We start from the raw sequence: 57,671 nt of genomic DNA, 5'->3' as shown, positions 1-57,671 counted from the left end.
TCAAAATCACCCGCGCTTGATACCAGGTTTTCACCACCACCTTGTACATAATATTCTAGATTATGGTTATGATCATCGTCATGTGGGCCGATTTCTACTTCGGTAATCCATTTGGTATAATCAGCCAATTCGCTACCGGGTTTTTGTGCAAAAAGATAGAATGGCAGTCTTACGGTAAGTTCATTGTTTTTAGCCAGTTTATCAGTAATGCCATAATCATCTGGATAATTTTGAAAACCACCACCGGCATCCATAATCGAAGTAATTCCAAGACGATTCAATTCTGTCATGTATAATTTGGTGGAATTGATTTTCTCTTCATTACTAAGTTCCGGAAGTTTGGCAAGTGTTGAATACAAAAGGAAAGCATTTGGTTCGGCTACTAAAAGACCAGTCGGGTTACCATATTCATCTTTTTGTATAAGGCCGCCTTTAGGATTTGGTGTCTCTGCATTTATGTTTAATTTCTGCAGACCAGCCTTATTTAAATAAGCATGTCCATATAAGTGCAAAACAAAAGCAGGGACATTTCCTGTTGCTTTGTTAATTTCTTCAAGTGTAGGGAGTCTTTTTTCTTCAAATTGGTAAGCATTCCAACCTCCAACTACTCTTACCCATTGTCCTTCGGGAGTTCTTTCAGCTTGTTCTTTCAGCATTTGTAAAGCTCTTTTTAAGGAGCGAACGCCATCCCAACGAAGCTCTGAATTGTAAAAGCGACCTCCACGAATCACATGTAAATGACTGTCGAAAATACCAGGAATTATTGTTTTTCCTTTAGCATCAACTTTCTTTACGTTTTTTAATTTCAGTTTTAAGACTTCTTCACTGGATCCTACTTTTACAATTTTCCCATTGGAAACCGCTATTGCTTCAGTGATAGTGTTTTGTGAATCTAAAGTATGGATTTTTGCATTGTACACAATCAGAGAAGTTACCTCTCTTTTCTGAGCAACAACATCCGAACCTAAAATCAGAAACAGGATTGCATAAAAATTAATAAAATTTTTCATTATTATTTAATTTAAAACTAGGAGCCTAAGCCCCTGGTTACTATTAATGAATTAATGTTTTATTACTGCACGGGAGTATTGAACTCCAATACCATATGATCCACCGTATTTAACTACAAGATCAGTAACTGCTTTATAAGTTTCGCCTCTTGCCCAATCACGTTGTAATTCCAATAAATATTGTAATGAGGTGATAGGACGAGCACCAGCCTGAACCATTCGGGTTACTGCCATTTCGTGAGCTTCTTTTGAAACATCCCCACTGGCATCTGTAACCACATAAACAGTGTAACCATCATTAATTGCTGATAATACCGGTCCAACAATACAAACACTTGTCCATAAGCCACCAATTACCAGCGTTTTTTTGCCTTTAGCAACGATGGCTTTGTAGGCATTTGCATCTTCCCAAGTGTTCATCGTTGTACGATCAATATAATTTGAAGTTGCTTTGGGATAAAACTCTTGTATTTCAGGAAAAACAGGACCACTAAATGATTCTTCTGCTACTGTCGTTACAACAGTAGGTACTTTAAAGATTTTTGAGGCACCAGCTAAAAGAGCTGCATTGTTTCTAAGTTGATCAACACTGATGCTTGTTACAGGGAAAGCCATTTGGCTTTCATAATCAATCAATACTAAGGTGTGATTGGTTGGGTTCAATAAACTTGGACTTGGTTTTTGTGCAAATCCGGCTAAGGTTGTTAAGCCTAATACTAATGATAATGCTAATTTTTTCATGATTTTGATACTTAAAATTGTTATAACTTATTGTTTAATTAATTGAATTTCAGAAGTGAGTTTGATTTCTTCACCCACCAATACACCACCTGTTTCCAGGCTGGCATTCCAGGTTAAACCAAAATCTTTTCTGTTTATTTTTCCGTTTAAGGAAAGGCCTGCTTTAGTGTTTCCCCAAGGATCTTTCATTAATCCGCTGTATTCCGCTTCCAATGAAATGTTTTTAGTTACTCCGTGAATGGATAAATCCCCGTTAATCTGAAACAAACCGTCGTTTATTTTTTTGATTTCTGTAGAGTTAAAAGTTAATAATGGATAGTTTTCTGTGTCAAAAAAGTCTGCACTGATTAAATGGTTGTCTCTGTCTGTATTTCCGGTACTTATAGAGTTTACATCGGTATTAAAGCTAATTTTTGAAGTTTCAAACTGATCGTTTTCATTTTCAATGGTTGCTTCAAATACGTTGAATTTACCGGATACATTAGTGAACATCATGTGCTTTACTTTAAAGCCAATTTCTGAATGGGTTGGGTCTATTGCCCAGTTTGAATTTGTCATTTTCTTTTGAATTTTTATATTATTGTATTGATTTATAAAGACATCGGTACTTCCATAAGCAAAATTTCTGTATCCGATGTATTTGCTGTTATTGTGAACTTATCGGTATTCCAGATTCCGAATCCGTCACGGGTTTCTAATTTTTGTTCTTCAATGGTTGCTTCTCCTTTTAAAAGAAAAACATAGACTCCATTTCCGGGTTTATTGATTTTATATTCTGTGGCAATGTCTTTGTCGAAATTTCCCATATTGAACCAGGCATCCTGATGAATCCATACACCTTCATCATCTTGGTTAGGAGAAATAATTTGCTGAAATTTATTTTTTCTGTCTGCCACATTCATTGTAATTTGATCATAGCGAGGTGTAACATTTCGCTGGTTTGGATATACCCAAATTTGAAGGAACTTCACCTGTTGATCACTGTTTTTATTGTATTCGCTGTGGAAAACTCCGGTTCCGGCGCTCATTACCTGAAGGTCACCGCTTTTAATCACTGTTGTATTCCCCATACTGTCTTTGTGTTCTAAATCCCCTTCGAGTGGGATGCTGATAATTTCCATATTATCGTGCGGATGCGTTCCGAACCCCATTCCTGGGTTTACTCTATCATCATTTAGAACCCTTAAAACTCCAAAATGCATTCTCTCAGGGTTGTGATAGTTGGCGAAACTGAATGTATGTTTGCTTTCCAGCCAGCCATGATTAGCGAATCCTCTTGTGTCTGCTTTGTGTAAGATTGTATTTTCCATAACTTTTGATTCTGTGTTAGGCAGGTGATTGAATCCTAAAACCTCTAACTGTTCGATTTCATCAATTTTGTTGTCAATGATATTACCGAAGGCTGCGGTTGCTGCAAAAATTCCGGTTCCGAATAAACCTTTCTTTAAAAAATCTTTTCTGTTCATAATATGCTGTTTTTTTTGATTTACAAGACAAAGTTCTTTCGATTTAGATCCTTGTGCATTGAACTGGTTCAAGAAATAGCAGATAGTTTTTTTATAATGATTTCATATGCAAAGTTCTATTGTAATTAATTGGTATGCATTGAACTGGTTTAAGAAATGCGATTGCTGTCGCAGACAATAAGAGTAGATTTGGGGCGTGGAGTGAGGAGCGTCCTAATTAATATTTGCTCATCCAGTTTAAGATGTAATCTGCATTTTCTTTCCAGGTCGGTAAACCTAATACGTTATGATTACGTCCTTCGAATACTTTGTATTCCGTTACAGCACTCGGGTTTTTGTATTTTTTATAGTTTTTATGATTGATGGCTGGAGGGAAAAAGTGGTCTTTATCTCCAGCTACGATAAGTAACGGGTCGTGGTATTTTTTAAAGTCTACTTTGGCAGCATCTGTTAATCCGCCACGGATTAATTTTACCGATTCAGGAGTAGCATATTTCTCGTAAGTTGCTCTTTGTTCAGCCTCAGGCATCCCATTGGTGAAAGCATATTGCCAATCTTTAAAGGACATCATATAAGTCTTTTTAGATGTTCCGAACAGGGAAAGCGGGCTCCAAATTGATCTAAGAGAAGACCATTTTGTAAGCATAATTCCTTTAGGAGGTGCTGAATGTATGGCGATTCCGGCTGCTGCAATATCTTTTTGAAGCAGTATTTGTGTAATCATACCTCCTAATGAATGCCCGATCAGGATTGGCTTTTCAGGCTGTTGACGTACAATTTTTTCATAGTAAGCAGTTAATTCTTCTAAGGTCAAATTTGCTAACGCAGAATCTGGTTTTCTGTTTCTTAATGTTGTCGGATCTGCATCTTTGTGAGGATAATCAGGAACGATTACTCTGTACCCTTTGCTTTCATAATACGTTTTCCATTCGTCCCAAGAATTGGTGCCTACAAAGGCGCCGGTAATAAATACGATTGTTTTAGTTTTCATTTCAGAATTCGATTTTTGAGTTTGTGCAAACGCACTCAGGTTGAATAATAGTGTAACGAATAGTGCCACTGTTTTTAAAATAATTGAAGTTGTTTTCATTTTGAATTTTTGTTTGATTTAACAGTACAAAGTTCAAAACTTGAAACCGCAATAATTTTAACCTGAGTTAAAATCGAAAGTCTTTTGAAATTTATTTTTAATATTGATTTTAAGTCTTTTAAAAATAAAATCAGGTTCATAAAAATTGCTCTTGTTTCCATTTTGAATTTTGTTTCATTTTAACAGGACAAAGTTCAGAACATGGAACCACAATAATTTTAACCTGAGTTAAAATCGTCATTTGCTAATCATTCGTTTACGGATTCGGCTTAAAGATGGGCCCTGAATGCCCAAATAGGAAGCAATATGATATAAAGGAATGGCATTAAAAATATCAGGATGTTGTTTTATTAAGTCGAGATACCGTTCTTCCGGGCTTCTGAATATGAAACTTTCCATTCGTTCATTACCAATGCTGAAAGCTAATTCGGCTATTACACGTCCAAGATGTTCCCATTGATGGGATTGACTGTATAATTTATTTAATTGTTCAATATGGATATAATAAATGGTAGCATCTGTCATCGCTTGGGTGTAATAATTACAAGGTGTTTGCGAAACAAAACTTTTATAGGCTACAACGAATTGATTGTCAGAATAAAAAAAGATATTTTTTTCTTCCCCGGTCTTATCGTCTAAATAGTAAGTCCGGAAGACGCCATCCATGATAACTCCTAAATATTTGCACACATTTTTATATTCATTGTAAAACTCCCCTTTTCGATATTTTTTTTCTTGCCACATGGAAGTGGAGAGGTTAAAATTATTTTCATCGATATTACCAAATGCTGATAAAATGTTTTCCAGACGTTCCATGTTTTAGATTTTGAATTAAAGTTAAAAATTATTCTTGAACTAGTTTGCTAGATTAGAAGTCACACTTATCGAAGCATTAATTACTTTACTTATAGGACAATTTTCTTTTGCGTCTTTAACACTATCTTCAAAAACCTGATTTGGAATATTGGAAATGATAGCATTAACTTCCAGATGAGATGAGGTAATACTTCCATTTTCTAAGGAAACAATTGCCGTAGTTTCTAGTTTTTCTGCCGTATAACCTGCCTCATTTAATACAAATGCTAATTTCATGGTGAAACAGCCTGCGTGTGAGGCTGCTAATAATTCTTCTGGATTGGTGCCAATGCCATTTTCAAAACGACTTTTAAATGAAAGTTGCGTATTGTTCAGTACATTGCTTTGTGTAGTGATGAGTCCGCTACCCTCCATGCCGGAACCATGCCATACGGCTGTTGCTTTGCGTTTCATGATTTTAAAGTTTAATTGTTATCAATCCAATCTAAAATATAATCTGCCTCTTCCTTCCAGCTGCGTAAGCCTAAGACATAATGGCGATTGATTATTAAGTGTTTTTAATGAAGGTTTCAATGTAACTGGTAATCATTTCCGGATATTGATGATGTGGGCCATGTCCAGCCTGCGGTATAGTGATGAGCTGTGCTGTTGAGAGTTTTTGATTGAGTTCAAACCAATTTTCAGGAGGAAAACATACCTCGTGATGGGCTGAGATAATCAAAATAGGAATTCTGGTTGTCATCATTTTATTTCTTGCACCGTAAGGATCGTTAGCATAGTCTTCATGTGCTTTTCCGTAATATTCCCAAAGTTCTTGTTTTACTTTTGGATCTTTCTCTTTTCTTTGATTGATTCTCTCATGACTTTTTATTGCGGCATTTCGACTGATTTCTGAAGTGGGTTCAAAAAAGAGAATCATTTCATGCTCTAGTGTATAGTCTGGGATGTAAGCAGTTTTAATGAAGATTTCTTCTAAAGGATAATTTACTTTTCCCGGAGGCTTGGTTCCGATAAGGATGGTATGTGAAATTCTTTCCGGAAATTCAGTTGTGGCAACCTGTGCTGCCCAACCACCCAAAGACCATCCGCCTAAAATGAATTTATCGATCTTTAATGTATCAGCTAAATCTATCGCATCTTTCGCAAAGCCCAGAATGGTTTCATGTGGGGAACCTGTAGAGGAAGCAAGTCCTTTGTAATTAAAGGTATATACCGTATGTTTTTTAGCCAAAGCATCTAAAAATGCCGGATCCCAATCATCCAGATTTCCTCTGAACCGATTAAGAAGAATGAAAGGTGGTCCATTCCCAATGGAACGATAAGCAATTTTATAATCTCGAATTTCTGCATATAGTGTTGGAGATTCAACTGCTGTGATTTTTTTCTCTTGAGTATTCATTCTGGTTGATATTAAATTATTTACTGAGTTTAATAAAATCGGTAATGTACTTTGCTGAGAGTTCGGGGTATTGGTGTTGCGGTCCATGCCCGGACTGAAAGAAAGTAATCATTTGGGCGTTTTTGAGTTGTCTGGTAAACGGGTACCAATTTTCCACCGCAAAACTTATATCATGATCCCCACACATAATCAGTATTGGTGTTTTAACGGATTTTAATTGTTCCCGGAAGTTTTGTTTGTCTTCTCTAAACCCTTCACCTCCTTTAAAGTATAAATTGAAAACTTCCATGGTCGAAGGTATTTTCGATACATCAAGACGCTTGGCTATTCTGTCATGTGATGCTTTGGCAGCTGCTACACTGACTTCAGATTTTGGTTCAAAAAAGAGTACGATTTCATCATCAAAGTTATTGATTGGTTTGAGTGCGACATCCAGAAAAGCCTGTTCTAATGGAATTTCGTTTTTCCCCGGAGGGCCGGTACCAAGTAAAATAGAATGCGTAACCAAATCAGGGTATAACAGTGTTACCGCCTGAGCTACTAATCCGCCATAAGACCAGCCTAATACTGCAGCTTTTTTAATTTTTAAATAATCGGCTAAATCCTTTACATCTTTGGCAACAAGAGTGATGTCTGTTGGTAATGTCCCTGTGGAAGAACCGATACCGGTATATTCGAATGTAATAACGGTATGTTTCTCCGCTACTTTGTCTAAAAAGAGGGGATCCCAAGTGTCTAAAGTACCCCTGAAACGATTAATTAAAATAATAGGGGTTCCTTTTCCTATGGATCGATAAGCTAATTTTCTTCCTTCAACCTCAGCAAATTTGGTTTTGGCCTCAATTACTTTTTGAGCGTAACTGGTAAGCCCGAAGGTTAAGATTACTATCAGTATAAATACTTTTTGAAGTGTCTTTTTCATGATATTTAAATTTTAATTGATATAATTATTTCCAAATTCCGTTTAAGGCTTTCTTTTCAATATCTTTTGCAAATAGTGGTGTTTCTTCTTCATTATGTGCTTTTAGATTTTGATGCATATTGTTTCTGATAGGTTCTAAATCAGTGATGTTGGCTTTGGTTAATAAATCCAGAAAATCAGCCGTAAGCGAAACCACGACATGATTTGAAAATTCACAGCTTGATTCTGATAAACGATTGACTTTTAGTTCCCATGTAATGCCTAATTTTGTTCTTTCGACAACCGAAAATGAATCGGAAATTGAGTTAACCCGGCAATGATCTTTCAAGCCTATTTCTTCAATATAGTGCTGAATCAGAAGATTATCTGCCACTTCTTCCACATTTATAGACATTCGCTTACCATCTGAATCAAAGGAATTTCCGCATGCTATGTGCACCTTGGAGCAAGCTTGATATTCAGCATCTTTTAAAGTAAAGAGCCATTCGGTTAAATCAATAGTTTCCAAAGGAGCATTGATAAAAGCTGTTGCAGTACTTTCTGTAAAAGTTTCCATGTTATTCGTTTAACTTTTTAATAAATTCTTCGGTTGATAAAAGAACATGTCCGTAATTTGGAAAGTTGGTTTCCACGGTAGCTTTTATCTCTTCCCAATTAAAAGCACCGATTCCGTCTTTAATCAAGGTTACATGATAACCTAATTCAACACCAAAACGCGCTGTAGAATCAATACAAGTATTGGCTTTCATTCCGGCTAAAACAATATGATCGATGTTGTGTTGTCTTAAAAGGAAATCCAAATCTGTATTGGCAAATCCGCTTCCGGTCCAATGGTTTTGAGCAATCAGATCCCCTTCTTGAGCAATGAGTTCCGGATGAAATTCGGCACCCCATGTTCCTTTTTCAAACAACATTGTTTTTTGACTTCCTAAATGCGAAGGTGACATAAACTTCCAGTTTAAGTAATCGCCTTTTTTGGTATGGTGATGAGGTGCATAGATAATTTGTATTTGTTTCTCTCTGGCGGCAGTAAGTAAACTTTTAATGTTCGTTACCATGCCTGTTCCTTCAACGGTTTCTTTGGTGAAAGAATAGAGTTTTCCTCCTTCCGACAAAAAATCATTGAAAGGATCTACAAGTACAAGTGCCGTTTTTTGTGGATTATAAAAGCTCATGATTTTTAAAAATTTAAATAGTTAATAATTGTTTTTGTGTAGGCTTTAAAATCGGGGGCAGTCAGGTTTAATTAAAGTTTAAAATGGTGAAGGGATGTAAGGGGTTCGTAAATTAGTCTCGTAAAAGCAATTGTATGTCATTTGTTTATATAATTCATCAATCATCAGTTTATCCTTGAAAAATACTGTTTATAATTGTGACATCTAATTAGCAAGAGTTCTGTATCAATTTTCATTTAGCCAAGTTTTATAAAGTTTCATACCAATTTAAAATATAGTCTGCAACTTCTTCCCAACCGGGTTGTCCACAAATGAAATGACTTTTTCCGTTAAATATTTTAATATCAACTCGACTATTAGTGTCTTTATATTTTTTGGCTATTGTTTTTGTAAGATCAGGAGGGAAAATATTATCGCTGGCACCGCCAACAAATAGAATAGGAGCGTGAGGTTTCTTGAAATCTATATTTGAATAAGAATTCAAAACTAATTCACGACTGACTTTATAACTTTCAGGGACAGCAAATTTTTCGAATGCATTTCTTTTTTCTGGTTCAGATAATGTATTGAAAAAAGCATAATCGTACCACTTGCGGCCTCCCATGAAATATTTATCAAAAGAGAAAAAGCCAAATGCCGGCAATACCGTTTTAAGTGTTTGGAACGGCGGAAAAACATTTTTTGGTGGTGCGCCATCAATACTTACTCCAGCTGCAGCCTTTTCCAATTCTATCAGTTTTAACACTGCCATACCAGCCATTGAATGACCTATTATTAGTGGTTTTTCGGGTAAAGTACGTAGTAATTTATCGATATTGTTTACAACATCTATAAACCCGGTTTTAACCAAATCAGGATGAACATTTGTTCTGAGTTCGCTTGGATTTCCGCCATGCCCCGGGTTTGCGGGAGTATAAACCGTATAGCCTTTTTGTTCATAGTACTGTTTCCATTCTGCCCAACTGTTGTTGTTTACAAAATTTCCGTGAATGAGTACAATTGTTTTTGATTTTGTCATGATCATTTTTATTTGATTAAGTATAGAATTTCTTTGAAGGTTTCTCTTTTCGAATTTTTAACTAGTTCATAAAGACACATTTCAATATTGGTTAAACTTGCGCCCTTATTTTGTAATTTTTTCAAAGCCAAATGAATGCTGTCTTTAGATCGGGAAGAAACACCATCAGCTACAATCTCTACTTCAAAATTGTTTGATAATAATCCTAGAGCAGTTTGATAAACACAAATGTGAGCTTCAATTCCACAGATTAACCATTGCGTTCTATTAGATTTAATAATTGTTTGTTTAAAGTTTTCATTTTCAAAAGCATTGAAAGAATATTTTTCCAATGGCTTTTGATTTTCCAGTAACTTTTCTAATTCTGGTATTGTACGTCCAAGTCCTTGCGGATTTTGCTCCACCCAAATTATAGGTAATGACAGTATTTGGCATCCACGAATAAGTTTCTCGAGATTAGGTATTAATTTTTCACTTTCATTTACAATTCGAGACAGTTTGCCTTGAACATCAACTAGAATCAATCCTGTGTTTTCCTGTAACAGCATGATTTTTAATTATTTGGTAAATTAGATTTTATTTAAATATTTGATTTTTAATTACTTCAAATATTTTTTAAGTTCAGCCGCAGCCTGTAAAAACAAAGCTTTGGTCTGCGGAATTTCAGCAAGGCCATTTAATAATCCAAAATCATGAATCACATCATTGTAGCGAACTGTTGTTACAACTACGCCGGCATCACTTAATTTACGCCCGTAAGCTTCGCCTTCATCTCTTAAAATATCATTTTCAGCTACTTGAATTAAAGTTGGAGGCAGCCCTTTTAATTGTGACAAACTAGCTTGCAATGGTGATGCATAAATTTCTTTTCTTTTGGATGGGGCAACATATTGATCCCACATCCACTGCATTAAAGTATCGGTTAAGAAACGTTGTTTACCATATTTTTTATAAGATTCAGTTTCAAAATTAGCATCTGTAACCGGCCAGAAAAGAATTTGCACTTTATACAATGGGGTTCCTTTCTCTTTTGCCATCAAAGCACTTGCAGTAGCTAAATTTCCACCGGCACTGTTTCCTACAATTCCCAGTTTACTTCCGTCAACATTTATTTCATTTCCGTGTGCGGCAATCCATTTCGCGGCGGCGTAAACTTCATTTACAGGTTGCGGATATTTAGTTTCGGGAGCCAGAGAATAATTAATAAAAACGCCCACATAACCGGTAAGAACACTCAAGTCACGAACCATACGTTTGTGTGTGGGATAATCGCCCAAAACCCAGCCGCCACCATGAATGAACATAAAAACAGGAAGTTTTCCTTTGGCACCAGCCGGACGTACAATATTTAGTTTGATTTTGTAACCGTCAGCAGTAATTTCTTTTTCAGATTCATCAATTCCGGATAAATCAACTTTAAATGCATTTTGCGCACCAACTAATACATTTCGTGCGTCTGCCACCGGAAGCGATTCAAGCGGCGCTCCTCCAGAATTTAAGGGTTTTAAGAATTCTTTTACAGCAGGAGTTAAATGCGAATCTGTTGCGTAATCAATTTGTGCGTAAGTTTTCATAGTAATATTTGTTAAAATTAAAAACGAGACTAATATTATTTTTGATATATAAGAATTTTTCATGACGTGTTGATTTAAGTTTATAGTATTTGATATAATACGGTAACGAAAGATTTCTACTTGAGATAATATACACTTTGGCTTTAGCTAAAAAATTCAGGAAATCGGATGTAAGCGAAACCGCAACATTATTTGATAATTCACAGTATCCAGTAATTTTGGGATGTTTTTTACCATGCTGGTTTTTTCTACTGTTTCTTTGGTTAAAGAATAAAGTTTCCCTGCTTCAGACAGCATGTCATCGAAAGTATCTACAAGTGCAAGTGCCGTTTTTTGTGGATTATAAATGCTCATGATTTTAAGATTTTTAATTTGTAAATCAGTTTTATGTAGGTTTTTAAAGATCGGGGCAGTTTCTATTTGTTATAATTTGAAAATAGGGAACGGGTGTAAAGGGTTTGTAATTAAGTTTTTAAAAAATAATTTTATAAGAAACAGATGGAATCCTTTATTTGGGAATACATTTCTAATTGTCCTTATGTCTTCTTTTGTGTACTCTTTTGATAGTAAACCAAAAGTAAGATCTGTTAAATCGGCTTTTCTAAAAATTTCAGCCAAGTTCGATGATTTTACTCTGCTTAGTTTATGATGATTGTCTATTATGAACTCTATTTCTTCTGTTACTGAATTATTGAAGTGTTGTTTTCTACAATAAGCTTTAGCCAATTCTGCTGAAGGTTTTAAATAATCCAAGGTTTTATTTGTCCAAATTCCAATGTCATGAAAAGCAGCTGCAGTAGCTATTTTCTCGGTATCTTCTTCTGAATTGACAAACGGTAAAGAAAAATTATAAACCCGGTAAACATGATTTCTGTAAGACACATAATTTTTGCCCAGTTCTAACTGAAATGAGTGTAGTATTGTATCAATAGTATTATTTGTAACAATCAAATTCATAGAACTGTATCAATGTCTTTACTCTATTATGTAGGCTAATAATGTGCCAAATCATTTTTTTAGTGTTTATAAGGTTTTTGGACGTTTTAAGTATTTAAAAATTACGATATATCATAATTTTTTAAAAAAACTTACGAAATATGGGCAAAAAATGGTAAGTTTGATAAGTTGTAAATCAGTGTAATATTCTCTTTATATGATGAAAAGTGAAAACCTATATGATGATTCTGAAATTAATTTATTCCTTTCCATAAGTCAGGCGACAGTTTCAATTAGAAACAAAAAAGATTTGGTTGATTTTATTCAGGAAAAATTAAAAAAAGTGTTTGACTTTTCAGATTTGGCCATAACAAAGTTTAATCTGGAAAAAGGAATTTATAAGGTGTTTTTGGAACATTGTGATAAATCAAATCAACATCCTGATTTTAATGATATTGCTTTTTGTGAATATCCAATAAATGATGGACTTCATAATACAATTATGGATTCCGAAACAACAGTGGTTTTATCGGTTAGGGAATTAATTCAAAACGGGATGAGGCATTTTGTTTTTTTGCAGGATGCCGGAATTCGCGAAGTAGCCGGAATTCGGTTATTGCACAAAGGCGAAGTGTTTGGAACGATGGTTTTGCTTTCGGAAAAAGAAGGTAGTTTTTCCGAATCTCACAGAAGGTTAATTAAGAATATCTCAAGCCATGTTTCATCGGCTGTTTCCAATGTCATTGCAAACGAAGAAATTGAAAAAAAAGAACGTGAGCAATCTATTTTGCTTTCCTTGAGTAACCAAATGGCAATGGTTAAAAATAAAGACGAATTATTTGAAGTAATCGATAACCGACTCAAAGAACTGTTTTCTCTGAAAAGTTTTGGAATTATCCTTATGAACGAAGACAGAAAAACCCATAGGGCTTTTTTATTAGGAGTATCTGATGAAATACAAAACAGTACTGATTTTAAAAATATTGTTCATAAAGATTATGATATCAATGATGGAATTTTTAATAAAGTATTAGCTTCCGATTCTGCAGTAATTTTTGATATTGAAAATCTCCAAGAACCACTTCCTCTATATGCTCAGTTTTGGAAAAAAAAGAAATTTCAAAAAATTATTGGGATTGCACTTCGGGTAGCAGACAATGACCTTGGGTGTTTGTTTGTTCAACCCAAGGAGGATTTTGAAATTAATCCAGTATTAAATTTGTTTAAAGGGGTCAGTTCTCAGGTGGTTATAGCCTTATCTAATATTATTTCAAATGAAAAAAACGCAAGTCAGTTAAAAGAGATACTGAGCTATAAAGAGCACTTGGAAAACGAAAAATCCTATTTGTTGGAAGAAGTAGCTACCGGACATAAATATAGTGATATTATTGGCTCCGGGGTGGAAATGCAGAAAGTCTTCCATCTTTTAACTCAAGTGGCATTTACAAACAGTACCGTTTTGATTTTAGGAGAAACCGGAACTGGAAAAGAGTTAATAGCCAGAGCTATTCATACTTCTTCGCCAAGAAAAAATAATTTAATGGTGAAAGTTAATTGTGCTGCCTTGCCAGCTGATTTAATCGAAAGCGAGTTGTTTGGACACGAAAAAGGGAGCTTTACGGGGGCTGTAGAAAGAAGAATTGGAAAATTTGAACTTGCTCATAAAGGAACACTTTTTTTAGATGAAATTGGTGAGATGCCTCAGAAATTGCAGATGAAACTTTTGAGAGTCATACAGGAAAGGGAAATAGAAAGGGTAGGAGGCAAAGAAACCATAAAAGTGGATGTGAGAATTATAGCAGCAACCAACAGAAACCTTGTTAAAGAGGTCGAGGAAGGTAAATTCAGAAGTGATTTGTATTACCGGTTAAACGTTTTTCCAATACAGCTGCCACCGTTAAAGAATCGTAGAGAAGACATTCCTGTTTTAGTTTCGCATTTTATTTCTAAATTTTCAAAATCCATTGGAAAGGACGTTAAGAGCATTTCTAAACTGGCGATGGCTGAACTTAAATTTTACCAATGGCCAGGTAATGTCAGGGAACTTGAACACGTTATAGAGCGAAGTATTTTAATGGCTAATGAATGTGTAATAAAAAATGTTTTTCTGCCTAATAACGAAAACTTTGAAGGCCATGAACAAAGTGGTATTGGGATTAAAACAATAGATGAAAATGAAAAGCAACATATTATAAATATCCTTAAAAGCTGTAATGGTAAAGTTTTCGGATCTAATGGCGCTGCTAAAATTTTAGGAATTCCACATACAACACTTTACTCCAAAATTAAAAAGTTAGGAATTACAAAAAGTGAAATTTTTAAATAAATAGTGTTTTTTATTTATTCACTGCTTCTAGACTAAATGCATCATTTGATTTTTGATAATCATTTGATTTGGAAACTTCATACAGAATTTCAATCAGCCTGTTAGCTTTATCACGTGGAAACATAGATTGTAACAACTTTCTTTTACCATTGTAGTATACTATAATCGTGATTAAAGGCCTGTCACAGCAAGTAGAACCGTCAAATTCAAGGGACTCCAGACCAATAGTATTCAATTCAGCTGCTAACTGGTTAAACATAGTGTCGTTTACGGTTCCAATCCTATAGTTAGGAATTCTGTTTTCAGGTTCGTTTAACTTCAGTTTACTGTTTCGGAATGATTTTTCAGTAATTAACTTAACTTTTTTATCGTTTTTAACTTCCAAATGATAAATTGGGCAATCTCCAAAGCAGGCTGAAGTATGAAAGATTATTTTTTCAAATTCGGGATCGGTTGTTGCAGTAGGTTTTGTAGCACAACTCCAAAAGAAACTGGTTATAATAATTAGGGATATGGTTTTTTTAAACATCGGTTATGTTTTTAGTTAATGAATTTTTTAAATATGGTTGTAACCGTATGCCCTCCGAAGCCAAAAGTGTTGTTCATTACGTAATTTACTTCTTTTTTAAGAGATTTTTCTAAGACAATCTGTATGCTTTCCGATATGGCCTCATCTAGTGTTTTAGTATTAATAGTGGCTGGAATAGTATTATTGTTTATCGAAAGAATACTAATGATGCTTTCTACTGCTCCTGCTGCCCCCAAGAGATGTCCTGTGATTGATTTTGTTGCTGTTACATTAATCGGTTGGTTTTCAAATAGTCGTTTAATAGCGGTTATTTCACTTAAATCTCCAATATTTGTAGAAGTAGCATGAGCGTTTATATAGTCTATTTCGTCGGTTTTTATTTGGGCTTCTTCTAAGGCTTTTTTCATACCGAGATAGGCACCGTGACCATCAGGTGAAGTTCCAGTCAAATGATAAGCATCTGAAGCCATTCCGCTGCCAACAATTTCAGCATAGATTTTTGCCCCTCTTTTTTGAGCGCTTTCTAAGTCTTCTAAAATTAGGGCTCCGCCTCCTTCACCAACCACAAATCCGTCACGGTTTTTATCAAATGGACGGGAAGCAGTTTTGAAGTTTTCATTGTTTTTGGAAAGCGCATGAGCCGCATTAAACCCACCAACAGATGCCATTGTAATAGCAGCTTCCGAACCTCCCGCAATCATGATTTTTGCTTTTCCCAGTCGGATGGTGTCAAACGCATTTGCTATGGCAGTATTTGAAGAAGCACATGCCGATACCGTTGCATAGTTAGGCCCATACAATTTATGTCTGATGGAGATTACCCCTGCCGCTATATCTGCAATCATTTTTGGAATCAGGTACGGATTGAAATGCGGTGTACCATCTCCCAGATGAAATTCATTGAGTTGCTCTTCAAAAGTTGCAATCCCACCATTTCCAGATGCCCAGATAACACCAATATCTGCTTTTTCATCATCAGTCATGGTATCGAAGTGCAGTTTAGCATCTTTTATAGCCTGATCGCTGGCAGCAATGGCATATTGAGTAAAGAGATCATATTTTTTAATTTCCCTTCTGTCTATATACTCTTCAGGATTAAAATCTTTAACCTCACAGGCAAATTGTGTTTTGAATTTATTAGCGTCAAATTTGGTAATTTCATTTGCTCCACTTTTACCGGATACAATATTTTTCCAAAAATCGTTAATGTTATTGCCTATTGGAGAAATAACCCCCATTCCTGTAATAACTACTCTTTTCATAATTTTTTTTATTTAATGATTTGATCCACCAGTTTTTCAACTCTTGGTGCCATTATCAATATGGCCGGAACAGCCATTATATAAGCCAAAGCCCAAGATTTGAGCCATATTGCCATAAACTTGTCTCCAAACCCAACGTTGATGGAAATCAGGAGAAATGAAATGATAAAAGTGGTTATCATTGCCATTATCATCGAAAATGCAATTTTCTTTTTCATAAATTTATTTATAAATCCTGTTTTAATAGATTGGTATATCCCTTTGCTAAAAGTTTTGTTCTGTCATTGTTCCAAATTTCACAGGAAGCATTGGTTATTTGTTTTCCTTTTTTGGTAATGAATGTTTCAGCAATTATGATATCGCTTTCTTTTGCTGTTCCAAAAAAATCTATCGCTAAATTCACAGTAATGTAAAAATTGGGTTCCCCATAAGTAATTAAAGAAGCCCCAATCACATCATCCATTATAGCCGCTGTTACTCCGCCGTGTAACATACCAAAAGGGTTGGTCATTTCCTTACGGACTTTGTACTGAAAAATTAATTTGCCTTTTTCAGCTAAAAGAACTGTGGGCTGCAACCAATCCATAAAAGGAGAAGGCGAGTTTGTAATCACTTTGTCTTTGTGATTAATGAGAAAATTTAAAGGCTCCGGATTCATTTTAGTTAGTTTGGATTAATTGTTCATTACATTAAAAGCTTCTTTCGGGGAGGAAAGCGATAACTGATATATCGCTGCTGTATCACCCACATGAACTTCAAACTTGTTTTCTGTTAGCGCATGGAACAAATCTTGGGCTACCACACTTGGGTGGATTCCTTTTTCACCACCAATTTCTTTCGAAAATTCGGTATTAACCAATGGAGGCATTACTTCAAAAATTTTCACTGATGAATCTTTTAAAAAATGTCTTAAGGATTGTGTATAAGAATGTAAAGCTGCTTTACTCGCAGAATAAGTTGAAAGCATATGACTAGGAACTAAAGCAGCTACAGAAGACACATTTACTACAGCCGCTTCCCTTTTTGTTGAAAGAACCGGAAGTAATTTTTCAGTTATTCGTATTGTAGAAAGATAGTTTGTTGTGATTTCATCCAAGGCTTTATCGTGAGCGTTTCCTTCCTTTTCAGTAAGATCATGCACAATGGCGCGGCCGGCATTATTAATAAGTACGTTAAGATTTGGGAATTGTGTTTCGATGTTTTCAGCTAACGAATTAATATCCTTCTCTTTGGTAATATCACAAACGATGTAGTGTGTGTTTTCTAATTGGGAAGCAGCTTCTTTTAATCGGTTTTCATTACGTCCGGTTATAATTACCGTATTATTTTTTGAAAATAATTTTGCCATTTCAAAGCCTATTCCGGAACCTCCTCCGGTAATTAATATTGTATTATCTGTTGTTTTCATTTTATTGTGTTTTTATTATTATGTATTTAAATATTCAAAGCACCTTGGCCGGAAGCCAAAAGGTAAGCCTCTTTTAATGCTTCTGAGTAGGTAGGGTGCGCATAAGAAATTCGGAACATGTCTTCATCGGTAACTTCATATTCCATACCGATAACACCTTGAGCAATTAAATCAGCAGCTCTCGGGCCAATAATATGAATGCCGAGTATTTCACCATATTTTGGTTCGGAGATTACTTTTACAAAACCTTCGCTTTCCATTGCAGCTCTTGCTCTACCACTTGCCGAGAAAGGAAATTTTCCGGTACGATAGGGCTTGTTTTCACGTTTTAATTCGTCTTCAGTATAACCCACTGATGCGACTTCCGGCCAAGTGTAAACTACGGAAGGAATTAAGTTATAGTTCATATGTGGTTTTTGTCCATTAATGGTTTCAACGGCAAAAACACCTTCTTCTTCTGCTTTATGGGCAAGCATTGGTCCTGAAATTACATCACCAATAGCATAGATGTTTTCTTCGCTTGTTTGCAGTTTTTTGTTGGTGATTATTCTTCCTTTTTCATCCAGTTTAATAGCTGTGTTTTCTAAGCCTAGTCCTTCAGTATAAGGTTTTCTTCCCACCGCAACCAAACAGTAGTCTGTTGTGATTTCTAACGTAGTATTGTTTTTATCGGTAAATTTAACAGTCGTATTTTCTCCATTATTAAGAACCGATTGAACGTTATGACTTAATAAAATGTCAATACCTTTTTTGGTTAGAATTTTTTTTAACTCTTTACCCAACTCTTTATCCATAGTGGGAATTAAGCTATCGGCATATTCAATAATAGTTACCTTGGTGCCGATTCGTGCATAAATTGACGCCATTTCAACACCAATAACGCCTCCACCTATGATAGTCATATTTTTAGGTTGCTCCTGTAAGGAAAGCGCTTCTGTTGATGTAATGATTCGCTTTTTATCAATGCTTATATTTGGTAAAGAAGCAGGTTTTGAACCCGTAGCAACAATAAAATAGGTGGCTGTAATTTTTTGGTCTTCTGTCCCGTTTTTGCGAACTGTTATTTCTTTATTGTTTACAAAAGAGGCAGTACCTTCTATTACCTGAATTTTATTTTTATTCATCAGATAATTTATACCTGCTGTGTTTTGTTCTACTACCTTAGTTTTACGATTGATGAATTCAGCGAAATTGAGTTTAAGGTTATCGGATTCAATACCATGGCTTTTAAATTTTGTTTTGGCATCATAAAAATGCTCCGAACTGTCAAGAAGTGCCTTGGTTGGAATACATCCAACATTGGTACAAGTTCCGCCAAGAGCATTGTACTTTTCAACCAGAGCGGTTTTATAACCCAATTGAGCAGCTCTTATGGCGGCTACATAACCACCGGGTCCAGAACCAATAACTACAATATCAAAATTTGTTTCCATAATTTATAATTTTTCAATTACTACTGTGGAAGCTCCACCGCCTCCGTTACATATTGCAGCAACACCGTATTTTCCGTTTTCCTGATGCAATACGGAAAGTAGCGTTGCAATTATTCTTGAACCTGATGAACCAATAGGATGTCCCATGGCAACGCCGCCACCATATACATTAATTTTTTCGAAAGGAATTCCTAGAATTTTCTGATTGGCTAGAATGACGGACGAGTACGCTTCGTTAATCTCAAAAAAGTCAATTTCATCAAGTGTTAAATTCGCCTGCAGTAAAGCTTTTGGAATTGCTAATGATGGGGAAGTGGTAAACCATTCCGGTGCTTGTGCTGCATCAGCATAACCAATTATTTTGGCTAGTGGTTTCAGTTGGTATTTTTCAACAATTTCATCTGAAACCAATAGAACGGCACTGGCACCATCATTTAAATTGTTGGCATTGGCGGCTGTTATTGTTCCATTTTCTTCAAAAGTAGGAGCAAGCTTGCTTATTTTTTCAGGGATGATTTTATAAATGTCTTCATCTTCATTAAAAATAACTGTACCAGCTTTGGTTTTAATGGCAACGGGAATGATTTCATTTAAGAACTTACCGGATTTTGTTGCTTCTGTTGCTTTTCTGTAGGATTCCAATGCATAGTCGTCCTGTTCTTCTCGTGAAATATCATATTTTCTTACACAGATTTCAGCTGCGTTTCCCATATGGAAACCATTGTAAGCATCGGTTAAGCCGTCCTTTAAGAGTCCGTCTATTAAAGTGGTATGACCCATTTTATTTCCTTTTCTTTGTTCGGTATAATGAGGGACATTGCTCATACTTTCCATTCCTCCGGCAACAACAACATTGTCAATACCTAATTGGATTTGTTGAGCGCCAAGCATCACCGCTTTCATTCCCGAGGCACAAACTTTATTTACCGTAGTGCTGTCTGTTTTCTCTGGTATTCCTGCGAATAGTGCAGCTTGTCGAGCTGGGGACTGTCCAAGATTTGCAGACAGTACATTGCCCATATAAACAGAATCTATTTCTTCTTTGTTTATGGGTGAGTTTTCCATGATATTTTCAATGACAAGCTTTCCAAGCTCTGTTGCGCTTAGTCCTGAAAGGCTGCCTAAAAATCCTCCTATTGGAGTTCTTTTTGCTACTATTATATTTACGTTTCTCATAAAATTATTTTATACCGATTGGTATATTAATAATGAAAAAAAAATTAAAAATCTTCAATTATTGTTTTTAGACTATTCATTAATGATTTTAAGTAATTTGTTTTTCCGGTTACTTTTGTAATCATAATGGCGCCTTCAATCAGTGAAATAATGATTAGTGCCTTGTCTTCTGCATTTGTGGTACTTTTAAATTCACCTTTTTCTTTACCTCTATTTATTAAGTAAACAAAACTGTCAAACCATTTCACAAGCGCTTTTTTGGCAACATTTTTTAATTCGTTGTGTGTGTCATCTGCCTCAATTGCTGTATTCATAATAGGGCAACCTCCAACAGGAAATTTGTCACTTAAAAAATTTAAATACAGTTCTGGAAAGCATAACAGTTTTTCCCTATAGGTTTTTCTCTTACTAATCTCACCGTTTAGCATAATTAACAAACGGTCGAAGTTATATTCAAAAACTGCAATAGCCACTTCATCTTTGTTTTTAAAATTGCCATATATGCTTCCTTTTGTCAAACTGGTAGCCTGTGTTATATCACTTAATGAAGTTCCCGCATACCCCTTAGTATTGAATATAGGGGCAGTCTTTTCAATTATATACTGGCGTGTGCGTTCGGATTTATTCATATTTAATTATTACAATACAAAATTATACCATTTGGTATAATTTATTTCTAATAAAATGTTAATTTTTAAAATATCGCTAAAATCAAATTTATTCGAAGGATTGTTTTTAGAATAGTATTAATTAGGATTTGTTGTATTTTATTGTATTTTATTGTATTGTGGGTCTTCTATTAGCCAATCTTTTATTTCGAGTGGATTATTAAATCGTTTTGTTTTTTCAAGCTTCTCGGATTGTAGCAATCTTGTTAGGTAAACGACTTTTGCTGCTGCTGTAATTGCTTCTTCTATTGAAAATTTTGAAATGGTGAAATTGGTAAAATTCCGTATACCGAGTTGTAAATGATTGAATTCTTCGGATTTTGTATCACGTTCTGCTAATGTATAACGGGCCAGTTGCGTGTCTTCTAACACTTGTTCCGGGCTCATTTGCAATTTTCTGAAACCAATTTCTTCCGCTACTACCTTGTTGAAACTGGCTTTTACAATTTCTAGGTTTTGCATGTTATCAAATAGAAATGCAATATCATATAATTGTTTTATAATTTCTACTGGTCGATTTTTGCTGTATAGTATTCCTGTTGTTTTGGGTGCAAATGCCGTTAATTTGTTTCCCAAAATGGCATCGAATGTTGGCATTATTATAAACGTGTCTTTACCTGACGTTGCTAGCGATTGTGTTTTATTGGAAGTTCCATAACTTTTGGGTAGGGATTAGGTGTATAGAGTATATCGAGAAGAATTGATTCTATATTTCCGTCAACATTACTTTTATAATACATTTTGAAATGCCCTATTGGAGCATCTGGTGTATGCTTTCTATCATTGTCGTCTTTCCAATGTGTGAATATATGCAGTTGGCTTATTTTTTCGAGAATAACTATTATTTCCTCTTCTGAATGTTCGGTTATGATGTCAATTCGATTGAAACACTTAAAAATCTAGTTCGTGCTGAATTGGGTTTTGCCATTCTTCCAGAATTATCCATAATCAACGAAACAAATACAGGGTATTTAAACCATTTAAGGAACCTAAACCCGTAAGGGAAATCAGCATGGTGGTTGCGAATACCTTTTCAAAAAAGTTACTATTGGAAAAAATGAATGAAGCGATCTGGAATTGCCTGCTGGAATCTCTTCAGCAAAATTTTGCCTACCGTAAGATAAGGTGGAATGATTCACCATACTTTATTAAAGCCACGGGCAAATTATAAAGCCAGGCTTGCATACAAATAAAAAACCCCGGCATCTGCTGGGGTTTCACATGAATATACAAGAAATTAATTATAAGCTTCCTGATCGTTCGCGGCGGCAATAATAACATCAGCAACAGCTACTGGCTGTGACATGAATACACAATGACTGCCTTTCACTTCTGTAGCTTTGGTGTTTGAACGGGTATACATTGCTTCTTGAATTTCCGGAGCGATACTTTTATCTTCAGTAGCGATTACTGCATAAGCAGGTTTGTTTTTCCACGCTGCATCAGTGATTGGAGTTGTAAAGCCTTTAGCGTAGAATGCTCCTTGTGAAGCAAACATAAATTCGGCTTCTTCCTTGCTAATATCTGCACAGAATCCTGCATGATATTTGGCTTCATCATAATAAACAATGCCACTCTCGTCAGGAGGCAAAACTCCATTTTCAGGTGCTGGAGGGGCAGTCATCAGCCAATCTAAAGCTGACTGGCCATTATCAGGCTGAAATGCTGCTACATAAACTAAAGCTGCTACATTTGGATGATTACCAGCTTCGGTAATGACCGCTCCACCCCAGGAATGTCCTACAAGGATGGTTGGACCATCTTGTCTGTCTAATACGACTTTCGTTGCAGCCACATCGTCCTCTAATGACGTAAGCGGATTTTGCACGATAGTTACGCGGTACCCCTTTTTGCTAAGCACTTCATAAAGTGGTCTCCAGCCGGAACCATCTGCAAATGCACCATGTACCAATACTACATTTTTTACTGTTTTCATTTTTTTATTTTTTATTAGTTATTGATTGTATTATCTATTTCTTTTGGATAATCAGGCAGTAACTCCGGTTTTGGTCCGGAGTTTATAACTGCCAACTTATTATTTTTTAGCTATCTCTTTGGAAGCAGTTATGATTACGTTAGCAACTGCATCAGGTTGCGACATAAAAACTACATGACTTCCTTTTACTTCAGTAACTTTAGTGTTTGAACGTTTATACATTGCACGTTGAATTGAAGGATCGATACTTTTATCCTGTGTCGCAATGATAGCATAAGCAGGTTTATCTCTCCAGGCGGCTTTAGTGATCGGTGTTACAAATCCTTTGGCATAAAAGGCGCCTTGTGAGGCATACATGAAATCAGCTTCTTCTTTGCTGATGTCAGCACAGAATCCTGCATGATACTTAGCTTGGTCGTAATAAACGATACCTTTGTCGTTCGGAGGCAGTACGCCGTTTTCAGGCGCCGGTGGAGCAGTCTGCAACCATTGCAAAGCTGATTCGCCATTGTCAGGCTGGAACGCTGCAACATAAACTAATCCGGCAACATTAGGGTGATTACCTGCCTCAGTGATTACTGCACCTCCCCATGAGTGCCCTACTAAGATTGTTGGTCCGTTCTGGTTATCAAGTACAACTTTTGTAGCTGCTACGTCATCCTCAAGAGAAGTCAGCGGGTTTTGAACGATGGTCACTTTGTACCCCTTTTTAGTAAGCACCTCATAAAGGTTTCTCCATCCCGAGCCATCTGCGAATGCACCATGCACGAGTACTACATTTTTAATCTTAGTCGGCGCAGTCTGTGCGCTGGAAGTTGTTATTGCAAATAAGAAGCTGAAGATTAATGTTGCGAACAAGAATAAACGATTCAATTGCCCTTTCAAAGTTGTTGTTTTCATTTTTTCTGATTTTAAATATTAATAGTGATTAAACAAATGATTATTAGACGATTATATTTTTTTTTAGGACATTAAAGTTACGGATAAAGTAATTACTGTGTTCAGCAATTTTGATATCGGGCAGATTTCTTTTGCTTTCTGTGCCGTTTCGTTAAATTGGTCTTTAGAAATTCCGGGAACTTTTCCGGTCAATTCAAGTTGAATCAATGTGATTGTTCCGTCTTCGAAGGTCACTTTGGCTTCCGTGTTTAAATCTTCGGGTGTAAATCCGGCTTCTGATAATAAAAAACTGAGTTGCATTGTGAAACATCCTGAGTGTGCTGCTGCGATTAATTCTTCAGGATTTGTCCCGACGCCTTCAGCAAAACGGGTTTTGAAGGATAATTGTGCTTTGTCTAAAGTGGTGCTTTGTGTACTGATGGTTCCTTTGCCTTCCATTCCTGTACCTTTCCAGTTTGCATTTGCTTTTCTTGTAAATTTCATGATCTTAATTTTTAATGATTATTTATTTTAGATTTTCAAACCGTTGTTCTGATTTGATGGGACAAATTTATGGCGGGTGTTTTTATAAATCAAATTGATAATTTTTTACCTTTATAAAATAAATTTATAATCATGACTATACAACAGTTAAAATATATCGTCGCTTTGGACGAAGAACGCCACTTTGCAAGGGCTGCCGAAGTATGCATGGTAACACAGCCAGGATTAACGATCCAGTTGAAAAATCTCGAAGAAGAAATTGGAATTAAGATATTCGATCGCAATAAAGTGCCTTTGACACCCACTTTGCTTGGAATTGAAATTATAAACCGCGCAAAAAGGATACTCAGGGAAGCAGATGATATCCGGGATTTTGTAATTAACGAAAAGAATACACTCGAAGGTGAAGTTAAAGTAGGAGTTATCAGTACCTTATCGCCTTACTTGATTCCGTTGTTCATTAAAGCCATGAAAAAAGCTACCCCAAAAATGCAGTTTACTATTAAGGAAGCTTACACTGGACAACTCATACAAGGATTAGAGACCGGAGCAATAGACGTAGCAATTATGGCTACGCCAACGGGAAGTCCAAACCTAATTGAGCATCCTGTGTTCAAAGAACCATTTCTGGCTTATCTCAATGATAGCCATCCCATGGCTGATGCATTATTTTATGAAATGCAACCAGGCGATAAAGCAGAACTGTTGTTGTTGCAAAATGAATATTGCTACAACGCACAACTGCTTGATATTTGCGGTATAAAGAACCCAGGCAAAATAAAAGAACAGTTCTTTTATGATATCAATTCAATTGAAACGCTTAAGAATCTTGTACGTGCTGAATTAGGATTTGCTATTCTTCCAGAACTATCCATAATCAACGAAACGCACACAGGATTATTTAAACCATTTAAGGAACCGAAACCAATAAGGGAAATCAGCTTGGTAGTTTCGGATACCTTTTCAAAAAAATTACTATTGGAAAAAATGAATGAAGCGATCTGGAACTGTTTGCCTGAATCGCTGCAACAAAACTTTGCTTATCGAAAAATAAGATGGAATGATTCACCTTATTACATTAAGACTGTAAGTAAATTGTAAAATAAGACCAGTATTACTGAAAGGGGTATAAAAAAGACTGACGTTGATTAACTACGTCAGTCTGATTGCTGTCTGTTCTATTAAAAGACTTCCTTAATTTGTTCAGTCCACTGTTGTTTTTCTACCCACTTTTGGGTTTATATAATGTAAAATTCAATTTCCTCCTTTGGTACCCTCGCGTTCTAATAATCCTTCTTTTTTAAGAATATCTAAATTTTTATCTAGATTAGTATGTATTGCTTTGAGTATTGTGATGTGATTTTCGGATAAAAGATTCACCTACTTATTCACCCACTTTTGGGTTTATATAATGTAAAATCCAATTCCCTCCTTTGGTACCCTCGCGTTCTAATAATCCTTCTTTTTTAAGAATATCTAAATTTTTATCTAGTGCAGTAGGGCTTAGACCAGCTATTTGCTCTAATTCTGATTTCTTAATATCTAGATTACTATGTATTGCTTTGAGTATTGTGATGCGATTTTCGGATAAAAGATTCACCCACTTATTCACCCACTTGTCAAAATCGAAAGGTCTTCTGAATGTTACTGTGAACATTCCATCTATATTGAATTCGGGAGGTGTTAATCCCTCTTCTTTCATCAAGTCACGCATCCTGCTAATTCCAGAACCTATTTGTTCTACCATTCGCATTCTTTCAAATAAACCAAAAATTAGAGGATTACGGCTTAAGCTTCTTTTTCCAAATTCATTTCGTGGAATGGCACTAACTAATCCACCAGGATTACTGATTTCTACACGATCGTCAAATAATTCGATTGTAATTCGGCCACCTTTATCATAGTAATCTCGATGTGCTAAGGAGTTTATAATTGCTTCTTTGAAAGCGGTTTCCGGGATTTCCCATAATTCTTTTCTTGGTTTGGAACCTTCTCCTTCAATGTCATAGCGGACATCTAGTTTCGAATGCAGCCATTGCATACTTTTTAGAAATTGTAGGTATAGTGTACCGGTCATTATTTTATCATCAATAATGTATCTTTTGTCTGTTCCCTCAAATGCTATACAACGGACTACTGCTTTTTCAAAAAAGCGTTCCGGTTCTTTGGCAAAGAATAGCACCCCACCATTTTTAAAATATCCTTCTTTTGTGGTTAACCTCAAGTTTTGAAATACTTGTTCCTCTGAAATTGTATTGTTTAATCCGGCTTCGGTTCTAAAGACCGCGATATTTTCCTTGTCTAGGTCAGTTGTAATGTCTATTTCTTTACAAGGTGCTTCATCAAAATAAATCCTATCCGCTTGTTGGAAAAAGTCTCTCATTTCTTCAACAGTTGTTAGTTTTTGTGAATTAGGGCCTTGTCGAACATAAATTGCTCCCGAAAGAACATACGGTTTATTTAAACCAGATGGTACCTCAATTACCCCAATATCTTTACCGTTAACATCAACCATGTAAAAGTCACATTGCAGTGCTGGAGAGATTTCTCCAATAGAATTTTGTATAGCCGAGCGTTTGGAGTTGTCTAATGTAACTCCCTTTATTGTATTTTTATCATCAACTCCAATTAAAACAATACCACCAGAAGCATTTGCAAAAGCACATACTTCTTCTGTAATGCTTTTTAGATTACTAGGTAAATTGACTTTAAATTCGGCATTAAATCCTTCACCAGAATTTACTATTGCTATTATATCAGTTGGATTGAGCATATTTTTTGAATATATTATTTTCAAACATAAGCATTATTTTAAAAACTTATATTTTTTATTAGTCCTATTTATTTTTGATTTTTATTTAAAACACAACAAGGTGAAATGATAGCCATTTTATCCTTGGAGGTAAACTTTATCGTATTTAGATGTTAGCCTAAGTAATTTAAGATGTAGTACCATTTGACTCCGTTTTCTCTATTTTAAAATTACCCAACTTGGATTTTAATAATCCCATATCCTGACTCACTTTTCTATCTAAAACCTTAGCATAATGTTGTGTGGTGCGCAGATTTTTATGCCCAAGCATTTTGCTCACGCTTTCTATAGGAACGCCATTTGTAAGTGTTACGGTCGTCGCAAAAGTATGTCGGGCAATATGGAAGGTTAATTCTTTTTCGATTTCACAAACGCCCGCTATTTCTTTTAAATAGGCATTCATTTTTTGATTGCTTAAAATAGGAAGTAGTTTGTTTTGATTGCAACTTTCCGGATGTTCCTCATACTTATCAATAATCATTTGTATTATTGGAAGGATTGGAATTTTTGAAGCCGATTCGGTTTTCTGACGATGGGTGAATATCCATTTCTCTCCGTCGATTCCAAGGCTTATATGTAATTTTGTTAGGTTTTTGACATCAATGTATGCTAAACCTGTAAAGAAGCTAAAAAGGAAGATATCCCGCACCAGTGATAATCGTTCTGTTTTGAAATCTTTGTTGATTATATTTTGGATTTCTTCTTCGGATAAATAGACTCTTTCCACTTCTTTGACTTTTGCTTTATAGTTTGCAAATGGATTTCTTTCTATCCAATGGTTGGCTATGCAAATCTTGATTATTTTATTGAAGTTCTTTATGTATTTTACAGCTGTATTATTGGCACAATTACGAACGCTTCTTAAATAGAATTCATAATCTGTAATGAAAGCATGATCTATTTTGTTAATGTCTATATCTGAAATCTTGTATTTCCATTCTAGAAATTCGATAGTATGCTTTAGGGAGGTGGTATAGCGTTCCAATGTTCCTGATGCATATTCTTTGCCTACCAATTCTTTTATTTTATTGTTGTGATCCTTGAAGATTGGGATAAGCATTCTTTGGCTGTCTTGGAGATCAAAAATTTCATTCTTTAGATTTTCAGAAGATATAATGATATCCTTTTTGTATAATTTTTTTTCAGCTTCTAATATTTTTGATTTTAAATATTCAAGATGACTGTTTATTGAACGAGTCTCTTCATTGCTTCCCTTGACTTTAGATCCTTCATTTGACCATTTCTCAGGATTAACAAATTTGTTGCTGCTAAATTCAAATCGTTTTGATTGTATTGTGACACGTACATAAATAGGGCAGATGCCATCATTATTGACTTTTGATCTCTTGATATAAAAGAGAACGGATACGGCTGTGTTCATGGTTGGTGACCTTTTAGTTATTATTAAATTTAAACTTTGTAATACTTCCAAACAAGATGTTCAAATAGTGAAAAGGTATTTGAACAAATGTTAAACTGGTAACTTTTGAGATAGGTGTCACTTAAAAAAATAAAATTTCAGTGACACCTCAAAAGACACCTAAGTTTTGAGATTTAATGAATAATTTGATTTACCGCAAATGAAAAAACCCCTCTAAATCATAAGATTTAGAAGGGTTTGCTTCGTTTAGTATTTCTACTGGCGGAGAAAACAGGACTGCACTATGAGTTTTGTAATTGGTTTAACAATTGTAGCTCTTGATTTTTTTGTCATGGCAGTTGATGCCTTTATAGAAAAAGACAGCAGAGAATTTATGGGTGGACTCCCACGCTGGGAATATATACTTCATCTATTTGTCAATGGATTTCATTTTGCTTCTATTGCAGTTTATCTGTCCATTAAGCTGAATATTAAAAATGATGAAATAGCAGTTTTACCTAATATTAATCAATATCAAAACTATCAGATATTTAATGCCATAATTGCGAACCTTTTGCCTGGAGCTATTATAATTGCACTTCTGCATCTGTTTTTATGCATACCGAAAACAAGGTATGTTTGGGATAACTTAAGAGCCAAAATTCAATGCTGTTAATTTTTTTTAAGTTAACTTAATAGAAGAATAGTGAAATTGACCACTGTAATTTGATCTTAGAGGGGATGAATATTTTAGAATAAACGGACTGTATGTTTTTTATTCTAAAGTTATATTATAAGTATTTGCATTGCAATGCTTTATACAATTACTGCATTTCTTTCTCATCATTTAATTCTACTTCATCTGGATTTTTAAAGTAGTTTAATTCCTTTTCAATTTTCTTTTCATCTTTCCAGTTTTGCTTTATTAGTATGACAATTAATACAATAGCACCAATAAAGACTACCGATAATATAAACCAGTTGATTTCCATGATATATGTATTTAAGTGTAATATATTCGCTTTAGATTCATCGGTGGTATAAAGTTCATCGTTTAGGCGTTTTGGTTTCCATGATAATTTATATCACATAAAGTTAAGCATAAACAATATACTTAAATCATAATATATTGATAGTAAGTAATTTGTATTTAATTATTATAAATTGGAATCAAAATGAATCTATTGGAGTAATAGAAGATCTACTAAATGTAGTAGATAGAAAACGTCCATCTTTCAATGTACAATCTGAAAAAAACAAAATTTAGTTTGGAATAATGTTTCTTGGTGATTTGTAGTATATTTACCTTGGTCTATCTTTTTTTCAAAAGAGCATTTTAAAAATCTTACAATATGCTATCAAAAACAATTGAAACACTAAAATACTCGCTATTGGAATATCGTTTTTATTTCTTCAGTATTGTATTGCTATTGGTACTATTGATTTATAATCACAATAAAACTCTCACATTGGAGAAAGAACTTGTTCGAGTAAACAATGAACTTCATGTTAAACAAGTCATTTTTGAGAGAAGACAAAAGGAATATTATCAAAAAGTGGAACAACAGCAGGCAAAACTTGAACGTATGATAAAAGAAATAAAATCACAAAAATAGAAATATCCTAAAAAGACTCTGTATCTTTCCTATCTTCTTTTCTTTTTCATCTCCCATTGTATTACCTATCCCTCAATTTCTCATAAAAATTCCCTCTCAGAAACTAAATCTTTACTGTTACCGGTTATTTTCTTTCAGTAGTGATACAATGTTCATTATTTTGCAAAATCTACAAAACTAAATCTATGAATTTTCAGTTCATAGAGGTTTAGTTTCCACAAAAAATGAGAAGTAAATACTAATGAAAATTGTTGCTATTCCAGTAATTATAAATGTAGCATTTGCACCAAATTGATACCAAATTAAGCCTGCTAATGAACTCGCTAACATTGTGCAAATACTTTGAAATCCAGAATAGGTTCCGATTGCTGTTGCAGTATCTTTTCTGTCGGAAATATTACTAATCCAAGCTTTGGAAATCCCCTCAGTTGCTGATGCATAAACCCCATAAATAAAGAACAGCATTGCAATAGTATAAATATTAGTACTGAAAGCCATCCCAAAATATACGATTGAAAATAATAAAAGTCCAAATACAAACATTTTCTTTAATCCTATTTTGTCTGCAAAAATTCCTATTGGAAATGCACAAAGCGCATAGACTAGATTGTAAAAAATATAAACTCCAATTACTGCCGTGTCATTTAGCCCTGCCTGTTTTGCTTTTAGCAATAAAAAAATATCGGAACTGTTGAATAATGTAAAAGCCAGTAACCCGATTACTAATTTTCGATATTGTAACGGACTTGTTTTCCAATAATTTAGAAAGGAGAAAAAGGTGTCGGTTTACTTTCTATTTTATGGGCTTTAGTTTTGTCTTTCAAAAAAAAGGAAGCCAATACAGCGAGTAATCCAGGAATAAAAGCTACATAAAAAAGTGTTTTGTAATCCTGTGGATAAAAATATAGATACACTAATGCCAATGCTGGCCCGATAACTGCTCCAAAAGTATCCATTGATCGATGAAAACCAAAAATTTTTCCTTTTGTTTCTGGAGTTGCTTCATCTGATAAGATAGCGTCTCTTGCACCAGTACGGATTCCTTTTCCGAAGCGGTCAATAGCTCGCGCAAAGAAAATCCAAAGTGGAAAAGTAAAAACTGCCATCATTGGTTTTGAAATAGTGCTTAAAGCATAACCGAGTTGAACAAACGGAACGCGTTTTCCGGAATTGTCCGATAATTTCCCGAAGTATCCTTTGCTCAATCCTGCCAAAGCTTCTGCAAAACCTTCCAAAACACCTATTAATACAATAGAAAATCCGATTGTTTTTAAGTAAATGGGCATAATTGGATAAAGCATTTCACTCGCCGTATCAGTAAACAAACTGACTAAAGAAAGTACCCAAACAGTTTTGGTAATATAATTAAATAACTTCATTTTGTTTTTTTATTAAAATTTTGTTCAAAAATAAATGAACTATAATAGCATAAAATATGCCTAAAAACATTGCTACTACAACATCGAGAGGATAATGTACACCATTGTAAATTCGGCTGTAAGCGACAAGGATTGCCCAAAACAATAAAATTGTCTTTAGCCAATTATACTTTGCAGGTAGCAGTAAAATTAAAAAGGTGGCCAAACCAAAAGCATTTGCAGAATGTGAAGAAATAAAACCATAATTCCCTCCAGGTCCAGCCTTACTTAAATATACCAGATTTTGTAAAGCCGGCTCATGAGATGGTCTTAATCTCTTAACTGAATTTTTTATAAGATTTGAGGCAGTCTGATCGCAAAAAGTAATTAATATTCCTATACCAATTAGTATGTAAACACTTTTTTTATGAAATTCTCTAATTATTATAAATACTAAAAACACATAGAATGGCAGCCAAAACCATTTATCGCTCGCCCAATACATAATGGGGTCAAAAAAGGAATTGTGTTTTCCATTTAAAAAGAGAAACAGTTTTGTGTCTATTTGATTTATTTTCTCTAGCATTTTATTATTTTGGAGTTTGGGTTTACTAAAATAATCGTTGTAGATTCTAACAGCTCTTTATTTTGCAGAATAAACACGTTGATATTTTTATCATTGTCAATCAGATCTAAATTTATCGGATTTTTCAAGAAGATTAATTCAGAATTATAAATTTCAATTGTTTCGTAATTCAAATACCCTGATTTAGTAGTAAACAGATTAGATTTTTAATATTAGCTTCGTTCGATTTTTTGAGTAATACGTCAATCAGGGTAATGCCCCAAAGGCTTTTCCAAAAAAGAGTGTTCGTGTACCGTTTTACTATAATTAAAGTCTATTCTTAATATAGTTACGTTATTTTCCATATTTTAATTTTTAGTTTCATTAATTGTTTTTCCAGAATGATTTTCAAATTGAGAATGTTTTACTTCACCAATTACTTGTTTGCCGTAAATACTATTATGTCCAGACAATAAATAAGAAACCACACAAGCTATTGCCACGTAGATGCCACATTCTGCGCCAAAAAGTTCAATTGCCATTAGCATACAAGCCAAAGGGGTATTTGTTGCTCCTGCAAAAACAGCGACAAATCCCATACCTGCCAAAAGTCCTGTTGGTAGTGGAATGAATAAAGACAATGCACTTCCTAAAGTTGCTCCAATAAAAAATAATGGAGTTACCTCACCGCCCTTGAAACCTGCTGAGAGTGTTACAATTGTGAAAGCCATTTTCAAGGCAAAATCATACATAGGCAATTGTTCATCAAATGCCTGAACAATTGTTGGAATTCCCAAACCTATATATCTTGTAGTCCCAATTATTAAAACAGCTGATGCAACAATGATCCCTCCAATAAAAGGACGAAGGGGAGGATAAACGATTTTATATTTAAAAAAAGCAGTAGTTGCGTGGATAATTTTACTAAATGAAGCAGCACATAAGCCAAAAGCTATTCCAGCCAATATACTGTAAAGAATAGGAAGTAATGAAATTTGGGGAATAATATCAATATGATAGTTTGTATGTTTTACTTGCCACAAATTAGTAACTAAATCGGCAAGAATTGCTGAAGCAAATGCGGGAAAGATGGCATTATAACGTATCCGTCCAATTAAGAAAACTTCTAACCCAAAAATTGCTCCTGCCAAAGGAGTTCCAAAAACAGAGCCAAAGCCAGCAGAAATGGCAGCAATAAGCAGTATTTTACGTTCACTTACATTAAGTTTAAAAGGCTTCGTAAATTGGTCTGCAATCGCGCCAGCCATTTGTAACGCCGTTCCCTCTCGACCTGCTGAACCTCCAAAAAAATGAGTTGCCATTGTACCGAGATAAACAAATGGAGCCATTCTGAATGGAATAGTTTCTTTGGGATTGTGTATGCTGTCAATCAATAAATTATTTCCTGCTTCAATATCCTTGCCTAAATAAGTATAAAGCAAACCAATAAGCAAACCGCTAATTGGTAAAAGAGCAATTAGCCATAAATGGCTTTCTCTAAAAGTGGTTACCCAATCTAATGAAACAAGAAAACCTGCTGAAGCAGAACCCACACAAATACCAATTATAGAGCTGATTAAAAACCATTTGATTATATAGGGTATTGCAGGATATTTTTTGAAAAAATAATAAAATTGAGATTGAATTGTTTTGCTGAATGACTTTTTTTGTTTGTTGTAAGACATACTTTTCCTGATTAAATTAGTTAAATAATTTATTAATCAGGTGTCATCAGCTTTTTAGGGCGGTTGGATAAGGAAGAACACCATTTCCTATTGAGCTGTAAAAGTAATGCTTATTTTATTTTCAGCAAATTTTATACCTGATTAATTAAAAAATGTTACCCAATAAAAAAATCAATTTACTTTCTTATTAGGTAACATTTTAAATAAGTTTATAATCTCACTTTTATTCCACCGTTCAATATAAACCCATCTGTTGGTGTATAGACTTCCCTAAATTGTGGGTTTTGAATTGTTCCAGAATACATATTTTCCCATTTAGATTGTCGGCTGTCCAAAAAGTTTTCAAGGTTTAAGAATACACTAAAATACTTAAACTTATATTCTCCCGAAACTCCCATAACCCAATAATCCCTAACTTTTTCATAGTTTGATAAATATTGATTGCCAACATAAAACACCTCGTAAGCAATTCGCAATTTCTCTTCCCATTCATACATTACATTTGCGTTTATCCTATGTTTTGCAGTTAATGGATTTACTGTAGAATTATTGTCGAAATTTTTCTGAGCGTCAATATAAGTGTAACCTATGTAACAGGAAATGTCCTCAAAACGAAGTTTTACGTTTGTTTCAAAACCTTTGGTTTCTATATTTCCGTTGGCATTTTCAAAGGCATAATTTACAGTCAATGGAACCGGATTAAGAACCAACGGGTTTTTGATAATGGTGTAAAAAAACATTTGATTAATGGCGAAACTTACCTCGTCAAAAATGGTAGTTTTATAATTGACATCGGCATTTACTCCATATGATTTTTCAGGATTGACTTTTGAAAAATCAAGTGGATTTATATTTTGAAATGATTTTTCTTCGGTTTCTTCCGAGAAAATGGTTGGTGATTTGTAGCCTAAACCACCCCCAAATCGTGAAGATAATTTTTCGTTAATTTTATACAATAATGACAAACGAGGCAAAACAAAAACATTACTTCTGTTTGTAATGTCCAAACGTAAACCGCTTTCCAAAATAAATTTTTCGGTTATGATCAAATTGTTTTGAGCAAAAACACCAAACGCAGCATTGAAATAATCTAGTTTGTCGGCGACTAAATTAATTTGCTTGAAATTATCCGAAACTAAATTGGCTCCCAAGTTCCATTCCGATTTTTCATTTGGAATCAAATAATTCGCTTCTGTAAAAGTAGCGATTTGCTGACCCTCAAAATTATAAGCTTGCTTTTCTATTTTTCGGTTAAAATACCCAACACTATTTTTAATGGTCAATATATTTTTATTCTCAAGTATCTTTTCAAACATTGCCTGTGTTGAATATCGGTTACTATTGTTTTGCTCAAAAAAAGTATGCGTAGCATCTGCATTTTTATCAATCACTTGCATATCTCCACCAATTCGCTTTTCAAATCCTGCATTTACACCTAAACTAAATGTTGTTTTTTCGTTTGGATAGTAGAAAAATTTTGGACTTATGGTATATCTGTCAAATTTTGGAATATCTGAAAAACCATCATTATTCACATCATAAGCATTTTGAAAATTGCTCGAAAGATACATTGTAAGCCCTGATTTTTTATATCTTTCAGCATAAAATCCGCTTAAATCCAAGGCTTGTGTTTGATTGATATTCGCTAAAAATGAAATTTCTCTTTTCTCGGTAGGCTCTTTTGTAATCAGGTTTATCAATCCCGCAATTGCTCCACCGCCATATAGCGTTGAAGTGGATCCTTTGATAACTTCCACACGTTTTAAATTCAAAGGCGGAATTTGCAAGATACTCAAACCGCTTGCAAAACCTGAGTACAAAGGAAATCCGTCTTGTAAAAGCTGCGTATATTTCCCGTCCAAGCCCTGAATACGAATGCTTGCACTTCCCGAAACCTGAGAAGTCTGTTGCGTTTGAATTCCCGTACTTTCGGTAAGCAACATTTTGATATTCCCTGGTTGCATTGAGGATTTTTCGTCTAACTCTCCTGCTGCAATCGCTTCAATTCGTGTTGGGATATTTTTGATTGTTCTACTGCTTCTTGTCGTTGAAGTAATCTTTACTTCTTCCAATTCTTCCGATGTTGGTTCTAAAAATATTTCAATGGCATCATTTAGAGGAAATACAATAGTTTTTTCTTTTTTTCGATAACCAAAAGAACTGAAAACAATGGTTTGTTTACCGTTGGGAATGTTTTCAATTACTACAAAACCTTTTTCGTCAGAAGTTGAGCCGTTTTGGGTTCCGTTTAGGAATACGGAAACGCTATCGAGTGCTTCCTTTGTTTTTTCATCTTTGATGATAGCTTTAAAAGTGTTTTGGGCGATTGCTAAAAATGGAAATAGTAGTAGTAGAATGAATGTTAATTTTTTCATTATTGGATTTAATAGAATTATTTGAAATAGCGAAACAGACAACTGCATAGCAATTGCCGAAAAAGTTAAATCAGAAAATCATCAAATCAAGTAAGAAGAATACAGAATAAAAAGCTTATCCCGTTTTGGAAAGAAAGAACTTTTGTAGAATGAAATGCTTTTAGTTGCAGGTAGAATTGCACCTAATTGGAATTGAATTGGCGTGTCAAAATTAATATCGCAATTCGGAATGCTTTGTGTAACGCTGTTTGCAAACGTTAGGGTACTAAATGGTTGAATATAGGAGTGACTTTCATTTTCAAAATTAGCCTTTTCCTCGATATCCGAAAATTCAAATACAGTGTTGACATAGCAACACGAAATCAGAATTAGAAAAACTATTTTGATATATCCTTTCATTGTCGCAAAAGTACAAACTATAATTTTGTTTTGTCTGTAAATTGACTGTAATTTATTAATGAAGGACTAGATTAGTGTCTCTAAAGTTTGGGGGTAAGTCCAACCAAACATCTTTTTTATCTCTTCCGACTAGTTCTCCAAATAACATTATCATAATAAATCTTCCCTCTCAGATAAAGACCTATTAATCCATTCCATAAATCAAATAAAAGAAGGAATAAGATTTTCTTCTTTAGCATGAAATCAATTCCTCCGTTTTAGTTAAGCTTTAATCGCAGATTGACAAGTATTCGTTATAAAACAAAAAAAGATGCTATAAAGCATCTTTTGGGTGGTATTGGATTTAGGTTAAATCTTATTTTTGGTTATTTATTTAATTATAATTTCAAAATCATCATTTAAAGGACCGTATTTTTCTTCTATTAATTTGAAAAAATCGGACATTTTTATTCCTTTATAAAAACATATTGTAGTAAGTGTAGATACCGGTATTTTGTATCCGTCTACTTCTTTTATTTTTCTAACAATACCTTCATGTATACCATGTGACTTTCCGAAAGATCTATTAGAAACATCATTACTCATCCACTTTTCACATATATAATTACAAATATATCTATCTATAAGAAAGACCTTTGTAGGTTTCTTATCCTTAGACTTGTTGTTTTGTAAATTATTATTTGTCATTAGAGCAAAAGAATATATTATCTTCGATTATTTTGCACACGATGATGTGCAATTCGAATATTTGTTTTATATTTGTTTTTGAATTTTTATATTTGCGATTCTTCATATTAAAATATTTGAAGCATTCGCTTAGAATCTCGTATCAGAAAACTGGTAATTTTTAGCAACGAGGTAATAAGTATGATGCTCACGTCCTATGGCGTGGGCTCACTTATTGTTGCTCGGTATACCAGTACCTCTGATGCAGTAAGATGAGTTCCATGCCATTTTTTATTGCCATTAATTAGGCAAAAACTCAACTACAATTCTTAGCAACGTTTCCTTTTTTAAGTTTCGCATAACATTATCTTACTGAATTAGTTGGGAAAGACACTGCCACCGTCTGGCTGCAACAGGCAACGGCAGTTGGCTTTCCTTTTAATTAACCTTTTAAATTAAATGCCTATGCAATAAAAAAAATCCCTTCATTCTTTCAGTCATGGTAAAACTTTTGACTTTAAGACAAAAAATGGCCCTCTAACTCGCCGGCAAAACTTGTATAGAGGACCTAGTTAATAAAACTAACATTTTACTAAACCAATCCAATATTATGAATAATTTTTCATTTTCTAGGAGCGGAAAGGCTTTTTGTTTCCTATTTTTAATGGGTTGCCTGTTGTCTTTTTCTCCTATACTAGCTAACAATTCACTACGGCATACTCTAGCAATTACCCAACAGCATCATATTCAAGGAACTGTTACAGATGGGACTAGTCCATTAGCTGGAGTCAGTATTTCGATACAAGGGAATTCCAAGATTACAGCTGCTACTGATTATAGTGGTCATTACACCCTTTCTGCCTCTCCACAAGATATTTTAGTTTTTTCATACATCGGATACAGAACGATGACGGTTCCCGTGCAAGGACGCAGCACCATCAACATCAATCTACAGGAAAACACCACCAAACTACAGGAGGTGAAGATCAATGCGGGATACTATTCCGTAAAAAACAGTGAACGCACTGGAAGCATCTCTAAAATATCTGCCAAAGACATCGAAAAACAGCCCGTTACTAATGTCCTTGCCACGATGCAGGGGCGTATGGCTGGAGTCGATATCACACAAGATACGGGAACGCCCGGAAGTGGCTTTCAGATAAAGATAAGAGGACTCAACAGCCTTCGTGAAGAAGGCAATGAACCGCTGTATATTATCGATGGAGTGCCTTATTCTTCGGAAGTCATCGGATACAGCAATACTACTAGTGGAATACCAACACCCACTAGTCCTTTAAATAGTATTAATCCTAACGATATTGAGAGCATAGAAGTTCTAAAAGATGCCGATGCGACCGCTATTTACGGTTCGCGCGGTGCTAATGGGGTAGTGCTGATTACCACCAAAAAAGGCAAGGCAGGAAAAACCAACGTAACAGTTTCTGCATCCTCCGGAATTGGAAAAGTCACTAAAATGATAGACCTGATGGATACTCAGCAGTATCTGGAAATGAGAAGACAGGGTTTTGCCAATGACGGCGTTACGACCTATCCCGATTGGGCTTACGATATTAACGGCACTTGGGATCAAAACCGTTATACCGATTGGCAGAAGGAGCTTTTGGGCGGTACTGCGGTAATCACCAATATGCAGGCATCCGTATCGGGCGGTTCCGATTTAACCCAATACCTGCTCAGCGGTACCTACCACACCGAAACAACGGTGCTCCCAGGAGATTTTGAGTACGATAAAGCGGCTGTCCATTTTAGCATGAACCATAGGAGTGAAGATGAAAAGTTTAAACTCACTTTTTCAACAGGCTATACCGCCCAAGATAATGTACAGCCTGAAACTGATATTAGCCGCACTGCGCGAAATCTGGCTCCAAATGCCCCCGCCTTATATGATGCCGACGGTAACTTGAATTTTGAAAACAGTACCTTTAGAAATCCATTGGCTGCACTTCGCGCCATCACCACTGCAAAAACAAATGATCTTATTGCCAATACCGTACTTAGTTATCAGATAGCACCCAGTTGGGAACTCAAGGCTAACTTAGGCTTAACGGATTTAAAGAATGCTGAACAGCGGCTATTGCCTTCGACGATGTACGATCCTGCCTACCAAATCGGAAGCAGCTACTCATCCTTATTTTCCAACAATACCCAGAGAAAATCATGGATTGTGGAACCACAGCTTCGCTGGAACCATGATTTCGGTATCAGTAAAATTGACATACTGGTGGGGGGGACGGCGCAGAAGCAAACTTCTTCAAGGCTGTACCAGTTCGGATATGGTTTTGCTAGCAACAGCTTGATTACGGATATGGCGTCAGCCACACAAAAATCGATTTATGTGAGCGATGAAATCTTGTATAAATACCAAGCCTTTTTTGGAAGGATCAATTACAACTGGAATCAAAAATACATTGTGAACTTAACGGGAAGAAGGGATGGTTCGAGCCGATTTGGTCCCGGCAAGCAGTTTGCCACTTTTGGGGCAGTGGGCGCCGCTTGGTTATTTACCAAGGAAAATTTCCTAAAGGAGAACACGGTTCTGAGTTTTGGAAAACTTAGAGCGAGTTATGGGAGTTCGGGCAGTGACCAAATAGGGGATTACCAGTATTTGGATACTTATACATCCTCGGGTCTAAACTATAATGGCATGATAGGCTTGGATCCCACACGGTTGTACAATCCTGATTTTAGTTGGGAAATAAATAAAAAATTGGAAGCTGCATTGGAAATGGGTGTTCTAAGTGATCGTATCTTCTTTACGTTCGCTTGGTATCGAAATCGATCATCCAATCAGCTGGTTGGAATTCCTTTGCCTGGCACCACAGGATTCAGTTCCATTAATGCCAATTTAAATGCAACAGTTCAAAACACGGGTCTGGAATTTACCCTTAGAACCGTAAACTTTGAAAAAGCTAATTTTAGATGGTCTACCAATTTTAATATTTCCGCTTCCCAAAACAAACTGCTTTCTTTTCCAGGACTCGAAGGCTCTACCTATTCCAATAAATATGTCATCGGAGAATCGACCAGCATTGTAAAGACGTATCAGTTCATCGGGGTCAATCCACAAACAGGACTTTATGAAGTTGCAGATATCAATGCCGACGGAAAAATTACCTCATTAGGAGATAAAAAGACCGTTGTGGATCTCACTCCACAGTATTTTGGAGGTTTGGAAAACCAGTTTCAGTATGGAAACTGGCAATTGGATTTTCTGTTCCAGTTTGTAAAACAGCAAAATTACGATTACAATCCAAATGTTCCCGGGGGCAGTTTTTTCAATCAGCATTCAGACATGGTTAATGCCTGGCAGCAGCTTGGAGATAATGCTCCCTATCAAATGAATACATCGGGTGAAAATGGGGATGCCGTAAATGCCTATTATAACTATCTGGACAGTAATGCCCCTATTGTGGATGCGTCATTTATTCGTTTAAAAAATATTGCGCTGAGCTATGACCTGCCGCTGCAGACCATCAAAGGGGTTCACTGCAAACTGTCACTGCTGGGACAGAATGTGTTAACATTTACTCCATACAAAGGCGGTGATCCCGAATTTAAATATACAGCTTATCTGCCTCCGCTAAGAATTATTACCGCAGGTGTACAGCTTACTTTTTAACCTTAATACATACAGCCATGAAATATATACTTACTATTTTTAAAAAGATGCTTCATAAAAGTGCTAAAGAGCTGACTGCTGATAGCTGTTTCCTTATAACGGTATGTTTGACACTGGCTGGCTGCGACAGCTTTGTCGAAGTGGATCTTCCTGCTTCACAATTGACAGCCAAAACCGTGTTCGAAGATGCAGGAACTGCTAATGCCGCAATGGCGGGTTTGTATGCCAAAATGAGAGATGGCGGCTTGTTAAATGGAAATTCAAATGGTGTTTCCTGTAATCTTGGCCTCTACGCCGATGAATTTGACTACTACTACGCATATGACGTAAGCAATTTTTATACCAATTCGCTATTTCCTGGTGAACTAGGTGTAAACGATATCTGGAACAAGAGTTACAGCCAGATTTATAGCGCTAATGCAGTTCTTGAAGGATTGGATAATTCCATATCCATTGCCGAAGCCAATAAAAAACAGTTGCAAGGGGAAGCTATCTTTGTGAGGGCATTGCTTCATTTTTACCTGTTGAATCTTTATGGCGATATTCCTTATATCACCACAACGGATTATTCGGAGAACAGCAAAGTGTCCAGAATGCCAGCAGATAAAATCTACAGCCTGATTGTAATGGACTTGAACAAAGCTGTTGAATTACTGTCAGAGGATTATGTTTCGCCTGAGCGCATTCTTCCTAACCGAAGTACTGCTACAGCACTTTTGGCACGGGTTTATTTGTATATGGGAATGTATCCTGAAGCATCCAATGCCGCCTCTTCTGTGATTAATAATCCACTGTATATCTGGGAAACGGATTTGGATAAAATCTTTCTAAAAGGAAGCAGTACTACAATCTGGCAATTTATGCCTAACACCTCCGACAGTAATACTGCAGAGGGAAGTCTGTACATTTTTACTTCTGGTCCACCACCGGTCGTGGGACTTAAACCGGAGTTTGTAAATGCTTTTGAGCAGGGTGATTTGAGAAAAACGCATTGGACGACGGAAGTGACTGATGGAGTCTCCACGTGGTACCATGCCTCTAAATACAAACAACAATCGACGACCCCGAGTTCGGTGGAATATTCCATAGTGTTTCGTTTAGCGGAACAATATTTGATCCGAGCCGAGGCTAGAGTTTATCAGGGCGATCTGATTGGGGCGAAGGAGGATCTGAATAGGATTAGAACAACTGCAGGACTTAACCCTACAAATGCTGTGACAGCCGAGCAAATTAAAACCGATATTCTCAACCAGAGGCGTTTTGAGTTGTTTACTGAATTTGGGCAACGTTTTTTTGATTTAAAACGAACTGGAAAACTGGACGAAATACTATCTGTATCCAAATCGGGATGGAATACTACTGATAGTTTGTGGCCATTACCTGCTCTTGAATTGAATTCCAATCCAAATCTGAATCCACAAAACCCGGGATATTAAAATCATTATGAAAGCAATACTAATAATAAGAAAAAAAATTGACTTCGAAATTTTGAGTTTAGTATTGGCTACAGTTCTTTTGTTACTGACCTGTCCCTGTATGGGTCAGGCACAACAAAAGAAGGCATTAACCGAGAACGATTACCAGAGATGGGGAACACTAGAAGTAAAAGCCATTTCCGACCAAGGAAAATGGGCAAGTTATGCGATGCGTTACGGAAACCACAGTGATACTTTATTTGTGCAGAACACCGCTAAAAATAAAAGCTATGTTTTCCCAAAAGGAAATGACGGTCGTTTTGGAGGCGAACAACTCTTTGCTTTTCTATCTCCCGATTCAAAACTAAAAGTAATGGAGCTGCCCACAGGCAAAATTGCGGTTTATGACAATGTTAAGCGGTATGAGCTGGCAAAGAATGGCCAATATATAATCACCCTGAATAAAGGTTACGGTGAAAAATGCCTGATGCAGATCCGCAACCCAAATGGTAAGGTGATTGACAGTATTGATGGCATCTCTGAATATGCGTTAAATACAGATAAGGATGCGATTATATATGCTTCGAGTCAAAAGGATTATAGCGAGGTAGGGATTATTCATTTTGCCCACTATTCACATACTGCTGTTTCAAGACCTTATATGTGTTATTTAGATGAACTTAAGAATGGGTTTTCAATTTCAGATGAATACAATTCTGAAGATTTGATGAGTGACTTGAAAAAAACTTATGGACTTAACTTTTGGGATTCCGTGTCTACGAAATATCTGCCAAATGGAGAAAAAGAAGAAACAGTATATAGGTCATTAATTGATGAATACCACGAATCACTTGCCAGTAAAAAATTGATTGATTTCGACCAGATACTTCATTATGCACATAAATTGATTTTAGGATATCCTAAAATCTCTGAAATCCTTAAAAATATGTTTCATTTGGTATGTGTAGATGAATACCAAGATACGCAACAGTTACAGTACGCAATTTTAGCAAAAATAATGAAGGGAGCATCTGGGAATTGTAAGATGTTTTTTGTTGGAGATTCTGATCAAGCTATTTACGGTTCATTGGGAGGTGTGGCAAAAGAACTTGAGGAGATTAAGAAGGAGTTTGGAGTTGTTTTCACAAGTAAAGAATTATCGGGGAATTATAGGTCTAACCAACAAATTATTGATTATTACCGAAACTTTCAAACTACTGACATTGATATAAAAGCACTAGGTACAAATGCAGATGATAATGCTGTGATAACCTATAACAGAGCAGTTCATAAGGATAATTTGACAGTTAGTATTTCAGAAATAATAAAACAGAAAATTGCTGATGGAGTTCCTGAACATGAGATATGTGTTCTTGCTCCGACTTGGTATCTTGTAATTCCTATGGGAAGGAAATTAAAATCACTTTTGCCCGATGTAAAATTTGATGCAGTCGGTTTATCTCCACTACTCAAAAATAGAGAGAATACTTGGTTTAAAATTGCAAGATTATTTCTTGTCTTACCTTCCCCAAAATCTTTCCTAATAAGAAAGCGTTGGGCATCAGAACTTATCAACGAGTTAGAAAGTTTAGGAATTATACTCTTTGAGGATAAAGAATTCAAATCAAAAGCGTTATTGAAGTTAATAAACTCAATTTCATCCGAAGAGACCGATGGATTACAATATTTGGAGGAATGCTTTCTTCAATTATTTGAGAAATTGGGAATTTCAATTTCTTCAAATGAGATGCTTGAAGTACACTGGGCAACTTTTTTTGATGGCGCAAAAACAAGACTTGAAAATTCTGATTTTGATTTAGCAAAAGACATAGAGAGTTTTAGAAAAATGTTTAAACATGAGGAAGGTGTTGTTGTTAATACTTGTCATGGCATTAAAGGAGAAGAGTTTGATACAGTCATTGCTTTTGGATTATTACATGGAAAATTACCCAATTGGAATGAAACTGGAAACAGGGCCACTGAAAAATTATTGTATGTAATTTGTTCAAGGGCTAAACGCGAATTACATCTTATATCAGAGACAGGTCGTGTAACAAATTCGGGGAGAGCTTATAATCCGACTTATCAACTTAATTCACTAGAGTATGATTATGATTAAATTGAGGGATTTTGCTATGGCATGATTTACAAGGATTTTATTTAATTCATATAGTAAAGTTTCAAATCACACTTTTTTCTTGTCGGAAATGATTTCATGAAGAGATTAGTAAAAATGATACCTCCAAAGCGACGTTCTTTTGCTTCTTTTCTTTGGTCGCTCATGTGAAAAGAAAAGAAGTCCCCAAAAACAACAAAGGGATAATGAGTATCCCATGAAAAAGTGTCGCATCCTGTTTGATGAAATGTAGAGAGGAAGATTTATGAAGCGGTACATTTTGGCAAAGTGGTTGCACCGATTAAATGCAAAAATGCGTTTCCGACCGCAGTAAGGAATTGGATTTTCGTAACAACTATTATTAAACTAATAACGGATATTACTTACTCTCATTTTTTTAATGATATGGTTTTTGCAGTATTGAGTTCGAAAAACACAAGCAATAAAATTACTACTATTTCTGCTGACAAATAGGTTTTACCCAAAGCTGTTAGTTCTGACCAGTGATAGATTAGAACTCCAATGGTTAAAGCACAATAAATAATATTGATTACAGAAATTGAAATTAGAAATGACATCCAACGATGTTTTACTCCAAGAGAACAGAAGGTTGAATAAAAAGCCATTAATAATGCAATTAACGAAAGGTTAACCCAAACTGTCTCTGAAATACCAAAATTCAAACTAAACTTTTTTGCAATCATAAAAAGGAAAGCACACGATAGTAATGCTCCTATTGTATCTACTACGAAAAGTATTTTAGGATTTCTTGAACACTGAATTATGATTTTATTTAATATTTCTACCGCTTTTATATTTTTCAACATTATATTTGTCTATCTCTAATTTGATACCTAAAATAGTATTCAATAAAATTAGTGTAATTTTTGGGATACCAAATATCCCACGCAAAAAAGTCGCTACCTGTTTGGTAAAATGTAAGAGAGAGGAATTTGTGCAATGATACATTTTGACAAAGTGGTTGCACCAATTTAATGCAAAAATGCGTTTCCGACCGAAGCGAGGAATTGCATTTTTGCCACCCAATTTAGGCTATTAAGCGACTTTTATGGGATGGGTACGGAAGTCCTTCAGATTGTGAAAAAATCCCCTGTACGGTGTCATACCATATCGAAATAAGCTCCATAAAAGCGAACAGCCCATCTGGGTTAAAGTGGAATTGATAAACAAATCCTGTTTCTCCAATGCTTCCGCTAAACTGCAACTCGGTGTGTCGTCCTCTTGTTCAGACTGTTTCAATAATTCTCCAAATTCTTCCGTAATCATTGGCAGGCTTGCCACCGTTTCGTATTTCTCTGAATTGGGCTGGTGAATGTTTCCTATAGTGGACAGTAACACTTGTCCTGTATGCTGGCTGTTGCCAAAATCCAACCAATATTTCGGTTTGTCCCTGTGGTGTCTGCGGTTGCTTATTTCTTTCAGTATTTCAGCAACGCCAAACCTCGCCTGTACATTGTCCACGCATGTAATGTAAATAGTTGCCTGTGCTTCTTCGGGTATTCTGCCCAAACTGTCTTTTTCAAACTTTGCAGTTTCGGCTTTCCAATTTGTCCCTGAAAAGCGGTTTGCACGGTTGATGAGTGCAACGGATTTGTATAACCCTGTTTCACTTTCAGCAAAACGCTGTCTCCCTAAATTCGCATTGGTCACAATATCATCATCCCATAGACGGACACGTAGCCCTGCGTGTTCCAATTCGATTAAGCTATGGTTTATTTCCATTAAAGCGGTCAAAACTTTTGAGCCTGTGCCACCTGCACCGATTAAGTTTACCGCAATGGGATTGGTTGAGCTTATCAGACAGTTATCTGTAAAATGTACTTTTTGTTTCGCGGTATCCATCACAAAAGATTTTTAAGGGTTTTGTTGTTCTTCTTCAAGGTCTCTTTAGGAAAGACTTCGCCTGTTTCAATCAGTTTTTTCCAAAGGCTTACGCAATTCCCTTTTATGGGATTTTGTTTTCCTAATAAATGGCTGAAATAGCTGTTAAAAAAGTAGTTTTCCCAAGCAGTTGTAAATTCCTCCACAGAAGCGGAATTTTTAATATCTATACTTACAGTTCCCATACATACTTTGCCGTCTTCATAAATATTAAAGAAAGGAGCATAATACAATAATGTGTTTTCTGTTGGTCTTCTGTCAGTTGCAAGAGCAAATACCGCAAGGCTATTTTTACTGGCATACCATAGCATTGGCGGTACATACGCTTTGCCGTTGGCTATGCCCAAACCGTTTACAAAATATAATTGCTGTTCCTGTGCTTTGGTGTACCAAAGCACCGTGCCTTTTTCACTCGGATTGATGTGCAGTATATTGGTCGGCAAAATTCCTTTTGGCTTTAAAAAGGTTTTGTCTTTTTCTTTATCGGTGTGTAAAGCCTTTGCCAATACTTTAGCTTCATTTACGCTTAATGGATGTGCATTGATAGGATTTCCATTTTTGTCCATATCAAAATGCTCCACGTACATATCGGTATTCGTTCCTTTGGTTTGGTAAAAAACCAATGCGGATTTTGGGAGGTAAAGCGTTCCGAAATTCTCGGTTATGTCGTTTACATTGCTCATTTTCTTGTCGTTTTATAATCATACAGTAATGTGCAGAGTTCGTCCAAAAGGGCAAACAGGCGGTTCTCAAAATCAAGATTGGTTTGTTTAATGTTGCTTCCGTCAAAGCGTTTGCAAATGGTCGGTTCTTCCATTGCTCCATACTCGTTAAACTCATTATTAATACTGTCTGCAAGTCTCTCATACAACCAGCCTGTAGTATCAGCTATAAAGGAGATGTATTTTTCCATTCCAACAGTTTCGGAGTCGTTTTCATCATTGTAGGGGTCTTCTTCGGGCCTTGGTGCGTTTCGGAAAATGCTCTCGTGCGGATATTGGGAATAAAGGGTAAAGGCATTGCAAGCCACTTTTTGGCATTCTTGGTCGAATGTGTCACGGGTTTTGAAGTTGTTTAAACGCTGTTCAAATACCTGTAAATTAATGCGGTTGAAAAGTTTTTGTTCTATTCGTTCGCCTATCCATTCGGCTTTTACAATCTCAGCAATATAGCTTTCCGTTTCTTCGGTATAATCATCCTGTTCGACCCAATCGTTCATCATTTCGTACAGCCAATATAAATAGCTGTTCTCCTGTCTGTAATACGGTATATCGGCAATATGGTACAGATAACTGCAAACCGAAACAAGCAATTGAGCCGTCTTTTTACGCTTTGGGTCATGGAGCATTTGAAAGAGTGGCGAAATTGGAATATAGTACAGGGTTGTACCTGTGCTGTATCGTTCTTCGCTCGTAAAAAATGTTTTCTTACTATTCTGTACCAAACGTAAATTATCCCAATTGAAATTGTTTATTTTTAACTTGGTTTCAGCATCCCACATAGCCAAAACCATATTGTAGGGATAACCATAACCTTTCGTTTGTAAAGGTTCAATGGCGTAATGTTCTGCAAGTTGGGAAAGGGACTTGTAAAAATCCCTCTCCGTTTTTGCTGTTCTCTTACAAGCCTGTACGGATTGCACTGTTTTCAGTTTAGGCAGAAATACACACTTTAAAAAAACATCGGTAGCATTGCTATCGGTACAGATTTCTGTTTGTCTTTCCGTACCTCGTCTGCATCTTTGGCTCTTTGCATCCATTGTGCGAACTCGCCTAATTGTTGGTGCAGTTGCCGTTGTGTTTTCTGCTGAGGTATGCTGATAGTTCCCGATAATATATTGCGTTGCATAGTTCATCATTTTTGATTTTTAGTTTAACCTTTCGTTCCCATTACGCTTTCCAATTTGTATTCTATCCTATCATCACGGATAATGGGTGCAGCTATTTTTGCGGTGGTTAGTATGGGATACGTATTGGCATAAAAATTCAATACCGCTTCCACACTCCAACGTGGTTCGGGGTCGGTCAGTCTGATGATCTGTCCTTTATCTTTAAGTATAAATACTCGTTCTAACTGTGTTGCTAATAACATAACTCTTGGATTTTGTGTTAAACGGTAGTTTGTCCAGTCGCAAACAGACCTGTCGAAGAAAACTGGTTTGATAGTTCCGATTTACGTTTGCGAATCTCGTCTGCCTTTTCGGGGAAGTCGGTAATTTCGGGTACTTTCATCCATGCTTCACGGAATTTGCCCTCTTTTTCTAATTCGTCTGCCTTTGCCATACCGTCTTTAAACTTCTTGTCTTTGGCTTCCTGTTCTTTTTTCTCTTTTTCGGTTTTTTCTTTCTCCATTGCCGATTGCTTTTTGGCTTCGTCCAATTGCTTCATAAAGGCTTCCATGTTTACCATTAAACCTGAAGCGGTTTGCAAAGGAGTTGTTATCTGCTGAAAAAATCCCTCGTCCAATTCTTCTGCCGTTCCTCTTAGATTAAGTGGTGGTATGAGTTGTTTCGCATTATCTTCACATTGCTCATTTTGAAGCATTATAGAAACAATAAGGTTGTTTTCTATGCCCTTTGATATAGTGAGTTGTAAATCTCCTTTAATGTTCATTTGGGCTATCTGATTAAAAAAATTAGTCGGTTCCATAATTTAATTTGATTTTATAGTCTAACATTTGCTTAATTGTAGCTTCGTCATGTCCAATGGCACGTAAGCGTTCTTCATATTTTTTCATACTTTCCCTGTAATCCTGCTCGGCTTCTTTTCCACGCAGTATCAATAAGTGTGTGTTCCAGCCTGACATAGCTTCCCTAATTATAATATCAAGTTTAAATACGTATAATCTTTCTTCAGACTGTTCTTCGTCAGTCAATCCAATCTCTGCATATTGGGTTAAAACGTTCCAATAATTCAGCGACCAATCTTGTTTGTCCCTGCGTTCTGCTTTTACAAATTGGTTGAAAAGGTAGTCAGCAAATTCGTTTTTGTCCTTATTTTCCTTTGTCATGATTGCGATTTTTAAATAGGCGATCACCTTTGCAGGCAGTCGCCTGTAATTATTAATTGAGATTTAAGATTTCCGCACCGTCTATTGAAAAGGCAGTACATAATTCAAATGCTTTTTGCGATTTCATTTGTGCCGTACCGCCCATTACAATGGATTGTAATTTGGCTTCATCATCCTTGTAACTGCGTACATTTTGGTAGTAGCCTGTCACAGCATTATACGCCCCGAACAATGTGCCTTTGGTGGTGTCCATTTGTTGAGTGTCGCTTGTCATAGCGTATGCAAAGGCATCTTGTACCACATTTTTGAACACGGTGGAAACGTCATCATCCGCACCCTTTTTAATCAAATCCAATGTTTCCTTATTCGGACAAAGAGCTAATTGGATTATTTTTTTTACTTCTCGGTCAGTTACCTTTACTTTAGCCCAAGTGTTGAATATTCCCTCTAACTGTGTGCTTAAAGTATCCGCCAAGCCCATAAGTTTGTGGGCATTCTCCAAATGCTGTTTTGCTCCCGAAGTATGTTTGATGCGTACCACGTTGCTCATCGAACGAAGCGAGGCGTTAAGGGTATTTTGGCAAACAATGCGGATAGGGGTGAAGGCTGCTGTTATGCTTCCACTGCCATCGTGTGAAGTGGTTAGGAAAATGTACTTTTCCGTAACATCATCGCCATTGCCCACTCGGATATAATCGGGCAGTTTAGCTGTGATAAATATGCGTTCGCCCTGTCCCAATGCCCCCGCAGTCTCGTACAGTATTCCCTCGCCACCGCCTACAATAGCATCGAAGAAATTGAACGCTTCACGGTTTTGTACGATGTGGTAGTCTTTACCAACCACACCCAATACGGCATTGTTATCGGTACGGATATTGGCAAAGTAGTTGGGAACGTGCAGTTCGTTACTGCCTATTTCGATACCATTTGCGGTTTCAATGATTCCTGAGCCATTGGTATATAAAGGTGTTTTAATGACTTCATAGTCTAACCCTGCGTGTTTTATGGCTTCCGCACTTGTTGGATAGTCCTCTACAATTAGACCTAAATTGTGCCACGCTTTTTGCTGAACGCTGAAAAATGAATAACGCCCTGTACTCTCGTTGAAATTGATATTATGTGCCATGATAAAATGATTTAAAAAGGTTAAAAATTGTTTGAAAACCTGCAGTTAAAATGGGAGGTCGTTTTCCGTTTTGTTATTATTGATTCCTGTGGCAGTTTGTGCCGTTTCGGATTTTTTACCGCCTGCGTGCAATTTGATTTGCGAGGTGTTGAAGTTCAAACCTGCGTACACTTCTCCGTTATTGCCTGTCCATCCTCTTGCACTTACCCTGCCCGTGAGTTCCACAAGAGTGCCTTTAGTGAGTATGGTCACTACCTTTGCGCTAAGCCAGTAGGCACAATCAAAGAAGGTTGTCTGCTCTATACGTTCGCCCGCTTTATTTCGGTAGCTGTCGTTGGTCGCCACTGAAAAATTTACTACCTGTTTGCTGTTTGACAATGTGCGTACCTGCGCATCTTTTGTCACTCTTCCGATAATGTTCATGATTTTTGCTTTTTTAGTGAATTAATTTTTTTTTGAATTTTATTTATTCGGCAATGAGAGGAGGTGCTGTTTTGTTTCATCATTACCTTTTTTAATATTTTATTTCTCATTGCTGACATTTTTTTTTATTCGTTTAAAGAGCCGGAGTATGCTATGTTTTGTTTCATGAGCATAAAAAGGTTAGTGTTTAGCAATAGCAAGGCTTTGATAAAAAATACAACCCGCATGGGTGGAGATTTTTTATCAAATCTGAAGGACTAGGCCTTGCTATTGCGTTAAGAACACGGAGTTACCTTTGCTCCTGAAATAAGACAAAAGCATACTGGTTTTTGAATATAAAAATGAAGGGGAAGCAATGAAGAGATTGGGAAATGGTTCTAATGATCAGAAAATTTTATCAATATGACAAAATCTCTAAATCGATGTTTAAGTTTTTTTAAACTGCTGTTGATAGAGTTATTGATTAATTGTATTAGATTAGTTAGAGCACAAATAGTTGATGTTACTAGTACTGATAGAGTTATTGATTATATATTAGATGTAGTATAATACAAATAGTTGTTGCTGATGTTGTTGATGTAGCTAAATAATTATATATTTGTTCACTAATATTAAGTGTTCACGTTTTCGTGAACACAAGTATAAAGTGAACAAGATGAATGAGCAGTACATTATACAGAACGCAATACATAATCTTCATAAAGATGAGATACGTGCTGAATGGAGAGAAGCAACTAATGATGGTATCATTGATGGAAAGCTGACGCTTCATATGAAGTATCATCCTGCTGTTGTATTAAATGTAGAAGTTAAAAAAGAACTACGTGGAATGCATCTTACCACTATGGAGGATAAGGCACGTAGTGAAGCACCATTTATGATAGTTGCTGATCGTATATTTCCTAAGGTTAAGCAGGAGTTAAAAGAAAAGCAAATCAATTACTTGGAGGCAAGCGGAAACATGTTCCTGCTAATGGATGGGCTTTACATTAATATTGACGGCAGGAAAAATGAGGTTACTGCAGCTACTGGCGGCAACCGTGCCTTTACAAAGACTGGGCTACAGGTCATATTTCAGTTTCTAATTGAAGAAGAATGGGTAAATCGGCCATATCGTGAAATAGCGCTACGCACCGGTACAGGCTTGGGCAACATCAATAATATATTCAATGGGCTGGCACAGGAAGGTTATCTGTTACAGCTGACAAAGAATGAGCAAAAGCTGGAAAATAAGAAGCAACTGTTGGAAAAATGGATTTTGGAATATGAGAAACGCCTTAAGCCAACGTTAAATATTGGTACATTCAGGTTTCTGAAGGAAGAAGATTTTTACAATTGGAAAGAAATTCCTCTTAAAAACCAAGAAACATATTGGGGTGGTGAACCCGCAGGGGCAATTTATACAAATTACCTGCGTCCAGAAGAGCTGACAATCTATACCGCAGAAGAATGGAATGATTTGATCAGAAACTATAGATTGGTTCCGGACAAGCAAGGTAATGTCAAGGTATTTAAGAAATTCTGGAAACATGATTTAGTAAACGAAAATGCAGTGCATCCACTTTTGGCATATGCCGATTTAATGAATAAGGGAGATAGAAGATGTACAGAAACAGCACAAAAAATATACGATGAGTACCTACAAGATAAGTTTTAAGCAATTAAGGCAGGAAGCAAAACTTTCAGAAATGCTTACGGCGCTGGAGAGGGGTTTAAAAAAGTTTAGTATAGATTTCTATCTCGTTGGGGCAGTGGCACGTGATGTTTGGATGTCCGCAATAAATGACATTCCACCAAGCCGCATTACGGGAGATATTGATTTTGCTGTTTTCATCAATGATAAAGGAACCTATGAAGGATTAAAAAAATATCTGATAGAGATTGAAGGATTCCATCCATATAAAGGCAATGCGTTTGTACTGGTATGGAAAAGTTACATTCAAGTTGATTTACTGCCGTTTGGTGAGATAGAAGGTAAAGGATCTCATGTAAGGGTCGAAGGCACCGGTCTTACAGATGTTAGTGTTCCCGGTTTTAAGGAGATATATGATGCCGGACTTCCGGAAGCAGAACTGGAAGGAAAGCACCACTTTAAATTCTGTACGCTTCCGGGAATAGTGTTATTAAAGTTGATGGCATATGAGGACCGACCTGAAATCCGCAGGGACGATATCAAAGACATCAGTAAGATTTTAAAGCACTTCTTCGACATGTATGCCGAAGAGATTTATGCAAACCATCTCGATTTATTTGGGCAGGATCAAGAACTCGATATGCTGGCTGCACGCGTTATGGGGCGGGATATGGCAAAAATAGCAAGACTGAATAAAGAGTTGTATGTCAGGATCGCATCCCTGTTGGATAAGAATACGGTGAGCCCTGCCAGTAGTGAAATAGCAAAAATCATGGCTGAATTTTTCGAAAATACTGTTCAGGCTAGTATGGATATGTTGATTGAGATTAAGGTCGGATTTATGGAGTAGGATTAATATTGTATCTTAATATAATGAACTCGGAATTTAAAACAAGAGATAGAAGCTTACTTTAAAACAGAGGCAGCATATAATTGAAAACCTGTCACAATGCTTTATCAGATATTTCTATATCTTAGCATTACACAAAATATAATATCTATGGAGGACTATCTTAAAAAATTTCGTGATCGCTTACGTATTATGATCATTCTTTATACTTTTTGTGATCCATTGGAGGATAAAAGATCAGGCAAATATGGTGTATTTCGCAGTGAGATAAAAATACAAGCGTTAGATTTTCTTCTTCGCTATCCTGATTTTCTTTCAATGGAATTAATGGATTTATTAGATAATAATACATCAAATGATAAGGAAAAGATTGGGAAAATAATTGAAGCTATTTATTTAGAAAATGAACCCGAATTGCGGGTGGAAGAAATGGAGAAATTTTTTCATGGAGCATATGAAAGTATTGATGATGTGATAGCATATCTTGTCAGCGTTGGCTTAATCACACATGAAAGTAAAAAACGATCTGATGGAAAGACATATGATAAAATATACTACATAACTTATGAAGGCTCCAATAAAATTACCCGATTTCTCAATGATATTTCAGCAGTAGAATGGTATTATAATCGTTGTATGTTGATAAAGGAATATTTTGGGAGCTTTTCAGGGACAGAGTTAAAATCCAGGCAATATAGATATGGGGAGTATAGTAATATCTCTTACCGCAGCCATATTCAGAATATTAATAGCAAGGTGAAACTAGCATATTTTCAAAGATTTAATAAATCATTATAATGGACGAAAGACGGATTAATTATAAAGATTTTCTCAAGTACGTTCACGAGCAATTTGCAGAGAATATCACTTTAGAAGAAGTGGAAGAAATCCTTCATCTAGAAGAAGATTACAATAAAGATAGTCCAAATTCATTAGGGAAATCCCTAATAATTGATCGGTTACTATTTACGGGGCAAAAGAAAACCGGTGAGAGCTTTATATTCGATCAGCCAGTTTATCAAGGTATTAATGTTTGGATCGCTGACAACCACAAAGGAAAATCCACTATTTTTAAAATAATAAAATTTGCTCTAACTGGAGCAGATAGTATTAAAAAAGATATCAAACCCTGGATTACTGAAATATTCCTTCAATTTACTATTGGTAAAATAATCTATACATGCTACATTAATAGGACAGGAAGGGACAGGGGGGGTGTCTATAGATTTTCAATTGATAAGTTCATTGAGTTAAGGGAAAATCAAAAGCTTGATGATGCACAAAAAGAGGTTGAGTTTGAATTTAATAACCGGATTCAATTCGAAGAGAAGATACAGGACTTTTTTTTCGAGCAGTTTTCATTTTATACCCTAAAGTATACCCAAAAAAATAGTGCCAAGGATTCTTTTGAAATGAATACTTCTAGTCTTAGCTGGGCCACGTACTTTAAATCTATTTATTTGGAGTCTAGTAATTATGAGTATCTCTTTTTTGATAATGAAAAATATGGCTCACAAGGGAAAAAAATATTCGAAATGATCTTAGGGTTACCCTTAACATACCCGATTAATATGTTAAATATTCAAATGGACAGGGTCATGGAGACTATTGGGAAAATGAAACTAATGGATAAAACCAAGCTGGAGTTTAATAAAAGCAACAAAGTACAGTTAGAAAAGAGGCTGGCTGAAGTTACTCTTGAAATGAAAGCTCTTCAGGAGGGGCAAAAAATTGAATTCAATGATCGCCCTTTGGTAGAGGAATACAACAAATTGTCTGAAAAAATTAATGAGTCAAGAAAACAGCAGAGGGTCGTTTCAGAAGCTTATCAAAGAGGGAAAAATGAATTGATTGCCCTTGAGGTAGAATTACAAAGTCTTGAGGGTGATAAAATAAAGATTTCTTCAGAAATAACTAAGTTGAAAAAACGAGAGCTCAATATCGATATATATCGGCAATCAGAAAGTTTCTTCACAAATCTTGAAATAAAAACCTGCCCGCACTGTGAAAAAAAAGTCAGTGAAGATAAAAAGAAAAGTGAAAGAGAAGATCATTTATGCAGTTTATGCGGGGAAGAGTCTAATGAGCAAAAAGTTGATCCAGAAGAAATAAATGAAAAAGCGAAACTTTTAGAAGATGAAAGGAGTAAACACGAAGCGAAATTAGAACAAATTAATAACACCCTTAAAAAGCGTTATGGTGATATCGAAATATTGCGAAAAAAGAATGCTGAGGGATATGCAAAATCTGTAGCACTCACTCCTATAGAAACAGACAGCCGTAAATTGTCAGAGATTCAAACAGAGATTGAATCTATTGCTAAACAAAGATCGAAATTTACTGATTTACTAAATAAAAAGGATAATTTTATCAAGGAAGAGGCAGTGTTGGTATTCCAGCTTAATGAGATCGCTAAGCAGGAATCACAAATAGATTCCAATAAAATGGCAAATCTAAATTTAAAACGGGAGGTTCTGGATTATGCGCTTAAGGGTCTGGAAAAAAAGCGTGTACAGTTGAATAAGGATATTCTTAGCAAACTGCAGGAATTAATCATTAATGAGGTTCATGCCTTTGGCCTGCTGAGCATAGATAATATAGAAATTTCGGATAAGTATGAACTAATTTTTATACAACATGGTATTGCAGTAAGTTTTACTGATCTTACCGAAGGTGAAAAATTAAGAGTTAAGCTCGCATTTTACTTAAGTTTGATTCAGTTGGATATTGAACATAATTTAGGAAGGCATCCGAGGTTTTTGATATTTGATTCGCCAGGTAGTGAGGAGATGGTGCCCAAGCATTTACAGGGTTTGTCTGATATCTTTAAAAGTATTAATGACCGATTCAAAGATAAATTGCAAATATTTGTTGGTTCTGCACTGCGAGATTTCTCCCATATTACTGACAAGGAAAAGACATTTATAAAAGAGGAGGATCATTTTGTCTTTTAACGCTATGGATAAAAATGTACTTTTAGGCACTGATTTTTCAAAGATTCTTTTTTTAGATAATTTCTATGCCAATGTGAATGTAGAGAATGAAGATGGCTCTACTGTCTTAGACTTTTTAAAAGAAATAATTAATACCACTGAAAACACGTATATTAAGAGATCCGCCTGCAAGATTATATGCGAGCTGACAGCAGTTAACATAATAAAAAACCGCTATTCTTCTCTAGGTGTTTTATTTGATTTTCTATCGAGTAATACAAATGAATTAATAGACATTGCATTAAAGCAATTGCCTTTTTTTATTGAGCTTTTGACAAGTGAAATAGAGCATAAAGTTATAGACCTTACCGATCATGACAACGGTGATATATCCAGTCAGGCTTATCTTTTTTTAGGGATTAAAACCTTCTTTTTTAGTAGGTCTAAGAACGATTTTCCAAATTTTATTAGTACAATCTCTGAGGCTGAAAAATATTTTCTTGCAGCTGAAAATGTAATGGAGAACAGGAATGATGCCCAGTTTTACATTATGTTAATCCAATTGACAAAAGCTTTGTTGTCAAATGATCAAGAAGGTGTGACAACAACTGTTACTGAGTTATATGAGAATTTACAGCTTAGAGCTTTGTATGATTTTGATGCTACTGATCTGGAATTTGAATATCTAATTTTTCAAATGTTTGAATCTTTAAATAGAAAGTATAAGATTGTAAGCAGATCACAGGAATGGCTGGATGTTAGGCAAGAGACTCAAATGATTCTAGAGGCAAGCTTGGAAATAGAAAAATTAAAATTGCACAATTCTAAATTTACAAATATTACCAAGAAAATTGTTGAGGAGTCGATTTCTAAAATAGAATCAAATATTTATAATTTTCATCTTTATAGGGAACGAAAGAGACTAATTGCCCTCCAGTCTCAAAGTGATAAAAGATTGGTTGATTTCATCGATTCAATCCTTCAATCTCTGCCAGATCAAGATAATGGAACAATAGATGATAATGAAGTATTGGCGATGTTAGTCGAATTTATGGGTGCTGAAGAAGGCCTTGAAATCTATAATAAAATTCAGAAGAAGGAACTGTCTTTTGCGAAAGGAATTGGGCAGTTTATAAAGAATAACTACAATAGTAACTTATCAATACGGACTGGTAGTTTACCAGGAGAAGAGATATTTAAACTCTTGATGCGGGAAATTGATACGTTGCTTCCTGAATATCCAACAGAAAAAAGGATGATATTTTCAGCCATACTCGAAGAAGTTATTCGTTATTGCCGTTCAACATTTGTTGGAAATGAAAAGAAACGTTTTTCCTTTCTATACAGTACATCTGCAAAAGGAAAAGGTACCAAAGCCCATGAGCAAGATTTGCAGGACAGTATGATTTTATATTTTGAACATTCTAATATTGCAGATGGATTTGAACATGAGAAGTCTAAGTTTGTGGATGGCGGGCGTGTGGATATAGTGTACAAGAAAGATATTATAACCGTACCTA

59 protein-coding genes and 1 riboswitch (1 of these 60 running past the window's edge) are annotated in these 57,671 nt (G+C 35.6%); of the genes, 12 read left to right on the top strand and 47 right to left on the bottom strand.

The features are described from left to right. From ACM55F_RS15510 to ACM55F_RS15430, 17 genes are all read right to left on the bottom strand, one after another. Positions 1–1,010: the 5' portion of an amidohydrolase gene (locus ACM55F_RS15510; protein WP_416854736.1), read on the bottom strand. The gene continues 778 nt to the left of window position 1, outside the view; the window shows 1,010 of its 1,788 coding nt (coding positions 1–1,010); it begins with the start codon at positions 1,008–1,010; its stop codon lies beyond the left edge, outside the window. Positions 1,011–1,061: 51 nt separating this feature from the next. Next, the gene (locus ACM55F_RS15505) at positions 1,062–1,751 is read right to left on the bottom strand and encodes a hydrolase (RefSeq protein WP_416854735.1); all 690 of its coding nucleotides are present in this window, start codon (positions 1,749–1,751) and stop codon (positions 1,062–1,064) included. 27 nt (positions 1,752–1,778) lie between these two features. Further along, a complete protein-coding gene (locus ACM55F_RS15500) occupies positions 1,779–2,309 on the bottom strand; it encodes a YceI family protein (protein ID WP_416854734.1) in 531 nt (176 codons plus the stop codon). A gap of 32 nt (positions 2,310–2,341) precedes the next feature. Further along, entirely contained in the window at positions 2,342–3,061 is a 720-nt protein-coding gene (locus ACM55F_RS15495) for a pirin family protein (RefSeq protein WP_416854808.1), read from the bottom strand. Positions 3,062–3,434: 373 nt separating this feature from the next. Further along, positions 3,435–4,307 (bottom strand): alpha/beta hydrolase, encoded by an 873-nt coding sequence (locus ACM55F_RS15490; RefSeq protein ID WP_416854733.1) that lies wholly within the window; start codon positions 4,305–4,307, stop codon positions 3,435–3,437. Beyond that, positions 4,304–4,468 carry a hypothetical protein gene (locus ACM55F_RS15485; RefSeq protein ID WP_416854732.1) on the bottom strand — a complete coding sequence of 55 codons (165 nt, stop codon included), beginning with the start codon at positions 4,466–4,468 and terminating at the stop codon, positions 4,304–4,306. Before ACM55F_RS15485 ends, ACM55F_RS15490 begins: the two co-directional genes overlap by 4 nt. A gap of 76 nt (positions 4,469–4,544) precedes the next feature. Continuing rightward, entirely contained in the window at positions 4,545–5,123 is a 579-nt protein-coding gene (locus ACM55F_RS15480) for a Crp/Fnr family transcriptional regulator (RefSeq protein WP_416854731.1), read from the bottom strand. 39 nt (positions 5,124–5,162) lie between these two features. Then, a complete protein-coding gene (locus ACM55F_RS15475) occupies positions 5,163–5,576 on the bottom strand; it encodes an OsmC family peroxiredoxin (protein ID WP_416854730.1) in 414 nt (137 codons plus the stop codon). Positions 5,577–5,670: 94 nt separating this feature from the next. Further along, a complete protein-coding gene (locus tag ACM55F_RS15470; protein ID WP_416854728.1) occupies positions 5,671–6,522 on the bottom strand; it encodes an alpha/beta fold hydrolase in 852 nt (283 codons plus the stop codon). A 16-nt stretch (positions 6,523–6,538) separates the two neighbouring features. Then, complete coding sequence (locus ACM55F_RS15465) at positions 6,539–7,444, bottom strand: alpha/beta fold hydrolase (protein WP_416854727.1); 906 nt, start codon at positions 7,442–7,444, stop codon at positions 6,539–6,541. A 25-nt stretch (positions 7,445–7,469) separates the two neighbouring features. Beyond that, positions 7,470–8,000, bottom strand: coding sequence for a hypothetical protein (locus ACM55F_RS15460; RefSeq protein ID WP_416854726.1), 531 nt, complete (start codon positions 7,998–8,000; stop codon positions 7,470–7,472). Position 8,001: 1 nt separating this feature from the next. Continuing rightward, positions 8,002–8,619: a cysteine hydrolase family protein gene (locus ACM55F_RS15455; RefSeq protein ID WP_416854725.1), complete on the bottom strand. Its 618-nt coding sequence runs from the start codon at positions 8,617–8,619 to the stop codon at positions 8,002–8,004. Between the two features lie 247 nt (positions 8,620–8,866). Further along, positions 8,867–9,637, bottom strand: a complete 771-nt coding sequence (locus tag ACM55F_RS15450; RefSeq protein ID WP_416854724.1) for an alpha/beta hydrolase — start codon at positions 9,635–9,637, stop codon at positions 8,867–8,869. A gap of 8 nt (positions 9,638–9,645) precedes the next feature. After that, on the bottom strand, positions 9,646–10,185 hold the full coding sequence (locus ACM55F_RS15445; RefSeq protein ID WP_416854723.1) for a hydrolase: 540 nt from the start codon (positions 10,183–10,185) through the stop codon (positions 9,646–9,648). 51 nt (positions 10,186–10,236) lie between these two features. Further along, the gene (locus ACM55F_RS15440; protein ID WP_416854722.1) at positions 10,237–11,211 is read right to left on the bottom strand and encodes an alpha/beta hydrolase; all 975 of its coding nucleotides are present in this window, start codon (positions 11,209–11,211) and stop codon (positions 10,237–10,239) included. A gap of 156 nt (positions 11,212–11,367) precedes the next feature. Continuing rightward, complete coding sequence (locus ACM55F_RS15435; RefSeq protein WP_416854721.1) at positions 11,368–11,565, bottom strand: hypothetical protein; 198 nt, start codon at positions 11,563–11,565, stop codon at positions 11,368–11,370. A 69-nt stretch (positions 11,566–11,634) separates the two neighbouring features. After that, the gene (locus tag ACM55F_RS15430) at positions 11,635–12,168 is read right to left on the bottom strand and encodes an HD domain-containing protein (protein WP_416854720.1); all 534 of its coding nucleotides are present in this window, start codon (positions 12,166–12,168) and stop codon (positions 11,635–11,637) included. A 196-nt stretch (positions 12,169–12,364) separates the two neighbouring features. Between ACM55F_RS15430 and ACM55F_RS15425 the strand changes: the two genes are divergently transcribed. Continuing rightward, entirely contained in the window at positions 12,365–14,473 is a 2,109-nt protein-coding gene (locus ACM55F_RS15425; RefSeq protein ID WP_416854719.1) for a sigma-54-dependent Fis family transcriptional regulator, read from the top strand. Between the two features lie 10 nt (positions 14,474–14,483). Here the strand turns inward: ACM55F_RS15425 and ACM55F_RS15420 are convergent, their stop codons facing one another. The 12 genes from ACM55F_RS15420 to ACM55F_RS15365 form a co-directional block, all read right to left on the bottom strand. Then, positions 14,484–15,002, bottom strand: a complete 519-nt coding sequence (locus ACM55F_RS15420) for a DUF6438 domain-containing protein (RefSeq protein ID WP_416854718.1) — start codon at positions 15,000–15,002, stop codon at positions 14,484–14,486. An 11-nt stretch (positions 15,003–15,013) separates the two neighbouring features. Continuing rightward, positions 15,014–16,264, bottom strand: a complete 1,251-nt coding sequence (gene fabF / locus ACM55F_RS15415; RefSeq protein ID WP_416854717.1) for a beta-ketoacyl-ACP synthase II — start codon at positions 16,262–16,264, stop codon at positions 15,014–15,016. Between the two features lie 8 nt (positions 16,265–16,272). Next, a complete protein-coding gene (locus tag ACM55F_RS15410) occupies positions 16,273–16,482 on the bottom strand; it encodes a DUF2798 domain-containing protein (protein ID WP_416854716.1) in 210 nt (69 codons plus the stop codon). Between the two features lie 8 nt (positions 16,483–16,490). Next, entirely contained in the window at positions 16,491–16,922 is a 432-nt protein-coding gene (locus ACM55F_RS15405) for a PaaI family thioesterase (protein WP_416854715.1), read from the bottom strand. 15 nt (positions 16,923–16,937) lie between these two features. After that, positions 16,938–17,672 carry an SDR family oxidoreductase gene (locus ACM55F_RS15400; RefSeq protein ID WP_416854714.1) on the bottom strand — a complete coding sequence of 245 codons (735 nt, stop codon included), beginning with the start codon at positions 17,670–17,672 and terminating at the stop codon, positions 16,938–16,940. 26 nt (positions 17,673–17,698) lie between these two features. Further along, entirely contained in the window at positions 17,699–19,105 is a 1,407-nt protein-coding gene (gene lpdA, locus ACM55F_RS15395) for a dihydrolipoyl dehydrogenase (RefSeq protein ID WP_416854713.1), read from the bottom strand. Positions 19,106–19,108: 3 nt separating this feature from the next. Beyond that, a complete protein-coding gene (locus tag ACM55F_RS15390) occupies positions 19,109–20,281 on the bottom strand; it encodes an acetyl-CoA C-acyltransferase (RefSeq protein WP_416854712.1) in 1,173 nt (390 codons plus the stop codon). A 44-nt stretch (positions 20,282–20,325) separates the two neighbouring features. Next, a complete protein-coding gene (locus ACM55F_RS15385; RefSeq protein WP_416854711.1) occupies positions 20,326–20,910 on the bottom strand; it encodes a TetR/AcrR family transcriptional regulator in 585 nt (194 codons plus the stop codon). 138 nt (positions 20,911–21,048) lie between these two features. Further along, positions 21,049–21,546, bottom strand: a complete 498-nt coding sequence (locus ACM55F_RS15380) for a hypothetical protein (RefSeq protein WP_416854710.1) — start codon at positions 21,544–21,546, stop codon at positions 21,049–21,051. A 640-nt stretch (positions 21,547–22,186) separates the two neighbouring features. Then, positions 22,187–22,885 carry an alpha/beta hydrolase gene (locus tag ACM55F_RS15375; protein ID WP_416854709.1) on the bottom strand — a complete coding sequence of 233 codons (699 nt, stop codon included), beginning with the start codon at positions 22,883–22,885 and terminating at the stop codon, positions 22,187–22,189. A 99-nt stretch (positions 22,886–22,984) separates the two neighbouring features. Further along, on the bottom strand, positions 22,985–23,785 hold the full coding sequence (locus tag ACM55F_RS15370; protein WP_416854708.1) for an alpha/beta hydrolase: 801 nt from the start codon (positions 23,783–23,785) through the stop codon (positions 22,985–22,987). Between the two features lie 63 nt (positions 23,786–23,848). Next, a complete protein-coding gene (locus ACM55F_RS15365; protein ID WP_416854707.1) occupies positions 23,849–24,268 on the bottom strand; it encodes an OsmC family protein in 420 nt (139 codons plus the stop codon). A 132-nt stretch (positions 24,269–24,400) separates the two neighbouring features. On the opposite strand from ACM55F_RS15365, the gene ACM55F_RS15360 reads away from it, so the two are divergent. Further along, on the top strand, positions 24,401–25,369 hold the full coding sequence (locus ACM55F_RS15360) for a hydrogen peroxide-inducible genes activator (RefSeq protein ID WP_416854705.1): 969 nt from the start codon (positions 24,401–24,403) through the stop codon (positions 25,367–25,369). A 283-nt stretch (positions 25,370–25,652) separates the two neighbouring features. Here ACM55F_RS15360 and ACM55F_RS15355 read toward each other — a convergent pair whose 3' ends face one another. Next, the gene (locus ACM55F_RS15355; protein ID WP_416854704.1) at positions 25,653–27,065 is read right to left on the bottom strand and encodes an ATP-binding protein; all 1,413 of its coding nucleotides are present in this window, start codon (positions 27,063–27,065) and stop codon (positions 25,653–25,655) included. A 142-nt stretch (positions 27,066–27,207) separates the two neighbouring features. Continuing rightward, the gene (locus tag ACM55F_RS15350) at positions 27,208–28,461 is read right to left on the bottom strand and encodes a site-specific integrase (RefSeq protein WP_416854703.1); all 1,254 of its coding nucleotides are present in this window, start codon (positions 28,459–28,461) and stop codon (positions 27,208–27,210) included. Positions 28,462–28,744: 283 nt separating this feature from the next. On the opposite strand from ACM55F_RS15350, the gene ACM55F_RS15345 reads away from it, so the two are divergent. Next, positions 28,745–29,116 (top strand): hypothetical protein, encoded by a 372-nt coding sequence (locus ACM55F_RS15345; RefSeq protein ID WP_416854702.1) that lies wholly within the window; start codon positions 28,745–28,747, stop codon positions 29,114–29,116. Between the two features lie 148 nt (positions 29,117–29,264). Here ACM55F_RS15345 and ACM55F_RS15340 read toward each other — a convergent pair whose 3' ends face one another. After that, positions 29,265–29,432 (bottom strand): hypothetical protein, encoded by a 168-nt coding sequence (locus ACM55F_RS15340; RefSeq protein ID WP_416854701.1) that lies wholly within the window; start codon positions 29,430–29,432, stop codon positions 29,265–29,267. Positions 29,433–29,792: 360 nt separating this feature from the next. Here ACM55F_RS15340 and ACM55F_RS15335 point away from each other — a divergent pair, with 360 nt between their 5' ends. Then, positions 29,793–30,056 carry a hypothetical protein gene (locus ACM55F_RS15335; protein ID WP_416854700.1) on the top strand — a complete coding sequence of 88 codons (264 nt, stop codon included), beginning with the start codon at positions 29,793–29,795 and terminating at the stop codon, positions 30,054–30,056. Between the two features lie 198 nt (positions 30,057–30,254). Here the strand turns inward: ACM55F_RS15335 and ACM55F_RS15330 are convergent, their stop codons facing one another. The 6 genes from ACM55F_RS15330 to ACM55F_RS15305 form a co-directional block, all read right to left on the bottom strand. Further along, positions 30,255–30,728, bottom strand: a complete 474-nt coding sequence (locus ACM55F_RS15330; protein WP_416854699.1) for an MFS transporter — start codon at positions 30,726–30,728, stop codon at positions 30,255–30,257. Between the two features lie 89 nt (positions 30,729–30,817). Further along, positions 30,818–31,435: an MFS transporter gene (locus ACM55F_RS15325; protein ID WP_416854698.1), complete on the bottom strand. Its 618-nt coding sequence runs from the start codon at positions 31,433–31,435 to the stop codon at positions 30,818–30,820. Continuing rightward, positions 31,422–32,000 carry a phosphatase PAP2 family protein gene (locus tag ACM55F_RS15320; RefSeq protein ID WP_416854697.1) on the bottom strand — a complete coding sequence of 193 codons (579 nt, stop codon included), beginning with the start codon at positions 31,998–32,000 and terminating at the stop codon, positions 31,422–31,424. Before ACM55F_RS15320 ends, ACM55F_RS15325 begins: the two co-directional genes overlap by 14 nt. Positions 32,001–32,347: 347 nt before the next feature. Further along, complete coding sequence (locus tag ACM55F_RS15315; protein WP_416854696.1) at positions 32,348–33,664, bottom strand: voltage-gated chloride channel family protein; 1,317 nt, start codon at positions 33,662–33,664, stop codon at positions 32,348–32,350. A 30-nt stretch (positions 33,665–33,694) separates the two neighbouring features. Continuing rightward, a riboswitch (Fluoride riboswitch) is annotated at positions 33,695–33,761 on the bottom strand. 112 nt (positions 33,762–33,873) lie between these two features. After that, a complete protein-coding gene (locus ACM55F_RS15310; protein WP_416854695.1) occupies positions 33,874–36,039 on the bottom strand; it encodes a TonB-dependent receptor in 2,166 nt (721 codons plus the stop codon). Between the two features lie 768 nt (positions 36,040–36,807). Further along, positions 36,808–37,125, bottom strand: a complete 318-nt coding sequence (locus tag ACM55F_RS15305) for a transcriptional regulator (protein ID WP_416854694.1) — start codon at positions 37,123–37,125, stop codon at positions 36,808–36,810. 589 nt (positions 37,126–37,714) lie between these two features. Between ACM55F_RS15305 and ACM55F_RS15300 the strand changes: the two genes are divergently transcribed. Genes ACM55F_RS15300 through ACM55F_RS15290 form a run of 3 tightly spaced genes read left to right on the top strand, consistent with a single transcriptional unit; the run spans position 37,715 to position 44,278 of the window. Next, the gene (locus ACM55F_RS15300; protein WP_416854693.1) at positions 37,715–40,744 is read left to right on the top strand and encodes a SusC/RagA family TonB-linked outer membrane protein; all 3,030 of its coding nucleotides are present in this window, start codon (positions 37,715–37,717) and stop codon (positions 40,742–40,744) included. Between the two features lie 17 nt (positions 40,745–40,761). After that, positions 40,762–42,180, top strand: a complete 1,419-nt coding sequence (locus ACM55F_RS15295; protein WP_416854692.1) for a RagB/SusD family nutrient uptake outer membrane protein — start codon at positions 40,762–40,764, stop codon at positions 42,178–42,180. Positions 42,181–42,187: 7 nt separating this feature from the next. Continuing rightward, positions 42,188–44,278, top strand: a complete 2,091-nt coding sequence (locus tag ACM55F_RS15290) for a UvrD-helicase domain-containing protein (protein ID WP_416854691.1) — start codon at positions 42,188–42,190, stop codon at positions 44,276–44,278. 386 nt (positions 44,279–44,664) lie between these two features. Here the strand turns inward: ACM55F_RS15290 and ACM55F_RS15285 are convergent, their stop codons facing one another. The 9 genes from ACM55F_RS15285 to ACM55F_RS15245 form a co-directional block, all read right to left on the bottom strand. Beyond that, a complete protein-coding gene (locus ACM55F_RS15285) occupies positions 44,665–45,102 on the bottom strand; it encodes a hypothetical protein (RefSeq protein WP_416854689.1) in 438 nt (145 codons plus the stop codon). Positions 45,103–45,331: 229 nt separating this feature from the next. Then, on the bottom strand, positions 45,332–46,138 hold the full coding sequence (locus ACM55F_RS15280) for a PRTRC system ThiF family protein (RefSeq protein ID WP_416854688.1): 807 nt from the start codon (positions 46,136–46,138) through the stop codon (positions 45,332–45,334). Beyond that, positions 46,138–46,860, bottom strand: a complete 723-nt coding sequence (locus ACM55F_RS15275; protein WP_416854687.1) for a PRTRC system protein B — start codon at positions 46,858–46,860, stop codon at positions 46,138–46,140. Before ACM55F_RS15275 ends, ACM55F_RS15280 begins: the two co-directional genes overlap by 1 nt. Beyond that, complete coding sequence (locus ACM55F_RS15270; protein WP_465245391.1) at positions 46,857–48,035, bottom strand: hypothetical protein; 1,179 nt, start codon at positions 48,033–48,035, stop codon at positions 46,857–46,859. Before ACM55F_RS15270 ends, ACM55F_RS15275 begins: the two co-directional genes overlap by 4 nt. A gap of 14 nt (positions 48,036–48,049) precedes the next feature. Next, positions 48,050–48,268 carry a PRTRC system protein C gene (locus ACM55F_RS15265; protein WP_416854686.1) on the bottom strand — a complete coding sequence of 73 codons (219 nt, stop codon included), beginning with the start codon at positions 48,266–48,268 and terminating at the stop codon, positions 48,050–48,052. A gap of 17 nt (positions 48,269–48,285) precedes the next feature. Next, positions 48,286–48,825: a PRTRC system protein E gene (locus ACM55F_RS15260; protein WP_416854685.1), complete on the bottom strand. Its 540-nt coding sequence runs from the start codon at positions 48,823–48,825 to the stop codon at positions 48,286–48,288. Beyond that, positions 48,812–49,186 carry a hypothetical protein gene (locus ACM55F_RS15255; RefSeq protein ID WP_416854684.1) on the bottom strand — a complete coding sequence of 125 codons (375 nt, stop codon included), beginning with the start codon at positions 49,184–49,186 and terminating at the stop codon, positions 48,812–48,814. Before ACM55F_RS15255 ends, ACM55F_RS15260 begins: the two co-directional genes overlap by 14 nt. A gap of 52 nt (positions 49,187–49,238) precedes the next feature. Beyond that, positions 49,239–50,312: a DUF932 domain-containing protein gene (locus ACM55F_RS15250; protein ID WP_416854683.1), complete on the bottom strand. Its 1,074-nt coding sequence runs from the start codon at positions 50,310–50,312 to the stop codon at positions 49,239–49,241. Positions 50,313–50,357: 45 nt separating this feature from the next. Next, positions 50,358–50,735 carry a single-stranded DNA-binding protein gene (locus ACM55F_RS15245; protein ID WP_416854682.1) on the bottom strand — a complete coding sequence of 126 codons (378 nt, stop codon included), beginning with the start codon at positions 50,733–50,735 and terminating at the stop codon, positions 50,358–50,360. Between the two features lie 655 nt (positions 50,736–51,390). Between ACM55F_RS15245 and ACM55F_RS15240 the strand changes: the two genes are divergently transcribed. The 5 genes from ACM55F_RS15240 to ACM55F_RS15220 form a co-directional block, all read left to right on the top strand. Continuing rightward, positions 51,391–52,392, top strand: coding sequence for a type IV toxin-antitoxin system AbiEi family antitoxin (locus tag ACM55F_RS15240; RefSeq protein WP_416854681.1), 1,002 nt, complete (start codon positions 51,391–51,393; stop codon positions 52,390–52,392). Beyond that, the gene (locus tag ACM55F_RS15235; RefSeq protein WP_416854680.1) at positions 52,367–53,218 is read left to right on the top strand and encodes a hypothetical protein; all 852 of its coding nucleotides are present in this window, start codon (positions 52,367–52,369) and stop codon (positions 53,216–53,218) included. Before ACM55F_RS15240 ends, ACM55F_RS15235 begins: the two co-directional genes overlap by 26 nt. A gap of 150 nt (positions 53,219–53,368) precedes the next feature. Continuing rightward, on the top strand, positions 53,369–54,016 hold the full coding sequence (locus ACM55F_RS15230) for a hypothetical protein (RefSeq protein WP_416854679.1): 648 nt from the start codon (positions 53,369–53,371) through the stop codon (positions 54,014–54,016). Continuing rightward, complete coding sequence (locus ACM55F_RS15225) at positions 54,016–56,172, top strand: coiled-coil domain-containing protein (RefSeq protein WP_416854678.1); 2,157 nt, start codon at positions 54,016–54,018, stop codon at positions 56,170–56,172. Before ACM55F_RS15230 ends, ACM55F_RS15225 begins: the two co-directional genes overlap by 1 nt. Positions 56,173–56,176: 4 nt before the next feature. Next, on the top strand, positions 56,177–57,671 hold a 1,495-nt coding region (locus ACM55F_RS15220), incomplete at its 3' end, for a hypothetical protein (protein WP_416854677.1).

This window comes from Flavobacterium melibiosi (genome assembly GCF_048158545.1).
GTDB classification, from domain to species: Bacteria; Bacteroidota; Bacteroidia; order Flavobacteriales; family Flavobacteriaceae; genus Flavobacterium; species Flavobacterium melibiosi.
This window is presented reverse-complemented; position numbering and strand designations above follow the sequence as displayed.

Excerpts from the sequence above, each read along its gene's own strand:
- ACM55F_RS15505 (WP_416854735.1), bottom strand. The coding sequence starts at position 1,751 with ATGAAAAAATTAGCATTATCATTAGTATTAGGCTTAACAACCTTAGCC.
- ACM55F_RS15500 (WP_416854734.1), bottom strand. The coding sequence starts at position 2,309 with ATGACAAATTCAAACTGGGCAATAGACCCAACCCATTCAGAAATTGGC.
- ACM55F_RS15495 (WP_416854808.1), bottom strand. The coding sequence starts at position 3,061 with ATGGAAAATACAATCTTACACAAAGCAGACACAAGAGGATTCGCTAAT.
- ACM55F_RS15490 (WP_416854733.1), bottom strand. The coding sequence starts at position 4,307 with ATGAAAACAACTTCAATTATTTTAAAAACAGTGGCACTATTCGTTACA.
- ACM55F_RS15485 (WP_416854732.1), bottom strand. The coding sequence starts at position 4,468 with ATGGAAACAAGAGCAATTTTTATGAACCTGATTTTATTTTTAAAAGAC.
- ACM55F_RS15480 (WP_416854731.1), bottom strand. The coding sequence starts at position 5,123 with ATGGAACGTCTGGAAAACATTTTATCAGCATTTGGTAATATCGATGAA.
- ACM55F_RS15475 (WP_416854730.1), bottom strand. The coding sequence starts at position 5,576 with ATGAAACGCAAAGCAACAGCCGTATGGCATGGTTCCGGCATGGAGGGT.
- ACM55F_RS15470 (WP_416854728.1), bottom strand. The coding sequence starts at position 6,522 with ATGAATACTCAAGAGAAAAAAATCACAGCAGTTGAATCTCCAACACTA.
- ACM55F_RS15465 (WP_416854727.1), bottom strand. The coding sequence starts at position 7,444 with ATGAAAAAGACACTTCAAAAAGTATTTATACTGATAGTAATCTTAACC.
- ACM55F_RS15460 (WP_416854726.1), bottom strand. The coding sequence starts at position 8,000 with ATGGAAACTTTTACAGAAAGTACTGCAACAGCTTTTATCAATGCTCCT.
- ACM55F_RS15455 (WP_416854725.1), bottom strand. The coding sequence starts at position 8,619 with ATGAGCTTTTATAATCCACAAAAAACGGCACTTGTACTTGTAGATCCT.
- ACM55F_RS15450 (WP_416854724.1), bottom strand. The coding sequence starts at position 9,637 with ATGACAAAATCAAAAACAATTGTACTCATTCACGGAAATTTTGTAAAC.
- ACM55F_RS15445 (WP_416854723.1), bottom strand. The coding sequence starts at position 10,185 with ATGCTGTTACAGGAAAACACAGGATTGATTCTAGTTGATGTTCAAGGC.
- ACM55F_RS15440 (WP_416854722.1), bottom strand. The coding sequence starts at position 11,211 with ATGAAAACTTACGCACAAATTGATTACGCAACAGATTCGCATTTAACT.
- ACM55F_RS15435 (WP_416854721.1), bottom strand. The coding sequence starts at position 11,565 with ATGAGCATTTATAATCCACAAAAAACGGCACTTGCACTTGTAGATACT.
- ACM55F_RS15430 (WP_416854720.1), bottom strand. The coding sequence starts at position 12,168 with ATGAATTTGATTGTTACAAATAATACTATTGATACAATACTACACTCA.
- ACM55F_RS15425 (WP_416854719.1), top strand. The coding sequence starts at position 12,365 with ATGATGAAAAGTGAAAACCTATATGATGATTCTGAAATTAATTTATTC.
- ACM55F_RS15420 (WP_416854718.1), bottom strand. The coding sequence starts at position 15,002 with ATGTTTAAAAAAACCATATCCCTAATTATTATAACCAGTTTCTTTTGG.
- fabF (WP_416854717.1), bottom strand. The coding sequence starts at position 16,264 with ATGAAAAGAGTAGTTATTACAGGAATGGGGGTTATTTCTCCAATAGGC.
- ACM55F_RS15410 (WP_416854716.1), bottom strand. The coding sequence starts at position 16,482 with ATGAAAAAGAAAATTGCATTTTCGATGATAATGGCAATGATAACCACT.
- ACM55F_RS15405 (WP_416854715.1), bottom strand. The coding sequence starts at position 16,922 with ATGAATCCGGAGCCTTTAAATTTTCTCATTAATCACAAAGACAAAGTG.
- ACM55F_RS15400 (WP_416854714.1), bottom strand. The coding sequence starts at position 17,672 with ATGAAAACAACAGATAATACAATATTAATTACCGGAGGAGGTTCCGGA.
- lpdA (WP_416854713.1), bottom strand. The coding sequence starts at position 19,105 with ATGGAAACAAATTTTGATATTGTAGTTATTGGTTCTGGACCCGGTGGT.
- ACM55F_RS15390 (WP_416854712.1), bottom strand. The coding sequence starts at position 20,281 with ATGAGAAACGTAAATATAATAGTAGCAAAAAGAACTCCAATAGGAGGA.
- ACM55F_RS15385 (WP_416854711.1), bottom strand. The coding sequence starts at position 20,910 with ATGAATAAATCCGAACGCACACGCCAGTATATAATTGAAAAGACTGCC.
- ACM55F_RS15380 (WP_416854710.1), bottom strand. The coding sequence starts at position 21,546 with ATGCCAACATTCGATGCCATTTTGGGAAACAAATTAACGGCATTTGCA.
- ACM55F_RS15375 (WP_416854709.1), bottom strand. The coding sequence starts at position 22,885 with ATGAAAACAGTAAAAAATGTAGTATTGGTACATGGTGCATTTGCAGAT.
- ACM55F_RS15370 (WP_416854708.1), bottom strand. The coding sequence starts at position 23,785 with ATGAAAACAACAACTTTGAAAGGGCAATTGAATCGTTTATTCTTGTTC.
- ACM55F_RS15365 (WP_416854707.1), bottom strand. The coding sequence starts at position 24,268 with ATGAAATTTACAAGAAAAGCAAATGCAAACTGGAAAGGTACAGGAATG.
- ACM55F_RS15360 (WP_416854705.1), top strand. The coding sequence starts at position 24,401 with ATGACTATACAACAGTTAAAATATATCGTCGCTTTGGACGAAGAACGC.
- ACM55F_RS15350 (WP_416854703.1), bottom strand. The coding sequence starts at position 28,461 with ATGAACACAGCCGTATCCGTTCTCTTTTATATCAAGAGATCAAAAGTC.
- ACM55F_RS15345 (WP_416854702.1), top strand. The coding sequence starts at position 28,745 with ATGAGTTTTGTAATTGGTTTAACAATTGTAGCTCTTGATTTTTTTGTC.
- ACM55F_RS15340 (WP_416854701.1), bottom strand. The coding sequence starts at position 29,432 with ATGGAAATCAACTGGTTTATATTATCGGTAGTCTTTATTGGTGCTATT.
- ACM55F_RS15335 (WP_416854700.1), top strand. The coding sequence starts at position 29,793 with ATGCTATCAAAAACAATTGAAACACTAAAATACTCGCTATTGGAATAT.
- ACM55F_RS15325 (WP_416854698.1), bottom strand. The coding sequence starts at position 31,435 with ATGAAGTTATTTAATTATATTACCAAAACTGTTTGGGTACTTTCTTTA.
- ACM55F_RS15320 (WP_416854697.1), bottom strand. The coding sequence starts at position 32,000 with ATGCTAGAGAAAATAAATCAAATAGACACAAAACTGTTTCTCTTTTTA.
- ACM55F_RS15315 (WP_416854696.1), bottom strand. The coding sequence starts at position 33,664 with ATGTCTTACAACAAACAAAAAAAGTCATTCAGCAAAACAATTCAATCT.
- ACM55F_RS15310 (WP_416854695.1), bottom strand. The coding sequence starts at position 36,039 with ATGAAAAAATTAACATTCATTCTACTACTACTATTTCCATTTTTAGCA.
- ACM55F_RS15305 (WP_416854694.1), bottom strand. The coding sequence starts at position 37,125 with ATGACAAATAATAATTTACAAAACAACAAGTCTAAGGATAAGAAACCT.
- ACM55F_RS15300 (WP_416854693.1), top strand. The coding sequence starts at position 37,715 with ATGAATAATTTTTCATTTTCTAGGAGCGGAAAGGCTTTTTGTTTCCTA.
- ACM55F_RS15295 (WP_416854692.1), top strand. The coding sequence starts at position 40,762 with ATGAAATATATACTTACTATTTTTAAAAAGATGCTTCATAAAAGTGCT.
- ACM55F_RS15290 (WP_416854691.1), top strand. The coding sequence starts at position 42,188 with ATGAAAGCAATACTAATAATAAGAAAAAAAATTGACTTCGAAATTTTG.
- ACM55F_RS15285 (WP_416854689.1), bottom strand. The coding sequence starts at position 45,102 with ATGTTGAAAAATATAAAAGCGGTAGAAATATTAAATAAAATCATAATT.
- ACM55F_RS15280 (WP_416854688.1), bottom strand. The coding sequence starts at position 46,138 with ATGGATACCGCGAAACAAAAAGTACATTTTACAGATAACTGTCTGATA.
- ACM55F_RS15275 (WP_416854687.1), bottom strand. The coding sequence starts at position 46,860 with ATGAGCAATGTAAACGACATAACCGAGAATTTCGGAACGCTTTACCTC.
- ACM55F_RS15270 (WP_465245391.1), bottom strand. The coding sequence starts at position 48,035 with ATGATGAACTATGCAACGCAATATATTATCGGGAACTATCAGCATACC.
- ACM55F_RS15265 (WP_416854686.1), bottom strand. The coding sequence starts at position 48,268 with ATGTTATTAGCAACACAGTTAGAACGAGTATTTATACTTAAAGATAAA.
- ACM55F_RS15260 (WP_416854685.1), bottom strand. The coding sequence starts at position 48,825 with ATGGAACCGACTAATTTTTTTAATCAGATAGCCCAAATGAACATTAAA.
- ACM55F_RS15255 (WP_416854684.1), bottom strand. The coding sequence starts at position 49,186 with ATGACAAAGGAAAATAAGGACAAAAACGAATTTGCTGACTACCTTTTC.
- ACM55F_RS15250 (WP_416854683.1), bottom strand. The coding sequence starts at position 50,312 with ATGGCACATAATATCAATTTCAACGAGAGTACAGGGCGTTATTCATTT.
- ACM55F_RS15245 (WP_416854682.1), bottom strand. The coding sequence starts at position 50,735 with ATGAACATTATCGGAAGAGTGACAAAAGATGCGCAGGTACGCACATTG.
- ACM55F_RS15240 (WP_416854681.1), top strand. The coding sequence starts at position 51,391 with ATGAATGAGCAGTACATTATACAGAACGCAATACATAATCTTCATAAA.
- ACM55F_RS15235 (WP_416854680.1), top strand. The coding sequence starts at position 52,367 with ATGAGTACCTACAAGATAAGTTTTAAGCAATTAAGGCAGGAAGCAAAA.
- ACM55F_RS15230 (WP_416854679.1), top strand. The coding sequence starts at position 53,369 with ATGGAGGACTATCTTAAAAAATTTCGTGATCGCTTACGTATTATGATC.
- ACM55F_RS15225 (WP_416854678.1), top strand. The coding sequence starts at position 54,016 with ATGGACGAAAGACGGATTAATTATAAAGATTTTCTCAAGTACGTTCAC.